Source organism: Paenibacillus agaridevorans, assembly GCF_018604145.1.
GTDB lineage: Bacteria > Bacillota > Bacilli > Paenibacillales > Paenibacillaceae > Pristimantibacillus > Pristimantibacillus agaridevorans.
On record NZ_CP075889.1, the window covers coordinates 8888087 to 8945757 of the forward strand.

The window sequence follows — 57671 nt, forward strand, 5'->3', positions numbered from 1 at the left end:
GTCTGATGAAGCGGGAGAGAAGACTAGTGCGACTACATCTAGCGAAGGGCAAGTTCGACAGCTGCAAACTCCTGCTGGAAGCAATGGTACCTTACGTCAAGCGGAAGACTCCGTCAGGCTGGATACGGGACAATTGTTCAAGGCGGCTGCTACGTCGCTGAACTTCGGACTTGCGATCGCGTTTATCGGCGGCTTGTATTCGTTCGCCGACGATTTTCTGGAGCTGCTGCTGCCCGATGGTTTTTTTGAGCATCTGATAGAGGATACCCAAAGCTTGATGTCGAGCGTTCTGTTTATTGTTGGTATAGCCGTATTCGTCATCTTGTTTGCATGGGTGTTGTCCATCGGGTTATTCATACTGAAGTTTAGCGGCTTTACCATGGGCAGAGCGGGTCAACAGGTGAGCATCTCCTACGGATTGCTGGAGAAGAAGTCGTACGTGTTCGATCCGAAGAACGTGCAGGCCGTCATTATTAACGAAAGTATTTTGCGTCAATGGATCGGATTCGCGGAGGTGAGGCTGCAGATCGTCTCGTCCGACAAGCAGGAGCAGCTGATGCTGCATCCATTCGTCGCATTCCGGGATATTGACTCGCTGCTGGCGCGTTTCGTACCGGGCATGCGCGTATTCGATCCCAGGGAGCTGTCGGCCGCTCCTGCCAAGGCGCTGCTTTATTATCTCCGAGTGCCTTATATCATCGCCGTAATGATTAGCGCGGCTTGCATCGGATTTTTCGGCGTGGCCGGAATCTGGTCGGTGTTCCTGTTTCCTTTGGTCTACGCCTGGAGGAAAAGCTGTCATCGCGCAGCGGGAGGACTGCTCAAAGAGGGGCAGCTCACGCTGAGACATCGGCTGCTGCACAGAACGACTTATCTCGTGCGCAGACCCCGTATCGTTGCCCTTAAGGCGAAAAGCACGGCAGCTCAGCGTCGTAAAGGATTGTCATCGGTAGCTGTCCATGCGCTTGGCAGCGGCACGGCTTTCGGCGTGACGTGTCTGGATCGCAACCAAGTCGAAGAAGTGTGGCAATGGTATAGTCGGCATCCTGCGGCAAAAAAAGAGAAACGGAATTCTTGATTTTTTTTCGGCTATTGGCATCGGTGTACGGGACCTTCCCGTTCGCCGATTTTTTTTTCTCAACGAATGAACGAAATAGGCACTCTACTCGTCATAGAGTGGAATTGATTATTTGTCGAAGGGAGCAGCGCCAAAAACGTGGAAGACGAACCGAAGCTTGTGCAACTTGCCATTCGTGGCGATACGGGGGCTCTATCCGAGCTGCTGCGGCGAAATTACGTATTCCTTTATCAATACGCGCTCAAGCTGACAATGGACAGAAACAGAGCGGAAGATATCGTACAAGAGACGGCGCTCAAAGCAATCGAGCATATTGCCCTGTTCCAGGGCGGCTCCAAGTTCTCTACATGGCTGATCTCGATCGCCTCCCGCCTTGTCATCGACAAGGCGCGACGAAGCAAGAGAGAGCGCAGATGGCTGACAGAGGAGCGCTACACGAGAGGATTCCGATTCGAAGTGACGAGCAGGCTCGATGAGTGGCCGGATGCCGTTGAGGCGCTTGCGGAGCTGCCGGAGCATCACCGCGTCCCCATTTTGTTGAAGTATTATTACGGCTATTCGCAGGAGGAAATTTCCGAGATGCTGAAGGTGCCGACAGGGACGATCAAATCCAGGCTGCATGCCGGCATCAGGCGTTTAAGAGAGGAGTTGAGAGGACATGGGCAATGAAGATAAGCGGAACCAGCAATGGTTCGATGAGCGGATCGGAACCAAGCTGAGACGGTTGGACGAGGCGTTCGAGCCTCAGGCCCCTGAGTTGCAGACGATGGAAGTTTTCGTAGCGGAAGGGAAAATAGCGCTAAGAGAAAAAATGCGAAGAGATATGCTGATCTTTGTATTGCTGGCCGCAATCGTAGTCGCAGTCATGGCTTGGACGATCAACCGCAACTTGGCATTGTTTGTTGCGCTTCAGGCGCTCACAGCGTTGTCTGTAGCCGGATGGATGGCGCTCCATCTCCTTCGTCTCGCCTGGAAAGGGAGAACGCAATGGAAGAGAAACTAATACAATCCGTATGGTTCTGGCTTCTGATTGCGGCAATGCTGATTCCTCAGTCGACCTGGTTGTTCGTGGACGCGCGCAAGCGCGATAGCGGCCCCTGGTTCTGGGGGCTATGGGGATTGATTCAATTTCCGCTGCCGCTTGTCGCGTATTGGCTTCTCGTGCGCCGAGGATGGTGGAAGCGTATCAAACATGAATTACAATCAAGAGGGAGGAATCAAGATGAATGAAGAGCTGGCAATCTCAAAGCTAATTCCCATAATAGCTCCGTTCCTGGTTATTCAATTGATTTTGATGGTTATTGCAATAACGTTATGCATCAAGGCAGAAGCTACGAGAGGACCTAAGCCGATGTGGATTCTGATCATTATATTCGTAAACATTGTTGGTCCTGTCGCCTTTCTTATCGCAGGAAGGAAGAATGAGCGATGAGCATACTGCTGGAGGTATCCGGACTATCAAGAAGCTTCGGCTCGGTTCAAGCCGTAAAAGGAATCGAGTTTTCTGTCGGAGAAGGTCGCTGCGTCGCGCTTCTGGGACCTAACGGCGCGGGCAAAACGACGACGATTCGCATGCTCGCAGGATTATTGAAGCCGACTAGCGGAGCCATTAAATACGCAGGACAATCCGAGCGCGCCGATGTCAGAGAAGGGATTGGCTATCTGCCGCAGTCCCCTGCATTCTATCCATGGATGACGGGGCTGGAGTTTGCGGTTTATGCAGGCAAGTTGTGCGGACTGGGCGGCCGGGAAGCTGGACGGAGCGCAGGCGAATGGCTGGAGCGAGTCGGACTGAAGGATGCGGCCAAACGAAAGATAGGGGGTTATTCTGGGGGAATGAAGCAGCGCCTGGGGCTCGCACAAGCCCTTATTCATCGTCCTAAGCTACTCATCATGGATGAACCCGTATCGGCGCTGGATCCTGTCGGCAGACGCGAGGTGCTGGAGCTGATCCGCGAATTGAAGCGGGAGACGACGGTATTGTTTTCTACTCATGTGCTTCATGATGCGGAAGAGCTGTGCGAAGATATCATCATTATTAACAAAGGCGATATTGCGCTGCAAGGATCGCTTGAGGGCATACGCAACTCTTATCGGAAGCCGATTATCGAGCTTACGTTGGAACCGGACGAAGGATCGAGCCGATGGGCAAGGGAACTGGTCGAATCCGTTGCCGCCGGACAGGGAGGAAGCAATCCCCTTTTGGCAGATGCCGTGCTGCAGGGAAACGAGCTGCGTTTGAGCGTACGGGAGATGGAGGAGGCAAGGTCGCATTTGCTGCGATCGATCGTAGACAACGAGGTCAAGCTTGTTCGTCTCCAAGCGGGATATTCGACGCTGGAAGATCTTTTTATGAAGGTGGTTAGAATATGAGCAAGGGAGGCAAAAAGGGAGGCACATCCCGCTATGGAGCGCTGCTGGGCAAGGAGATGCTGGAGCTTGCGAGAAGCATGAAGCTGGTATGGGTACCGCTTGTGTTTGTCGCGTTAGGCATCATGCAGCCTGTCTCTATCTATTACATGCCGCTTATTCTGGAGCACGGGGGCAATCTTCCGGAAGGAACGGTGATCGAAATGCCGATGCCGCTCCCTTCCGAAGTAATGTCGGGTACGTTGTCCCAATTCGGCGTGATTGGCATACTTGTTCTAGTGCTGGTCTTTATGGGAGTCGTATCGGGCGAGCGCAGCAGCGGTACGGCTTCACTTATATTGGTGAAGCCTGTATCAATCATGGCCTATTTGGGATCCAAGTTGACGGCAATGCTGCTTCTTGCCCTGTTGTCACTGCTGTGCGGATATTTAGCCGCATGGTACTATACGGATCTGTTGATAGGAAAATTTGCTTTTGGGGAGTTTTTGGGCAGCTTTCTCTTATATGGATTGTGGCTTGCCTTCGCTATGGCTGCAACGCTGCTGTTTAGCACGATACTTCGCAGCTCCGCAGGAGCAGCGGCATGCGTGCTTGTGCTACTAGCTTTGTTATCCATTGCCGCCAACCTTGCACCCCATTTTGCGGGCTGGTTGCCAGGCGCTTTAAACAGCTATGCCGCGCAAGCGGCGAACTCGACGATAGAATACACGGACGTATTCGTCTGGGTCATCGTTTGCACCGTGCTGCTGATTGCAGGTGCGTATGCGCTCTCGTGTACGCAGCTCCGCAATTCGGCGACAATTGACTAAGCTTATCGGACAAGCATTTCCAAATATATGAAGTCAAACGGTTAGGCGAGGGGTTGGAGCGTCGGCGATTGAGAGGTATAATGAAGGTAATTAGAACCTCAAGGAGCTGACAGCGATGAAGTTAGTGGTGGAGCAAGCGGCAGCGCGTTGGTATAAGGAGCAGATGGATTTGTCGAACGGCGATGCGTTAAGAATATTCATCCGGCTGGGAGGCGACGGGAGCGTTCACCCCGGAATGTCCTTGGGCATAACGAAGGATAGTCCGCGAAGCGAAGGGCTTCGGCACGAGATTGAGGGTATTTTGTTCTTTATGGAAGAAGACAATTTGTGGTATCTGGAAGAAAAAGAACTTCGCATTTCATTCGATGACCGGTACGAGGAAATTTTGATGAAGATTGTTTGACGCAGTATAGAGCGGGAAGCTGCAGCCCGAGAAAATCGGGTTGCAGGGCGTAGCGGAGTAACTTTGGATGCTGTAACCCGAGAAAATCGGGTTACAGGGCCGCGCACACCTGTCCACATCGGCCAAGCCCGTTGTTCATACTCGAACTCAAAAAACCGTCAGGGTGTTTTATCCCTGACGGTTTTTCATGCTTCCAAAGCAGATTTGCTTTGCAAAGGTATAGAAGCCTCACCATCGAGTGGCCACGAAAGATGTTTTCTTCTTAGCCCTTGTTGTCTTGCGTTCCCTCGCTCAGTTCCTCAAACGACTTCACTTTGCCGTGCGTCGGCTTTTGATTGTGCTTGCGTTGATGCCAGGCGTTCTCCCGGCGGTTCTTGGATGATGACATAAATGAAGCACCTCCTTCCATGTCATTAGAATGGCATTCAGCTTCCTTCCGCATTCGTGGCAAAATGGACTAATCTCAGCTGACGTGGCCGACAATAATCGAGATGCGGCGTCCGAGCGGAGGCTTATTTTCTGGAGGATTGCCGGTATCGCAGAGGAGTAATATTGGCAATTTGACGGAAGGCCCTGCCGAATTGCACGAGCGAGCCGAAGCCGACTTGCTCCGCGATCGTAATGACCTTGGCGTTTGTCTCCTGCAGAAGTCGCTGCGCCTCCTGGATACGAACGAGATGAACGTAGGTCACAAGCGGGAAGCCGGTCACTTCCTTGAACATTCGGCTCAGATAGGCCGGACTGATCTCGAATCGTCTTGCCAGCTCCTCGAGCGAGACTTCATCCGCATAATGGGCGTTGATGTGACGCACGATAGAGGAGATTTTGCGATGAAGCGGACTGACATGGTCGGGAACCGTCACGGAATTGGTTTTAATAAAACGCGAAGCGAACAACAGCAGCTCGATCAAATAATGACGAATGGCGAAAGTTTGGCCAAGAACCGGCTCCCGGGCTTCGTCCGTCATGGAACCCAGGATACGCTGCACCATTCTGCGGCTTTGCAGATCAAGACGAAGCACGGGCGAGCCGATTGAAAGCGCATCGAGCAAGTAAGGGGCTTCCTCCAATGCGCTGCCCAGGAAGGAATCGCTAAAGTTGATAACGACGCGGGCATGGCCGAAGTCGCCGGAATCCGATGTCGCATGCAGCTCGCGCCGATTGATGAGCACCAGGTCGCCAGGCAAGATCAAGAAGGAGCGATCGCGAATAAAGTACATTCGCTCCCCTTCGTACAAGTAATAAAGCTCGTACATGTCATGCATATGCTGCGTACGCTCGAATGGCCCGGAGCGGCGGATATATTGAAGGTAGATCGGACCCTTCTCTTCATTGCCATAGGTGACTGTATCGGACATGCTGGTCAGGTCTCCTTGTTTGTCTCCAATTAGATAACAATCCTATTAATCGTATCACGAGGCGCAAAATATGAACAGTTTTAATCGGAAATAAGAATAAATGATAAGAAAATTTTCTATAATTGCGATACGATGGAGAAAAGCTAAAGGAGGCAATTCCCATGAAACAATTGGCTGAAGTATTGCAATCGGGCAATATATCCGAGTTCGTATCTTCCGAATATACCGTATATCCAAAATCGATTGCCAAAGCAGGCGGCACTACGATCGCGATCGTTAAGACGGCTGAGGGCAAAAAGTTGTTCGCTGTTGGCGACGATGATCTGTACGATGCTTTGGTTGGCGAACCTGCTCAAGGCGGAGAAGGCAAGTTATGCGCGCTGTCGCATGCCAATCGTCTGACCATCAACAACTTCTTCCCTTATACAGCTCCTCGCGCATTCGGCACGAAGGTGGCAACGATGGGACTCGGCGACCGACTTGGTATTGCCAGTCCTGGTCATATTGAGACGATTCAAGGCAAGGACATTCGTCCGGTACTGGCGCAGCAAAGCATTCGCGAGCTTGCGTTGACGGGCCGCACTTACGAAGACGTGCTCGACGCAGCCGCCTACGCCGTCCTTCAGGAAGGTTATACAGACGGTTATGGTGCGGACGGTGACCATCTCAAGAAAATCGAAGATATCGAATATGCGTTGCGTCTGGGCTTTACGATGCTGACGTTGGACTGCTCGGAGAATATAGACAACAGTATCGCCGGCGCCTCCGATGAGGAGCTCGCGGCGAAATACGAAGCGCTTCCTGCAAGCCTGCGCGAACAATACGAATCCCGCTACTTGGGCGAGGCTGCAGCCGTTCCGGGTGCAACGCTTGCTTTTACAAAGGAATCGCTTGTGAAGGACGTTCTTATCTACCATGAGGCGATTAACTTCATGGAAGAAATTTATAATCGCTACATTGCAACGCTGGATCGCGAGGTCGACTTCGAAATTTCGATCGACGAGACGGAGACGCCAACATCGCCAGAGGCTCATTACCTGGTAGCGAACGAGCTGCGTCATCGCGGCGTATCCATTTTCAGCATGGCTCCGCGGTTCTGCGGAGAATTCCAGAAGGGCATCGACTATATCGGAGACATCGCGCAATTTGAGCGCGAGTTGGCCAGCCATGCGGCAATCGCGGTACACTTTGGTTACAAGCTGAGCATTCATTCCGGCAGTGATAAGTTCAGTGTGTTCCCGCTCATCGGCCAGTATACGAAGGGGCTGTTCCACCTAAAGACGGCTGGCACGAACTGGCTGGAAGCCGTACGCGTAGTCGCTAGCGAGAATCCTTCCCTCTACCGTCGCATGCATCAATATGCGCTGGATCACTTCGAGGAGGCTACTGCTTATTACCATGTAACGACGGATTTGTCGGCGATAGCTCCGCTGGAAAGCGTGACGGACGAGCAGCTGCCGGCATATATGAATGAAAACAACGCTCGTCAGTTGCTGCATATTACGTATGGTTTGTTGCTGCAAGCGAAGAACGAAGATGGCAGCCTGACGTTTGCGGACGAGTTCTTCCAGACACTCTACGATCGTGAGGACGTATTTGTCGAAGGCTTGAAACGCCACATCGGAAAACATTTGGAGCTGCTGGGCAAATAAGTTAATCATATTTTGGCATGCTGGGAGGAACCTGCGGGAACACTGACGAGAATAGAAGTCAGGAGGGGATCCGTATGGCTAACCGAGGATTGGGAACGGCGCTTGCCGCAGTGGGGGCCGCGCAGTTGCTGAAGATTCCGATGCACGCATGGCGGACAGGGGAGTGGAGATTGGGCAAGGTTGTCGGCTCGGGCGGCATGCCCAGCTCTCACTCCAGCGGCGTAACGGCGCTTGCCGCCTACACGGCGGTCAAATACGGCGTGAAAACGCCGGAATTCGCAATCGCGGGCATGCTTGGCATCATCGTCATGTATGATGCGATGAACATTCGCAGGCATGCCGGAGAGATCGCGATCCAGGTGAACGATCTGGATGCGGACGTCGAGCGTTTGGCCGGCCATCATCCAGGCATCTACCACAAGCGGCGCGAGGAGAAGCTGAAGGAGTCGCTGGGCCATCAGCCGGGCGAGGTTTTAGCTGGTGCAATTCTTGGCGCAGCGGTAGGTGTTTTGGGCGCTATGACGGTTCGAGCTCGATAGTAACTTGCGACGGCGGAGTGCTGCTGTCACAGTTCGAATTTAAAGTAACAATGTATAAGACGTCTCGCGGATATCGATGCCGTGGGACGTCTTTTTAGTGTTTTTGTAGGTAAGGTACAGCCTCTGTACCCCCGCCAGCGTCGCATTGTACTCGGTTTTTCATACACATTAGCCCTCGTACCCCCGCCAGCGTCGCATTGTACTCGGTTTTTCATACACATTAGCCTTCGTGCCCCCGCCAGCATCGCATTGTGCTCGGTTTTTCATACACATTAGCTCTCGTACCCCCGCCAGCGTCGCATTGTACTCGGTTTTTCATACACATTAGCCCTCGTGCCCCCGCCAGCATCGCATTGTGCTCGGTTTTTCATACACATATGCCTCTGTCCCCCCACCAGCGTCACATTGTACTCGGTTTTTCAGACACATATGCCTATGTACCCCCGCCAGCGTCGCATTGTACTCGGTTTTTCATACACATTAGCCTTCGTGCCCCCGCCAGCATCGCATTGTGCTCGGTTTTTCATACACATTAGCCTTCGTGCCCCCGCCAGCGTCGCATTGTACTCGGTTTTTCATACACATATGCCCTTGTGCCCCCGCCAGCGTCGCATTGTACTCGGTTTTTCATACACATTAGCCCTCGTGCCCCCGCCAACGACGTATTGTACTCGGTTTTTCATAACCGCTTGACTCCTTTATATAAATTGTATAAAATTTAATTAATAAAAATATAAATAAAGGGCGTGGATGATATGTCCATTTACAATATTCCGGTAAAGAACATTAAAGGAGATCAAGGAACCCTTGCACCATATCAGGGCGACGTTATGCTTATCGTCAATACAGCGACTGGCTGCGGTTTCGCGCCTCAGTTCAAGGGGCTGCAGAAGCTGCATGACGATTATTCGGACCAGGGCTTTGCCGTGTTGGGCTTTCCGTGCGCGCAATTCGCGAATCAAGAAAAGGGCGATGACAAAGAGATTGAGCAAGCCTGCGAATTGAACTTCGGCGTAAACTTCCCCTTGTATTCCCGAATAGACGTAAAGGGGAAGGACGCACATCCGCTGTTCCGGCATCTGACGGACGAAGCAAGGGGCGTGCTTGGCACCAAGTCGATCAAGTGGAACTTCACGAAGTTTCTCATCGACCGTCAAGGCCGCGTTGTCAAGCGGTTCGCTCCGACAGATGAGCCGGCCAAGATCGAGTCTCATATCCGCGAGCTGCTGTAAAACGACCAAGATAGTTTGGAAGATACTCGCAAGAAGCTATACGTCGCTGGTACGACCATCAAGTAACGCTGCGAACAACGCAACAAGCAACGCCGAGAACCAGGCATCAAGCAACGCGTTGAATAACGCTACGAACAACGCATCAACCAATGCCGCGAACAACGCATCAATCAACGCGGCGAACAACACAAAACCTCCGAGGGAGCTATAACCCACGGAGGTTTTATTGTGCGCGCATACCGACCAGGGACGGGGGTGCCCGGCAAGGCAGGTGTGATATACTGGCTCAATAAGCCTATTCATTCTAAATAAGCTATATGTACGTACTACATAAGCTATGCACACTACATAAAGCTTTACATCTTACATAAGCTGGGAACCGAAGCGGCAGCGCGGGAAGGAGCAATCGGCGTGTTTAAAATTATGGTCGTAGAGGACGACGAAAAAATACGGGCGATCGTGGCGGAGAGTTTGCGAAAGTGGCAGTACGAGGTGCTCGAAGTAACGGCATTCGACGGGATCGAAGAGCAGTTCCGCAGTCACGAGCCCCATCTTGTGCTGCTCGACATTAACCTTCCCGTCTTCGACGGCTACTATTGGTGTCAGCGCATAAGGGCCATTTCGAAGGTGCCCATCCTATTCCTGTCGTCGAGAAGTCAAAATATGGACATTATCATGGCCATCAATATGGGGGGCGACGATTATGTGCAGAAGCCGTTCGACTTATCGGTACTCGTGGCAAAAGTAAGCGCTCTGCTAAGGCGCAACTATACCTACCAGGACGAGGCGCTGGAACTGCGTCATCGCGGCTTGTCCTTCCATCTATCCAACTCCTCCGTCGAAGCGGAAGGCCAAACCGCGGAGCTGTCGCGCAATGAATTTATTATTTTACAGGCGCTCATGCGAAATATTGGGAAGATCGTATCGCGGGACGAGCTGATGCATGCGTTATGGAAGGACGAACAATTCGTTGATGACAATACGCTCACCGTCAACGTCAATCGGCTGAGGCGCAGAATCGCGGAGCTCGGCCATGATGATTTCATCTCCACCCGCAAAGGAATGGGGTACATAGTGGAATGAAGCTGAAGCCGGTATGGAAGTTTATCCGCTACCAACGATCGTATATCATCATGTGTTTCGCTTGTTATTCGCTTGCGATGGTCGTCAGCTACGCCGATCCCGGGATCCATTATAAATGGGACACGTACCTGTACGGATTGGGGTTATTGGCGGTGTTAATTACGGCTTTTTTTGCCTATCGGTATGTGCGGGAGACGCGAAGCATAACCCTTCTCCGCGAAGAAGAGGGCGAGCCGATGACGCTTGAAGGCGAGGCTTGCCAAGACGAGCTGCACAGAATGGAGACGGAGCATATCCGCAAGCTGAACGAGGTAAACGATAGAGGACTGGAGTCGTATCGGTTTATGGTGTCGTGGTTCCATGAGATCAAAACGCCGATCGCCGTGCTCAGGCTGATCCAACAGACCGATCCCCGTGAAGCCGACATGGACGAGGAACTGTCCAGAATCGAGCATTACGTGGATCAGGCGCTTTATCACGCCAAGCTGGACAGCTTTCATCAGGATTACGACATCGTCTCCTGCGATTTGGAGCAGCTCGTCAAGAATATGGTGAAGCAGCATGCCAAGACGTTTATCGCGAAAAAAATCAAGCTCGCCCTGCAAATTGAATCCGCTGCCGTACAGAGCGATCCCAAATGGCTGTCGTTCGTCCTTCAGCAATTGATCACGAACAGCTTGAAATATACCGATACGGGAGGCGAAATGAGCATCACGGCTTCCGAGACGGCTTCGGAGATCCGGCTCACGGTTCGCGATAACGGAGCGGGTATCGATCCGAAGGATCTGCCCCGTATCTTCAATCGAGGTTTCACGGGCGAGAACGGAAGAGTGTATGGGAAATCGACGGGGATGGGGCTATATTTGGCACAGGAGCTGTGCGCGAAGCTGGGTCATTATTTGACATGTCAATCGGAGAAGGGGAGTTATACGGAGATGACGATTCATTTTCCGCGCAACCATGATCCGTATCTGGATGCCATGCGCATTCGTGAGAAAAGCCGGGAGCATTAGAGCTTCCGGCTGACGATGCGTTCGTACACGCTGGCGGAGGAAAAGTACAGCATAACGTAGATCACGAAGTACACGGCCATGGAGCCGATCACGATGGACGTGAGCTGAGGGTAATCCTGCAGCGTCGAGAGCATGTAGGAATCTATGATGAGCCAGCTGTTCAACAGGCCGAGCACCAGCGGCGGGGCGAAGACGAACAGCAGTTGCTTGCGAATGACTGCTTTCACTTGACCGCTGCGAATGCCGAGCTTGCGCAGCGTATCGAATTGCGCCATGGCGTCCGTCGCTTCCCGCAGCTGACGGAAGTAGATGACGCTCGCCAGCGCGAACAGCGCGATAACTGCCAGGAACGCCCCGGAGAACAACAGGAGCGAGGAGCTCTCGATCTGCTTGGAGTAGACGTCGGCGAAGGAGGAGTAGTACCCTTCCGGCGCCGCGGAATAGAATAGCAGCTGCACTTGCCGGGACAACTCTTCCGCATTCCCTGCATCTTCGATGGTATAGATTTGAAACGTCTGCTCCTCGGCGGATGGCCGCAACGAAGCATAGGCATCATCGGCGATGACGAGAACGGCTGCCTTGCTGCTCATGGAATCGTCGATAGTCGTTCTCCATCCCAGCAGCGAGTAGTCGAGCTGCTCCTTGATGGTGAGAGTTAGAGGAGCTGAGCCAACCTGGATCTCGAAGACGGGCTGCGAGCCTGCCGGATGAACGAGCGGAATATCGATGCCGGCGGATAACGCGATGGTCTCATTGCCGCTTAGTTCGCTCGGCTCGGGATGTCCCCTTAGCTGCTCGAACTCCTTGAAGGTGCTCCAAGGCACCAACAGCAGGCCTTCAAGAAACTGCTCCTCGCCTTGGAAGGCGATCTCCCTGTCGGAGACGGCATCGGCCTTTAAGGTGTGCAAGACGCGATAGTCGAGCACGGGATGCTCGTTTTCGAAGCCGCGAATCAGGGCGTCCAGCTTGGAGTCGGTTTCCCCATCCAACGTTTCGAAAGCAATGTCGTTGGGAAGATTTTTTTCCGTTGCGCTGAATTGAACGCTATAATTGATGGCGACGAAGCTGGTCAGCAGGATGAGGGCCGAGCTGAACAAGGTGATAAACGTGAGATTAAGCGCATTGCTTCTGGCCTGGAAACGAAGCGAGGAAGTCCAAAGCACCGTGTTCCCCTCATGATAACGAGGCATCTTGCCCAGCCTCGCCAGGATCCAGCCGGTGAACTGGCGGAAGAACAGCCATGTTCCCGCAATGATTCCCACAGAAACGGCGGTCATGGAAATCAGGCCGTACTCCTTCCAGACGATGGATTCACGCCCCAACACGATCAGCACGTAAGCTTGAATCAGCAGAATAATGGCAAGAAGGGCGGGAATCGCCGATGTTCGAATCGGTTTCTCCATGATCGACCGGGCGTGGAACAGCTCGACAAGCTGAACGCGGTGGACCGTGATGAGATTCTGCAACCAGATGATAAGGATGATGGCGGCAACTACGGCTGCCGTCGTGCCGACCGCGCCAGCTTTGAACGACAAGGAAACGCTCTGGTCGTATTGCATCAGTTTCATGAGCAGCATGCCGAACCACTTCGACAGCAAGCCCCCGAGCAGAATGCCGGACACGAGAGAGAGGGCGCTTAATATAACCGTCTCATAGAATAACATCCGGGTCACTTGCCTCTCGCTCATGCCGAGCAGCAAGTACATGCCAATCTCTTTTTTGCGTTGCCTCATGAAGAAGGAATTGGCGTACAGGATAAACAAGATAATGAATAGACTGATCGCGATGGAAGCAATGGTTACCCCTTGGCGAAACATATCGCTGTTCCGGAGTACGTTCAGAATATCTTCATTATACATAAGCGACGAAAAGGTGAAATGAATAACGACGCCTGCGATCATCGCGAACAGATAGATGGCATATAACCGAATATTGCGATTGGCGCCGCGAAGCGTCAGTTGGAGCAGGCTCATACCCGTCCACCCCCGAGCAGGCTTTGCGATTCCAGAATGCGATCGAAGAACGACTTGCGGGACTGGTCGCCCGCATACAACTCGTTCACAATGGAACCGTCGCGGAGGAAGATGACGCGATTGCAATAGCTCGCCGCATAAGGATCATGCGTCACCATCAGGATCGTCGTGCCGAATCGGCCATTCATGCCGGCCATCTCTTCCAGCAGCTCTGTCGCGGATCTGGAATCCAGAGCTCCGGTAGGCTCGTCCGCGAAGACGACGGCGGGATTGGTGATAAGCGCGCGGGCGGATGCGGTCCGCTGCTTTTGTCCGCCGGAGATGCCGGACGGATACCTGTCGAGAATAGCCCCGAGCTGCAGCGCCTCGACAAGCGGATGCAGCCGCTTCTTCATCTCGTCGATCTTAAAGCCCCTCAGCGATAGAGGCAGCAAAATATTTTCCTGGACGGTGAGCGTGTCGAGCAGATTATAATCCTGAAAGATAAAGCCCATCCGCTCCTGACGGAAACGGCGAAGCTCCTTTTTGCCCAGAGATAGCAGCGACTGCTGTCCCAGCCATACTTCTCCGCCGGTTACCCGGTCAATCGTCGACAGTACGTTCATTAGCGTCGACTTGCCGGAGCCCGACGGCCCCATGATGGCTGTAAACTCTCCTTCGTTAACCGTAAGGTCGATATTGCGAAGCACGGGCGTCTTGCCATAACTTTTGGATACATTACGGGCACGAATAATAGGCGTTTGCATAAGGTTTCTCCTCTCTGTTTCTTGTCTCTGTCCTCACTATACCGTCCGCACGTTTCCCGTTCCATCGATTCATCGAGTTGCAGGGTGACACTTCTGTCACATACGGCTTTAATGCGAACAACCTTTTATAGTTGTTTTTTACTGTTGTAGGATAACAAAATTGAAGGTAATATTATACAATCGAATGCCGGAAAGCGGGGAGTTCCTTTGACTTTTTTAAAGCGATTGGATTGGTTTTTTAAGCAAAGATGGCGCAGTTACGCGATCGCGATTACGTTAATGACGATTGTCAGTCTGCTCTCGTCCATACCTCCGAGATGGATTGGCAATACGGTTGACGCCATTAGCACAGGCGAGTTGACTAGAGATGACTTGGGCAGGAAGGTTATGCTTCTGGTTGGCTTGGCTCTGCTCACTTATGGACTTGTCTACGTATGGATCACCACTTTATTCGGCAATTCGGTACTGGTAGAGAAGCTGCTTCGCGGCAGACTGCTGGCGCATTTGACGGTACTGAGGCCGTCCTTTTTCCACAAAAACAGCACGGGCGGATTAATGGCTCTTGCCACCAACGATGTGCTTGCCATCGGGAATACGGCGGGGTACGGCGTTATGACGCTGGTCAATACGCTCGTCGGGGCATCCGTCGTCATCGTCATGATGGTGACCTTCGTCTCTTTCAAGCTGATGCTTGCAGCCTTGCTGCCATTGCCGCTGCTCGCCTTTGTCATTATAAAGCTGGGCGGAAAGGTGCGCATCCGCTTTATGGCGGCGCAAGCTGCGTTTGGCAATATGAACGATCATGCGCTGGAGTCCATCTCCGGCATTCGCGTCATCCGCTCCTATGTGCAAGAAAACGCCGATCTGGCCGCCTTTGGCCGCGTGACGGAAGATGTCATGACAAAAAATCGTCAGGTGTCGCTTCTTAATGCCATGTTCCATCCCCTGATCTCTATTATTGTCGGCATCAGTTATACGATCAGCATCGGCTTTGGCTCCTATCTGGTGCTCGAGAACGAAATTATGATCGGACAATTGCTGACGTTCAATATTTATCTCGGCATGTTGATCTGGCCTATGATTTCCTTCGGCGAATTCATCAACGTGCTGCAGCGTGGAACCGCTTCAGCCGACCGGCTGGACAAAGCGTTTGACGAGCGGCCAGATGTAACGGAGCCCGATAACCCTCTATCCGTGGACATTCCTGCAAGCGTCTCGTTCAATCGTCTCAGCTTCACCTATCCCGGCGCGGCTGCGCCAAGCTTGTCGGGGATCAGCTTCCGCCTCGAGAGAGGAGAAACGTTGGGGATCGTAGGCAAGACCGGCAGCGGAAAGAGCACGCTGCTGAAGCAGCTGCTGCGGCAATATCCCGTGCAGCCGAATGCAGCGTACATCTCGGATGCGCCGATTGAACGGATTCCGTTGGAGCGGATGCGAGAGTGGATCGCTTATGTGCCGCAGGAGCATCTGCTGCTGTCGAAGTCGATCCGCGACAATATCGCGCTCGGCAAGCCGGATGCAACGGATGGAGAAATTGACAAGGCAGTTGCGATGGCCTCCTTCGACACGGATATCGCGGGCATGCCGGAAGGACTGGCGACGATCGTCGGAGAAAACGGCGTCATGTTGTCCGGAGGACAGAAGCAACGCCTTGCGATTGCACGCGCTCTTCTCGTCGATTCCGAGATGCTGCTGTTCGACGATTCGTTGTCCGCCGTGGATGCCCGTACGGAAAGCCGCATTCTGAAGGCGATCCGCCGGGAGCGGGCCGGCAAAACCACATTTATTACAACGCATCGTCTATCCGCTGTCAGTCACGCGGACTGGATTCTGGTGCTGGAAGGCGGCAAAGTGCTGGAAGAAGGCACGCATGAGCAATTGATGCTGCTGGGCGGCTGGTATAAGCAACAATGGGAGCGCCAGCAGATGGAAGCCAGCCTGGAGGAGCAGGGGGATGAGCATGGAGATGCATAACGAAGGCAAAAAGGCTGGAGCGGCAACCATCAAAAAGCTTCTGGCCTATGCGCTGACATATAAGTTCAGAATTATTGGCGCTATTTTGATCCTGTGCTGCGCGGTAGGGGCAGAGCTGGCTGGCCCGTTTATCGTAAAAACCATTATTGACGATCATCTTAGCACAGGAGGAAATGGCGGAATGGCGCCGGTCCTTACGTTGCTGGCAATCTATGTGGGGCTGCTAGTTGCCGCGGGCGGACTGCACTTTCTGCAATCCTACCTGCTGCAGGCGACAGCGCTGCGAATTATTCGCAATATGCGGATGGATCTTATGCGCCAGATTCACCGGATTCCGCTCCGTTACTTCGACAACACGCCGATCGGGGCTATCGTGTCGCGCATTGCGAACGATACGGAAGCGATCCGCGAGCTGTTTATGAGCTTCATGGCGACGTTCGTGGTCAGCTTAGTGCAGCTCGCCGGCATTTATACGGCTCTATTCTTGCTCGACGTTAAGCTGGCTCTGCTCTGTTTGCTGCTGCTGCCTTTATTCGCCGTCATCATGGTTGTGCATCTCAAATTCTCGAAGCGGTACATAGCCATCATGCGCGCGCGTCTCAGCGATATGAATGCGATGATTAATGAATCTATCAATGTGATGCCTATTATTCAGGCCTTTCGCAGGGAGAAGCGCACCATCGAGGAATTCGAAGAGCTGAATCATGACAGATACGTAAATCAGGTTAAGCAATTCCGCGTGTTCTCGTTATCATCCCGAAATATCGTCGGCACAATCGGAGCGCTATTAACGGCGTTCGTTCTCTGGTATTTCGGCGGTCAAGCGTTGTCCGGCGTCATTCTGTTCGGCGTTCTGTACGCGTTCATCGATTACCTGGGCCGAATCTTTCAACCTATAATCGGCATATTCGATCAACTAACGAATGCCCAACGGGCATATGTAGCGGCTGAGAAGGTGTTTGCGATTATGGACATGGAAGGCAGGGATGTCGAGGAGACGCCTTCCCGGATTAGACAGAATACGCGAGGCGATATCGCATTCCGCGACGTATCGTTCTCCTACAAGAAAGGAGAGCAAGTGCTGCGAAATATTTCGTTCGAGGTCAAGCGGGGGCAAACACTGGCGCTGGTCGGCCACACGGGATCAGGCAAGAGCTCCATCATGAATCTGCTGCTTGGCTTCTATGAGCCGGATCAGGGAACCATTGCGATCGACGGCAAGGACATCGGCACGATGTCCAAACAGGAGCTTCGCAAACCGATGGGGATCGTCCTGCAGGATCCTTATCTATTCGCGGGCGATATCTCCTTTAACGTCAGCATGTATCAGGAAGGCATTACGCAAGAACGTGTGGAAGCCGCGTTGCGGGAGGTTGGCGCATCATCCTTTATCGACTCGCTGCCGGGCGGCGTTCATGAGCCTGTCGTTGAACGGGGAAGCACCTTCTCGGCAGGGCAGCGGCAACTGATCTCGTTCGCCCGCGCGCTTGCCTATGATCCCGCTATCCTTATCCTGGACGAAGCGACGGCCAGTGTCGACAGCGAGACGGAACATATCATTCAGCGTGCGCTTAAGGTCGTCAGCGAAGGGCGCACCACGCTGATTATTGCCCATCGGTTGTCGACGATTCGGGAGGCGGATCAGATTCTGGTACTGCACCGGGGCGAGATCGTCGAGCGGGGGGATCATGATTCCTTAATGGCGATGGAGGGCAGATACTACCGGATGTACCGGCTGCAGATGGGAGAATCCTCCGGAGAAGCGCAGCCCGCCGCCGCTTCCAAACCATAAGCATGGCTTATCATATAACTCCGCCGCTCTAACAGAGCGGCGGAGCTTATTAAATTTCGAGGAGTTTTTCGTCATATGTGGACGACCGAAGGTATGGAGCAAAGCGCTCCTCTGATTGCGGAAATAAGGTCCCATATGGGGCTGGCTATTAATTGTTCCGTTTAGATTTTAAAATCCCGCCAAACGATCCATATAAGGGCCCTCATTTCCGTAAACAGGTTGGTTGGCGATGATCGATTGCGGATTCATTGTGAGTAACTGAGCTGAAACGTTCTGCTTTCGCTAACGGACCTCAGCGCCTCTATTTGCAGCATTTTCACGATATTGAAAATCTAACGGACTCAGATGCCGCTATTTGGTGCATTTCCGCCCATTCTATGCGGTTTTGACGGAAGTAAGGTCGTCTGTGTCCGTTACGATCAGCCTTTACTTAACTGCGCTGCCGTCAACAATGAATCGACAGCCTCTATTTGTCCGTTAACAGAGAGGTCTTATGTTTTGCGTTCTAATGATGAACGGCTCTAACGGATGTGATCCGATTTAGGGCATGAAACAAGTCCTCATTGATCTCAAATAGATATTGATGCAAGTTTGATCAAAAAAGTTTATAATGAGAATCAGCAATCTTCAATGAGGGGGAACTTGTTTGCCGCACCGAGAACATAAAAAGCTTTCCAGTCTCGAAATCATAAAACGCTTTGTTTTCCTTACGATCGGTTCTGTCCTGATGGGCGTGGCCCTGGAGCTTTTCCTTGTACCGTTCCAGATAATCGATGGCGGCATTGCCGGTATATCCATTATGTTGTCCGAGCTTACTCCTCTTCCTCTTAGCGTCTACTTATTTCTTGCGAACGTACCGTTCCTCATCCTCGGCTACAAGCAATTAGGCAAAACTTTTGCTCTGTCTACTCTCTACGGCATTACGGTTATGTCAATTACTACGGCTTTTTTGCATCATGTTGGCGCTTTTCCGGAGGATAAGCTGCTGGCTGTCCTATTCGGCGGTATGATTCTGGGGGCGGGCGTAGGCCTTGTCATCCGTTATGGAGGCGCCCTCGACGGCATAGAAGTGGTATCCATCCTGATCTCCAAAAAGCTGCGCGTTGCGGTAGGACAAGTCATCATGGTCTTTAATCTTTTAATCTTTCTGATTGCAGGTTTCGTCTTCGAATGGACCTCCGCCATGTATTCCATCGTGGCCTATTACATAGCGATCAAGGTAATCGATATCGTTGTCGAAGGATTGGAGGAATCCAAGTCGGTGACGATTATTTCGAAGGAACATGTCGACATTTCCCAGGCAATTATCGATCGGCTTGGCAGAAGCACCACGCTGCTGCAAGCCCGAGGGGGGTTCTCCGGCGATGATCTTCAAGTGGTCTATTGCGTAGTATCCCGGCTCGAACTTGCTAAGCTAAAGTTGATCGTGCACGAATACGATGAGAAGGCGTTCATCGCGATCGAGCATGTCTCTGACGTGCTGGGAGGCAATTTTAGCAAAAACAGCATTCATTAAGCGTTTAAAGGCGATGCCATGGACAGAGGTCCTGACATCGCCTTTGTTATTTAACGCTGGATTAAGCGCTACATAGACACAGGCGGCTGCACGGGAAGGGACTTGCCCTGATCACGAACGCCTAACAGAAATAACAGTGCAATGACCATTCCGGCGGCTGCAATATAGAACAGCATGGAGTAACCCATCCAATCGATAATGACGCCCATCAATGGCGGAGAGGAGATGGCGGCGATGGATGAGGCAATATAATAGATGCCGGTACGCGTGCCGATACTGCTCTCTTCGCCTAACTGAACGATGAACGGATAAGAGTTAATGTTGATGCACGCCCAGAAAACTCCTCCTATGAGCAGCATGATCCGCAAGAGCAGCACCGATTCGATCAGCGAGACCAACGAAAAGACGACGATAAGGCCGATTATGCCAAGCAAAATGATCTTTTTTTTGCCGAATCGATTGCCTAACATTCCACTAGGGATGGCCGCGATGACGAAGGAGAGCGAAAAAAAGGCGAGCGAAAATGCCGCAGCGCTGTCCGTCATGCCCAGCCGATTCGTTCCATAGAGCGTAAACAAGGCTTCGACTCCTTGGTAGGAGAAAAACCAAAAGAAAATCGCCCCTAACAGAAATAGCGTAGGCTTATTCCATTCTTTTCGGTAGTCGCCAGGCTGCGCTTCCGCTCTGCGTTCCAAGACGAAGCTGGCTGCATGCGGTTCCCGAATGACGAAAAACAATACCGTCAAACAAAGCAGCGTAAGTACGGATGATGTTAGAAAGGGCAACGATGTATGCCAGTCGTTTAAATAAGCGCCTCCGGCAAAAGCAAGGATGGAGCCTACGCCTCCCATGAAATTAATGATGCCGTTAGCCTGCGTTCGCTTCCCGGGCGGTGTCAAATCCGGCATCAAAGCTACGGTAGGCGATCGGTATAGGCTCATGGAGAGATTCATAAGCACCATAAACAGAATCAACGTCACGATCCCGTTATGCCATGGAATTAATGCTCCGAAGACGGCGGCCAGCGGCATGCCGATGAGCAGGAAGGGCATCCGTTTGCCGAACTTTGTGCGGGTCCGGTCACTCTTGCGTCCGATCCAGGGCTGGAGGAACATCGCAAAGTAATTGTCGATCGTCATCATGAAGCCGATAAGCCCCACGTTCTTAATAAAATGCTCCAAATAAAGCGGCACATAAGCGTTGTACAAAGCCCATGTAATGCTGATGCTAAAGAAGCCGAGACCAAGCAGCCAAATTTTTCGTGGGGCGTAGGCTATGGCAGTCATCGCTACCTCCTGCTCTGAATGAGCTTGTGCAGGCGGTCGGGATAATCCGTAATGATGCCGGCAACACCTGCTTCGATAAGACGGAGCATCTCTGCTTTTTCATTAACGGTGAAGGGGTGGTAGACGATGCCGGCTTCTTCCGCTTCCTTTACCCATTCGGGAAGGACGGCATAATGATACGCGTGCAAGGCATCCGCATTCAGCGTCGCGGCATATTCCCAAGGCCGATATAAGCCCTCCATATATAAAATGCCGGTGCGAATGTCCGGGGCCAGCGACTTGCAGAGCGCCAGCGAATAATGATTGAAGCTGGACAGGACGACGCGATCGGCCAAGCCTGCCTGGCGTACGGCCGAGATAACTTCGGCTTCCATTCCCGGATATTGGACGACGCCGTTCTTCAGTTCCAGATTAAGAATAAGCTCTGATTCCGCGGCCAATGCCAGCAGCTGATCCAAGGTTGGAATACGTTCGCCAGCAAACGATGCGTCGAACCAGCTGCCGGCATCAAGCTGGCAAATGGCTTCGTAATCGGTGTCAACGACGAGACGAGCCGCACCAGCCGTTCGTTGCAGCGACTCGTCGTGAATACAGACGAGCACGCCATCCTTCGTTCGTTGAATGTCTGTCTCAATGCCGGTTGCGCCTAGCTCCAGAGCACGGGCGAATGCGGCCATCGTATTCTCCGGACAATAAGCGCTGGCACCTCGATGGGCGAAGTTGATCATGGAATTCATGGGGACACATCCTTTTTCCTTTTTTATAAGAAGTATACCGCTGTTATGTTCGAACCATGTTAAACGCGCGAGTTGAGTTTATTCGAAAAAACGCTTACAAGATGATCGTAGCATATACGAAGTAAGATGAATAGGGGAGACGAAAGAACGAAAGCCTGGTCTTTTATCGAGGATTAAAATGCGACTTTACATACCCTTGGGGGGTATGATAACATAAGGGATAGAAAGGTATACCCCGGGGTGGTATTAACTAAAAATCATTATGGAGGATGATAACAATGGCAAACGTTGTATTGAAGGTAGAAGGCATGAGCTGCGGTCATTGCGTGAGTTCGGTAGAGAAAGCGGTAAGCGAAGTTGGCGCGAGCGGTCAGGTCAGCCTGGCGGACAAGAAAGTAACGGTGGAGTATGATGAAGCCAAAGTAAGTCTGGATGCCATTAAAGCGGCAATCGAGGAACAAGGATACGATGTGGGGTAATCGGAAAGGGGAAATAAAATAATAGCTGAGAATTGGACAGGGCTGCCCTGTCGGCGACAATCGTCGCCGGCCAGGCAGCCCTTATTGCATATATTTAACCTGCCATGTCCTTAATCAGGACGGCATATTATCCCCGCAGCTTATCGTAAACAGCATGTGCATCACAGTTGTTTGTGCGTCTTATTTTTCCCAAAACAACGAAAGCCCTACCTCTCTTCCGTCCTTGCGGCTCCATTGACCGCGCCAGTGTGAATCAGAAAAACAGTTGAAACATGAGCCTAGATTCGTTAGTCAAGATGATCAAATACAGAGGGTATAGTTGATTCTTACTGGGGATCTATAGGGGTTAAATATTACATTCTTATTATCATATCATCATAAGTAGGATAATGCAAGTGTAAGTTTGTCTCCTGATTCGCCAAAAATACGGCGAGAGAAGCTGCCCGAGAATGACATTGGCTTAGTTGGACATCATAGGATGATAAGGGAGGGATTCAAAAATGCCGCAGTGGATCGAGATTGTCATTCGAACGCTGGCTGCTATGGCAGTTCTGTTCATTCTGACGAAAGTGCTTGGCAAACGCCAAATATCGGAGTTGTCGCTCTTCGAATACATTACGGGCATCTCCATCGGCAACATTGCCGCTTACGTATCATTGGATCTGGACAACTTATGGTACCTCGGAATCGTATCGCTGCTGGTGTGGGTTAGCGTATCGGTAGGCATCGAATATTGGACCGTTAAGAATAGAAAGGTCAGGGATCTTGTAGACGGAAAAGGCAGGGTGCTCATCAAGGACGGCAAATTGTTGAAGGAGGAACTGAAGAAGGAAAGGCTGACCTTGGACGAGCTTCTGGAACAGCTTAGAAGCAAGGATGCCTATCGTGTGGCGGATGTCGAATTCGCCGTTATGGAGTCAAGCGGAGAACTTAATGTATTAATGAAGAAACAGTATCAGCCCATCACCCCGGATATGCTGGGATGGAAGATGGCGGAGGAGAAGCCGCCGCATACGCTTGTCATGGATGGCATCGTATTAGAGAAGGAATTGGAGCTTTCGGGCGTAACGAGGGGTTGGCTGCGTCATAAGATGAGTCAGCAGAAGCTGAAGCTTGAGGATGTATTGCTGGCACAGTTGGACAGCGACGGCACAACGCTTCATATTCAAACGGCCGATGGACGAAGTTTTCCTCAAAAGAAAGCGGACAAACCTGCCGATCGAATACGCCAAATGACCGCTCAGCTTGAGGACGAACTGAAGCGGCTGGAGCAAGCGGCCCGCAACGAAGCGGACAGGCAGGCCTATCGCTCCGCTCTCGACCGCCTTCAAACGGGCATGAACGGGAAGTAGCAGCCACAAAAAAGCATACGAGGAGCTCCCCATTCGATGGAAAGCTCCTCGTGTTTTCTCGTGTTTCTTCTATAATAAATGTTACGATTAGCGTCTGTTGAACTTGCGCAGCTGCCAATCCTGCGGCGAGTAGTGACCGGGTTCCGTAATGGGGGCGGGACGTTCCGCAGCCCCGTCGAATTCGTATTGAACAACTTTGTTGAAGGTGTCGACCAAAGGCGTTAACGATCGGCCGGCCCATGCTTCCGAAGCGAAACGAACAAAATAATTGTTGAACTCCATATTGGCGGAAATATGAACCTCCTGGATCATAGGGGATTCTTCGCGAATGCGCTTCGCAATCGTCTGTTTCAGTTCATTGGACAAGTTCTGGTGGTCCATAACGGTAAAGAAAGAATTGTACGGCGTCACGATAGCGTAAGGGCTGCTGTATGGCGAACCGGAATCGATATTGAATACGCCGCCGTTGGAGCCGGTATTGTTTTGCTCGTCCGTGCCGCCCTTCGCTTTCGTACCCACTGCCGACCAGTCCAACAGAATGGCTACATATGCGTTTTTGTCCGTCAGCATGACAATCGCATTCGCTACGCCATTAAGCGAGCCGATCTTATTCGACAGCATGGAGCTGTATTCAAAGAAGGCATTGTCGTGCTGCCCCGCGTCGGTATTCGTGGATCCATACGCCTTCAGTCCCTGCATCTTGGGATCTCCGGGCTTCCTGCTTCCATAGTCCGAGTCGGAATGCTGCATAGACTTCTTGTAGCCGCAAGCCGAAACGGCAATGACCAAGAGCAAGGACAACAGGATGATACCGGCCCGTCGCATCATCGTCATTGGCTTACCTCCAATCCTAATTGGGATGATGTTAGTGTCCGTTCCCGCGAGGTAAAACATACGCCTTAGGAAAGCATACATAAATGACCATGGGTTTGGTGCACAATGAAAGGTAAACGAAGCTTTAAAGCACGGCTGCAAATACCGCCGCAATAGCCCGAAAGAGCGCTAAAATATCCGTTTTTGACAGCTTTGAGAACAATTTGTGAACTCTCTGTGGAACATTGACAAAAGAGAGCGTCAACTTTATATTTAATAAAGTGTTTAAAGTTGCACGAGATGTAACAACAGCTGTGAAACACGCAGCAGGCCGCTTGCCACGTGAAAAAATGGCCGCTGCGAAAACGTCAAAAGTGGGGTTGATTAATGATGAATCGGTGGCAATTTGTAAGACGGCTGGCACCGCTGATGGCCATGATGGCATTGGTGCTTGCGGCATGCGGACGAGAAGACTTGTCTACGCTGAATCCTCAAGGGCCGGTAGCGGAAGAGCAATTCGGATTGATGAAGACGGCGATTATCATTATGGGCATCGTTGTTGTTGTCGTATTCGCCCTTGCTTTGTATGTCATTATCCGGTTCCGCAGACGTTCGGGAGACAAGACCATTCCTAAGCAGGTAGAGGGTAGCCACAAACTTGAGGTTATCTGGACCGTCATTCCGATCATCTTGCTCGTGATCCTGGCCGTTCCTACTTTGCAATCGGTGTTTAACTTGTCCAAGGATTACAGCAATGACCCTGATGCAGTTAAAGTCATCGTGACTTCTCATCAGTACTGGTGGGAGTTCGAGTATCCGGAGTTAGGCATCAAGACTGCGCAGGAGCTGGTCATTCCAACCGGCAAGACGATCGCAATCGAAGCGAAGACGGCTGACGTAATTCACTCCTTCTGGGTTCCGTCGCTGGCAGGCAAGATCGATACGAATCCAAGCGGCAATGAGAACCATATGTATTTCTCCGCGCCGAAAGAAGGCGTTTACTTGGGTAAATGCGCCGAATTGTGCGGACCGTCCCATGGCCTGATGGATTTTAAAGTGAAATCCGTCGATGGCGCAGCGTTCGACCGCTGGGCAGCAGCAATCAAAGAGCCCGTTGCTCTTCCATCCGACCCGGCAATAGCAGAAGTGTTCCAAAGCAAATGCCTGGTATGCCATGCAATTGGCGACTTGGGCGTACAAGCTTATCCGAACCTGTCTGGCATTGCAAGCCGCAATAGCGTCGGTGGTATTCTTGTCAACGTAGAAGCTGATGATAAGCAATACAAACACGAAGATACTGTATATAACAATCTCTACAATTGGATCAAGGATCCAGCGGCGATTAAGCCAGGCAATTTGATGTCGAACCGATACGAATTGACCGAGGACGAGCTGGAAGGGATTGCACAATACTTGTCGGAGTTAACGTTAGATTACGAATAATATCATCAGCGATGAAGGAGGCGCCTACCTTGGCTCATGCACATGCAGTCAAACGTTACAGCGGTCTTATGGACTGGCTAACAACGGTTGACCATAAGAAAATCGGTATTTTGTATTTGATAGCAGGGGGATTCTTTTTTCTCGTCGGCGGACTTGAAGCGATCCTGATTCGTATTCAACTTTGGGCTCCGCAGAACAATTTCGTTGGAGCGAATACATACAACGAATTGATTACGATGCACGGCACAACCATGATCTTCCTTGCGGCTATGCCGCTTCTGTTCGCCTTTATGAACGCGGTCGTGCCGCTTCAGATCGGCGCGCGGGACGTCGCATTTCCGTTCGTGAATTCATTGGGTTTTTGGACATTTTTTTTCGGCGGCTTGCTGCTTAATGTCAGCTGGATCGTCGGCGATGTGCCAGACGCAGGTTGGACGGCGTATGCGCCGTTGGCAGGAACCACCTATAGTAATGATCATGGTATGGATTATTACGTATTGGGCCTGCAGATTGCCGGTATTGGTACTTTGATCGGCGGTATCAACTTTCTTGTAACGATTATCAACATGCGTGCACCTGGCATGACATTTATGCGGATGCCATTGTTCACTTGGACGGCATTTATCACGTCCGCATTGATCCTGTTCGCATTCCCAGCGCTTACTGTCGGGCTTGCGGCCTTGATGTTCGATCGGTTGTTCAGCGCGAATTTCTTCGATCCTACCGCAGGCGGCAACGCAGTATTGTGGGAGCATATTTTCTGGATTTTCGGGCATCCTGAGGTATACATCCTCATTCTGCCGGCCTTCGGTATTATCTCCGAGGTTATCAGTACGTTTTCGCGCAAGCGTCTGTTCGGCTACAGCTCCATGGTATTCGCGACGATTTTGATCGGATTCCTGGGCTTCATGGTATGGGCGCATCATATGTTTACAACAGGTCTTGGTCCCGTTGCGAACGCGTTGTTCTCTATTGCAACAATGTTGATTGCCGTTCCAACAGGCATCAAAATCTTTAACTGGCTGTTTACGATGTGGGGCGGTTCAATCAAATTTACATCCGCCAACCTGTATGCGGTCGGATTCGTACCAACTTTCGTTATGGGCGGCGTTACAGGCGTCATGCTGGCATCGGCTCCCGCCGACTTCCAGTATCATGATACCTACTTCGTCGTAGCGCATTTCCACTACGTTATCGTAGGCGGTCTGGTATTGGGTATTTTTGCAGGCTTGCATTACTGGTGGCCTAAGATGTTCGGACGGGTGTTAAACGAGACGCTCGGCAAGATCACATTCTGGACATTCTTTATCGGCTTCCACTTGACATTCTTCATTCAGCACTTCTTGGGCTTGCTCGGGATGCCGCGTCGGATCTGGCAGTACCTGGATGGCATCGGCTTTAACGAGATGAACATGATTAGTACGGTCGGCGCTTTGCTGATGGGCGTAGGCACAATCCTGTTCCTGATGAACGTTGTAGTAACAATGGCTAAACCTAAAAATGCGCCAGCAGATCCTTGGGAAGACGGACGTACGCTGGAGTGGACGATTCCATCGCCTCCGCCAGAGTACAATTTCGCGCAAACTCCGCTTGTTCGCGGTTATGACGCGTATTGGAAAGAGAAGATGGAAGGCCACAAAGGCATGACGCCTGCGGAGCCGATCGGTCCGATTCATATGCCGTCTCCATCGATTCTGCCATTCTTTATGGGTGTTGGCTTGTTTGTAGCAGGCTTCGGGTTTATGTACGCTCCGGATTGGGGTCACATTGGAGCGCTTAAGACGGGACACTTCATCGGAATTATCGGCCTTGCCACTACATTGTTGTGTATGGTGCTCCGGTCCATGATCGATGACCACGGCTTCCATATCGAAGAAGACGAAATTCTGAAGGACTTGGGGGGGAAAGCATGAGTGCACATACGCATGTAGAAGGGCAATTGCCCCATGAGCCGGAGAAGGCTACCCTCGAGGGACGCAATAAAGTATTAGGTTTCTGGTTATTCCTCGGCGGCGAGACCGTTCTCTTCGGTACTTTGTTCGCGGCGTACCTGTCGCTTCGGGATCAAGTGCTCGAAGGACCTACCGCCAATCATTTGTTCGATCTCATGCTGGTTGCTATCGCGACTGCGATCCTGCTTACATCCAGCTTGACAAGCGTGTTCGCGATTCAAGCGATGCATCAGAAAAATGTAAAAAGCCTGATTGGCTGGTTGATCGTTACGGTAGTCTTGGGAGCTTCATTCCTGGGGCTTGAGATTTACGAGTTCTACCACTATGTTCACGAAGGTCACGGCTTCACGACAAGCGCGTTCAGCTCTTCGTTCTACACGCTGGTCGGCTTCCACGGCGCGCACGTGTTGTTCGGTATTGTATGGATCACGCTTCTGATCATCCAATTGTCCCGCAAGGGACTAAATGTTGTAACGGCGCCTAAGGTATACGTAGCCGGGATGTACTGGCACTTTATCGACGTTGTGTGGGTATTCATCTTCACGGTTGTTTACCTGATGGGAAAGGTGGTTTAACGGTATGGCAAGCAATCACGGAGCCGCTGAGCAACGCACCAAACATCACAAGGTTGAAGGTCCCAAAAAACATGTCGTTGCGTTTATCTTCTCGATTCTGCTGACTTTCATCGCATTTGCGACTGTGATAAGCGGAGAAATTAATAAAGACTTTATCTATGTTATTTTAATGGGTACGGCTTTCCTTCAAGTTTTTGTACAGATGGCATTTTGGATGCACATGAAGGATCGCGGTCACACATTCGCGATTATCGGCATTCTGTCCGGTGTATTCATCGTCTTTACAGCTGTGATCATGGCAGAATATTGGGTTTGGTGGTAATCGTAACTCCGGACCGATAAGAATTGAAGAGAGGAGGGTCCCAGTCAGCGGGTCCCTCTTCTTTCCGTAAGATTGGCATTTCTTGCCGTCCGGGTATGCTGTACAGGAGAAAGGAGCCTTCCAAGATGTTTGGCTTAAACGAATACTTCACTTTTGAGCAACTATGGTCGCCCATGTTTCTATTCGGAGTTATTGCGGTGGTCATTCTGTATTTCTATTTGATAGGACCTTGGAGAGAGAAACATTTTCCGCAAGAGCCGACTGCGACGACTCTTCAGAAGATGCTGTTTATCGGAGCCGCGTTATTATTTTATTTGGCGCAGGGCGGTCCTCTTAGCCTAATGGGTCACTTGACGTTTACCTATCATATGGTGAATATGGCCATTTCGTATTTGATCGTTCCCCCGATGGTCCTGCTTGCGCTGCCGGCTTTTTTATGGAGGAGAATGTTTGGAGCCCCATTCTGGAAGAAGCTCTCCTTCTTGATGCATCCGATCTCCACTCTCGTTTTGTTTAATATGTTATTCTCGCTGTACCATGTGCCGCTGATCCATGATTATGTGATGACGAACTTCACGGTTCATCGTCTATATTACGCAGCTCTGTTCATTACATCCTTTATGATGTGGTGGCAAGTCGCTTGTCCTGTTCCGGAGTGGTCGAAATTAACCGATCTCAAGCGAATGGCCTACGTATTCGCCAATGGCGTATTGCTTACGCCAGCATGCGCGCTTATTATCTTCTCGCCTGGTGACTTATACGCAACGTACAACGATCCAGAAGTGTGGGTAAAGGCGATGGGGTATTGTATCTCCGGCGATACGAGTTACTTGTTGACTCAATATGGCGGTCCGGAATTTTTTAACCTGGTTGGTTCCGAAAATGACCAGCAATTGGGCGGGATTGTCATGAAGCTTGTTCAAGAGCTGATGTACGGCCTCATTTTGGCGTATATCTTTAAGCAATGGTTCAAGCGCGAGCATACGGAAGACGATGATTTGCCGAATCCTAATCCGAATCCAGGCGCGGTTTAAGGGCCTCTCCGAAGGCCCCATTATCAAATCCTATTGACTATTGACGCATGGAGTGGATGACAGTGGACTTGAATATTTTAATGCCGACCGTCAGCACCTTTTTTATCGTCTTGAGTGCGACGCTCGTGGCATTTGGTTGGCGGCTTGCGGTTAAGCGCAAGCTCGAGCAGCATCAAAAGATGATGGTGTGTGCAGCGATCGCGGCCATTTTGTTTTTTATTATTTATGCCTCGAGAACCTTTATTATTGGCAGTACGCCATATAACGGGCCCGATGGCCTTAAGCCTTATTATCTGGTATTTCTGTTGTTCCATATCACGCTGGCAACAGTGGCCGCCGTATTCGGCATAACGACGATCGTACTCGGCTACAAAAAGAAGTTTGCGAGGCACCGCAAGCTGGGCCGATTAACTTCGATCATCTGGTTTATTACGGCCATTACGGGCACAGCCGTCTATTCGATTCTGTACGTGCTTTACCCGGCGGCCGATGCCAAGCCGTTGTTCGAAGCGATCTTCGGTTAAAGGGCTATGTCAAACAAAAAAGCCAATATTGTCGAGATTCATATCGTGCGCGCCATTGCTATCATTGCCGTTGTATTGATCCACGCGACAGCCACGCCCCGTACGGAGGTGCCATGGGGCAGCCTGTCGGCCCCTTTCTATTATGTCGCGAATAGTTTAAGCATGTTCGCCGTACCGCTGTTTCTCATGCTGAGCGGGCTGGTGCTCTTCTATCGTTATCATGACGACTGGAGTATGGAGCAGGCGCTGGCCTTCTATAAGAAACGGCTAAAGTTTGTCGTGATTCCTTATGTGGTGTGGTCGGTGTTCTATTATTTCTTCAATCGGATCGCTTATCACCAGCCGCTCGAATTCGATCCCGAGCTGTTCCTCAAGATGTTGTTGTGGGGGGACGCGAGCTATCACTTGTATTTCATGTCGATTATCATTCAGTTGTACTTGATATTCCCCTTGCTGATGGGGCTCGTACAATGGCTTAAGCTTAAGGCATGGCATATGGCGGTGCTGGCCATCCTGATCCAAAGCGTGTTCCTGTACATCCATCACGAAGTGTATTTGTTCGAACATAAAGCGACATTGATCTGGAATTACTTCGCTGTATTCGGCATTGGAGCCGCCATTGGAATGCGTTATGGCAAGTTCGCGGAGCGCTGGAGACATGTGGCATGGACAGGGCCCTTGGCCTTGATGGTCGGGTTCATGTATTTGTTATTCGTGTTTTCGTCGCAAGCCGGCGCGATCTACCCGATGCCTGCGTACATGATTATGTACAGCCTATATGCCGTGTTAATCGGGATCAGCCTCATCTGGGGCGGCAAAATTATCGTGGAGCAAAAGGCCCGTATTATCCCCTGGCTGATGGCTCTGGGATCAGCCTCTTTCGGTATCTACTTCATTCATCCGGCGATCCAGACGGTCATGGGCAAGCTGTTTAAACAGGAGCTTGGCAGCGCCTACTACCATGTATATTTCGTCTCGCTTCTTGTCACGATGCTTGGACTATCGTTTGCCATTGTCCATCTCACAAGAAAGATCAAGCTGTCCTGGCTGCTTTGGGGCAAATAAAGATGCTGCTAAACCCTTTATTTCGGTCGTTGGAAACGACTGGAGTAGAGGTTTTTTTGTTGTGTACAAACAATTTTAGTTTTTTTGTCCCGGCGCTTGACATGCACTGTTACTGTGAATATACTGTGTATATAGATATATACAGTATATAAACACAGTCGCTTGAGCGGCATTTTTAGCAGTTAGAATGATGTTGGGTTCGGGAGGCAAGAGAATCATGGGGAAATGGAAGGGCGCTTGGTTCTTGGTAAGAAGCGAGTTGTTGTGGGCAAGATGGAAGTTTATCATACCGGTGCTGTTCGTCGGGGTTATGTTATTGTTCATGGTGCCGTTCTTCAGTGACGGGCTGAACGGGGAAGCAGAAGTATTCTCCTACTTGGGTATCGACTTGTATGCGCTGCTGTTGTTTCCCTGTTTGGGAATGATGGGGACGCAGGCTAACTTTTATTGGAAGACGGATATGTATACGAAAAAGCTCGAAGTATGGAGGACATTGCCGATTTCGCTGGGACAGATCGCACTAGGCAAGTTCTTGCTCTATCTGACGGTTTCGCTGCCATGTATGCTCTTGTATTTTACCGGATTTTATTTCAGCGTTCATTCCATGAATCCAGGCTTTGAGTTTAAAGCGTTTCTGCCATTTGCGATCTTCTGGATTTTCTATACGATGGTTGCGGGATTTCTGTACTTGTACGTGGAGATTGGCTACAAAGGGAACACGTACTTCTGGTATTGCATGCTTCTTGCTTTCGGAGCACTCGGAGCGTTGATCGGCATTACGGTATGGACAAAGGAAAGCGTGTTGGTCTACAGCTACAATACGGTGCTTAACGGCGGGTGGTGGCTGCCGATCGGGGCAATCGCGTTCTCGGCCGTCTGCATTCCGCTAGGACTCCGCCGCATCGAGAAGAGACTAAGAAAGCGCGACTTATCCAAGTGAAGGGAAAAAGGCGGGTGAAATCAAGTGAGGCTGCCCATCCAAATTAACGAACAAAGCGCGGAACCGCTGTATCATCAAATAAAAGTCCAGCTTAGGGCGCTTATTGTAAGCGGCCAGCTTGAAGAAGACACCTTGCTGCCTTCCATCCGGGAACTGGCCCAGACAGTCAAGTGCAGCGTCATTACCGTCAAGCGGGTGTACAGCGATCTGGAGACGGAGGGACTGCTCCGAACGCGGCAAGGCACCGGCACTTATGTGGCCAAGGTCGGCGATCAGGAGCGCGATAAACACCGTTTGTCCGTCGTAATCGAAGCGCTGGATCAAGCCGTCGCAGCCGGCAAGCGGGTGCAATGCACGGAGGAGGAGCTCGAAGGGCTGTTCCGCGAAGCAGTACGCAAACATTACGATCCGGGAGGAGAACAATCATGAGCGATTGGAAGGCGGAAACCGCGATTTCATTCGAGAACGTATCGGTGCGGAAATCGGATTTCGTGTTAGGTCCGACAACGCTGGACATTCCGAGCGGTTATATTACCGCCATCGTCGGACCGAACGGAAGCGGCAAAAGCACTTTGTTCCGCATGGCGCTGGATCTGGCGAAGCCCGACCATGGCAAAGTGACGGTGCTTGGCCAGGAAATCGGCAGCGGCGACGATGATGCGCTCAAGCAGCATATCGGTTATGTCCCCGAGGAGCCTTACGCTCATGAGTCGAGGCTCAAGGGCAGCGACAAGGCAAAGATCAACGGATTCTGGTACAAGGGTTGGGATCAGTTCCGCTATCAAGAACTGCTTCGAATTCTGCAGGTAAACGATCATCAGCTCCTGGGCAAGATGTCCAAGGGCATGCGAAGAAAAACGGAGCTTGCGCTTGCCCTCGCCCATAATCCCGAGCTGCTGCTGCTCGACGAACCTTCTTCCGGACTTGACCCGCTGGCATGGAAGATCATGATCGATCTGCTGCACCGCCATATGGATCAAGGCGACCGCACCATATTAATGACGAGCCATATCGTGGACGAAGTGAAACGGCTGGCGGATTTCATCGTATTTATGGCGCAAGGCAAGGTGCTGGGCTTCTACGAGAAAGACGAATTATTTAGCAGTTGGTTCACTTATTATGTCAGCGGCGAAGGAATCGAAGCCAGGGATCTGGCCGATATGCCTGGTCAAACCGGCATTGAGTTCGCGGGTATGCACACGTTTCGCGTCACCACAGGTAAAGCGCAGGATGCCGAAGCCTGGTGTGCGGACGCCGGACTTACTGTCGTAAGCAAATCCGCGATGGAGCTGGATGAAATTATGGCGGCTCTGCTGCACGGCATCGGGCTGGAAACAAAAGCAAACGAAGCGAGGGGATTGAGAAGATGAAGCCATTAGTGGTGGAGAACGTAACGAAGCAATACGCGGACAAAACGGCGGTAAACAACAACTCATTCGAAGTGGGCGAAGGCGAAATCTACGGCTTGCTCGGCGCAAACGGCGCCGGCAAAACGACGACGATGCGGATGGTGCTGGGACTGATCTTTCCCGACGAAGGAAAGATTTTGTACAACGGCAAACCTTACAGCAATGAACAGCTTAGCAGGCTCGGATACTTGCCCGAGGAGCGAGGCCTCTATCCAAAGGTGAAGGTAAGCGACCAGATCATTTATTTGTCCCAGCTTCGCGGCATGTCGAAAGGCGATGCCGATCGCAATCTCAAGTACTGGCTTGAGAAGTTCGAGGTTCCCGAATACTACAACAAGAAGGTCGAGGAGCTGTCTAAAGGGAACCAGCAAAAAATCCAGTTCATCGCGGCGGTAAATCATAAGCCTCAGATCGTTATTATGGACGAGGCGTTCAGCGGACTTGACCCTGTTAACGTAGAACTGTTGAAATCGACCGTCAAGGAGCTTCGCGATTCCGGTACGAGCATCTTGTTCTCGACGCACCGCATGGAGCATGTCGAGGAGCTGTGCCGCAATATTACGATTCTTCATCGCTCAAACACGGTGTTGAAGGGCAGTCTGAAGGAAATCAAAAAGCGGTTTCCGAGAGAACGGGTAATATTGGGCACGGATAATGCAATCGGCGGCATCGAAAGAATAGCCGGCGTTACCGGCGTCACGAGGACGGAGCAAGGCTACGATATCCAGATCTCGCTGGAGTCGGCAGGGGCGGAAATTTTGAAGCTGGCGATGGAGCAAGCAAACGTGAACCATTTTGAAATCAAGGAACCGACGTTAAACGAAATCTTTATCCGAACGGTGGGTGATCGTCATGAATAGTTTCTGGACGGTAGTAGGGTTTACGATCCGCAATAAGGTCAAAGGCAAGGCATTTGTTATTACAACGCTTATTATCGCGCTAGTTATCAGTATCGGCATTAATCTTCCTTATATCATCGAGCAGTTCGACAAAGGCGATAAAGCAACAAATGTGGGCTACGTCCAGATGGCGGGCGAGGATAACCAGTCCACGGGCGACAGCTTAAAGGCTTTCTACGAAGCGCAAGAGAATCCGAGCATTGTTATGGTGCCGTTCGAGGATCAAGGCGATGCCGCAGCTAACGAAACCATGCTCAAGAAAGCCATCGAGGACGGAGAAATCAAAGGGTATCTGGAATTCGGCACCGAGCTGACGGATAACGGATTCCCGGTTATGACTTACAAATCCGAGAAGCTGATGGAATTCAGCATGACGGAATCGCTTCAAGGCTCGTTGATCCTCATTCGCCAAGCGAACATTCTTAAGGATGCGGGACTGTCGAACGAACAAATGGCACAGTTGTCCGCGCCGATCAAAATTGATACGGTCCAAATCTATACGGGCGAAGGCGGCAATGAAGGCTCCGGTCGAACGCCTCAGGAGCAAGGCGTAAATATGGGCGTCGTCTACGTCATGATCATCTTCTTGTTTATGGCCATTATGACCTCCGGCAATATGATCGCGTCGGAAATTACGGCGGAGAAGAGCTCCCGCGTTATGGAAATTCTGATCACGAGCGTCTCGCCGCTCAAGCAGATGTTCGGTAAAATCTTCGGCATGTTCGTCGTCGTCATCATCCAGGTCGCCTTCTACATCGCGGTTATCCTGGGCAACGCGTCCATGCCGCATAACAAAGGCGCGCTTGGTAATCTCGACATCGATCTGTCGCTAGTGGATCCGCTTCTGATCATCTATGCCGTACTGTTCTTCTTTACAGGTTTCTTCCTGTTCGCGACACTGTACGCAGCAGTAGGTTCCATCGTCAGCCGGACGGAGGATCTCGGCCAAGCGGTCATGCCAATGACCTTTATCTCGCTTGCCGGCTTCTACATTGCGATTTTCAGCATCAGCACGCCGGACAGCATGCTCGTCACCGTCACATCGTACATTCCGTTGTTCTCGCCGTTTACGATGCTGCTCCGTCTGGGATTGACGGAAGTCGCGATGTGGGAGACGCTGCTATCCTTCGGCATCCTGCTCGTCTCGATCTACGTGTCGGTATACGTCTCGGCTAAAATCTACCGCACGGGCGTGCTGATGTACGGCAAACGTCCTTCGTGGAAAGAGATTCGCAAAGCTATGAAGGCTTATAAGATTTAAACATCGCACATTGTAATCGATGGGCAGTAAGGGTATGACTTGGAAAAGGATGATGACAAGTTGGAACAATTTTTGCAGCAGCTGCAAGATTCAAATCCGATATTACAATTTTTTGGAGTTATGATTGTGGGAATGATCCCGTTCATCGAAGGATACTTTGCAGTACCTGTAGGGATTGCGATCGGCTTCCCGGCAGTGATGACGATAGCAGCTGCAATCGTCGGAAACTGGATTTCGGTTATGGTTGTTATCCTGGCTAGTGATCGCGTTAGGCAGTGGCTGCAAAGAAGAAAACCTTCTGAACGTAAACAAGAAAAGCACAATAAACGTCTAGAACGCGGGCAGAAGCTATTCCAAAAGTACGGAGTGCCCGGAGTCTCGCTTCTAGGTCCGTTGTTGATCGGAGACCATATCGCGGCTTTAGTTTGTATCGCCTCGGGTGCATCGAAACGATATGTGATGATTTGGCAAACGATTGCCATAGTAGTATGGGCTGTCGGAATGGGGATTTTGGTGTTGTTGGGAATTAATGTTGTAAAGTAATTCTGCGCCGGCGTTCTGTTGTGACATAAAAGACCCTTGATATATCATGAGTTGCACCCCTTAGAATAGACATTGGAAAACCCCCTGGTTATTCCGATGAATTCTAGGGGGTGCATTTTTTATGGCAGTGAAGGGACAGAAGTTTAAATCATATACAGAGGAAGATATGAAGGAAGCGATCCGTCTACATATTGAGGAGAAGTGGAAAAATCAAATGATGCGCTAGATGGCGTGGTTTTTTCGAATACGCCTGCTTTTTCGGCAATGTTAGGTGTGTTTCCTGCTTTCCGAGTATTGGAGGCAGCCCGAAATGAGCCTGTCGCTGGGCAGCTTCGCAATCGCATCATCAGTGTTGGGAGAGCTGGTAACGGCTTCACCCAGGCAAGCCAGCGCGCACAAACTATAAATTTTTATAAGCAAATGTCGAAATTTATGAACTGTTCTAACCTTCCTTCTCCTATACCATTAGCGTATAGACAGACAGCTTGCAAGTTTGCGTATGGAGGGACTGCATATGGTGAGAACAGAATATCCGCGTCCGCAGTTTCAGCGGACGGAATGGATGAACTTAAATGGACAATGGGAATTTGAATTCGACGACGAGAGAGCGGGTTTGCGCGAACAATGGCAGCATGGCGGCCGCAACTTTTCGAAGAAGATTCAGGTGCCGTATGGCTTCGAAAGCAAGCTTAGCGGCATTGGCGATCCTGCCGCGCATGACGTTGTCTGGTACCAGAGAGACTTCCAATTATCGGATGCTTACCGTAACAAACGCGTGTTGATTCATTTCGGAGCGGTAGATTATACCGCGATCGTGTGGGTGAACGGCATGAAGGTCGGTGAGCATGAAGGCGGCCATACCTCCTTCTCGTTCGATGTGACGGAAGCTCTTCAGGAAGGCGACAACAAGCTGGTTGTTCGCGCCGAGGATTATGCCAGAGATCTCGCTGTTCCCCGGGGCAAGCAATACTGGAAGGATCAATCCGAGACGATCTTCTATACTCGGACGACGGGCATCTGGCAGACGGTTTGGCTGGAACCAGTAAGCGAAATCTATATCGAACGCGTAAAGCTTACGCCGGATATCGATGCGAATACTTGTAGCCTGCGCGTGTTCGTCAGCGGCCTGGAGCTTGTCTCGGGCAAGGTAGAGCTCAAAGTGACAGCGATCTTTAAAAGCGCGGTCGAAGCGGAGTCTACCTTCGCGATCGGCAAAAGCGTGTCGAGCCACATCATCAGCTTGAATGACTTCAACTATCATGACAGCCGTTGGAACCGATGGTGGTCTCCGGAGCATCCGCATCTGTACGATCTGCAGCTGGTGCTGACGGTAGACGGCAAGGAAGTGGACCGTGTCGACAGTTACTTTGGGATGCGGAAAATCTCGATAGAGAAGGGGAAAGTTTGCTTAAACAACCATCCGTACTATATGAAGTTGGTGCTCGATCAAGGCTACTTCCCGGACGGATTACTCACCGCGCCTTCAGACGATAGCATTCGCCAGGATGTGGAGCTCACGAAAGCGATGGGTTTCAACGGCGCTCGCAAGCATCAGAAGATCGAGGATCCTCGTTATCTGTACTGGTGCGATAAGCTTGGACTCCTAGTTTGGGGAGAAACGGCGAATGCGTATGAGATGCACGAGAATTATGTGCTGCGCTTCACCTCAGAATGGCAGGCGGCGGTAGAACGGGACTATAACCATCCGTGCATCATAGCCTGGGTTCCGCTAAACGAAAGCTGGGGCGTGCCGAACATCCTGCATGACAAGCGAGAGCAGCAACATGCGCTTGCGATGTATCATCTGACCAAGTCGCTGGATCCGACGAGATTCGTTATTTCCAATGACGGCTGGGAGCATATGAAGAGCGACCTCCTTACGATCCACGACTATGAATGGCGCGAGGATAAGCTGAATGAACGTTACTCGGATTTGGAATCGGCATTACAGGCAAGACCGGCCGACCGTCAGCTCCATGTAGGCGGCATCAAGTACGAGGGCGAGCCTATTGTCGTCTCGGAGTTCGGAGGGATCTCCTTCAAGAAGAGCGATTGGGAGGGGTGGGGATACTCTGGCGCCAATAGCGACGAGGATTTCCTCAGCCGTCTCGCTGCCGTTATCCGTCCGATGCTGCAATCTCCGGTTGTGCAAGGTTTCTGCTACACGCAACTGACGGATGTCGAGCAGGAGATTAACGGCCTGCTGACTTACGACCGCAAACCGAAGGTTCCGCTGGAGCAGATTAAGAGAATCATGGACGGTCTGTCATGAGATCCCAGTTCCGAAGCGTTAAGCTGCCGCTTATTCTGATGACCGTGCCGTTTTTCGCCTTGGTGCTCCTATTCAGCTACGTACCGCTTTTCGGCTGGCTGATGGCGTTTCAGGATTATTTTCCAGGTTCGCCGATTTTGGGCCAAAATTTCGTGGGACTGCGACATTTCGAGCGGATTCTGACCGACGAGCAGTTTATGCTGGCTCTGCGCAACACGCTGGTGCTTAGCTTCCTGAGTTTAATTACGTCTCCGGCCCCGATGCTGCTTGCGTTATTGCTGAACGAAGTGAGAAAGCTATGGTTCCGCAAGTTCGTACAGACGGTATCGTCGTTCCCAAACTTTATCTCATGGATTATCGTGTATTCGATTTTCTTCTCCTTCTTCTCGATCGACGAGGGTGCGTTCAACCGGTTCCTTCTGGATTTGGGAGTGATCACCACGCCTAAGGACGTGCTGGCCGACTCCGGATTCGCTTGGTACTTCCAAACTCTGGTCGGCATGTGGAAGGGACTGGGCTGGGGAGCTATTATCTACTTGGCTGCCCTGAGCGGAATCGATCAAGAGCAGTACGAGGCTGCGCGGGTTGACGGCGCAAGCCGCTTCCAAGAAGCCTGGCATATCTCGCTTCCTGGCATGATGCCGACGTTCGTCGTTCTGTTCATCCTGGGAATCGGCAACCTGCTTGCCGGCGGCGGCTTCGAGCAGATGTTCACGTTCATGAACCCTATGGTTATGGATAAGCTCGAGAACCTGGATACGTACACGTATAAGATCGGTTTGCAAGGCTTGAGCTTCTCGTACGCTACGGCTGTCGGTGTCATGAAGTCCGTCGTCAGCATTCTGCTGCTTATTACTGCTAACGCAATAAGCAAGCGCGTGAACGGCCGATCGATTCTATAACGACGAAGAAGCAAGGAGTGAAACAAGATGATAAAGGAATCGGCGTCCTACCGGGTATTCAGCGTATTCAACTATATCGTGCTCGGGTTGCTTGCGCTGGTGACCTGCTACCCGTTTTATTTTATCTTAATCTATTCGCTGTCTGATCCGGCGCTGGTCGTGGGGAACCCAAGCTTCCTGCTGCCCCGCGACTTCTCGCTGGTGAACTATATCGAAATTTTCAAGAAAAATGATCTGACTGGACCGGTGACGATATCGCTAGGACGAACGGTGTCCGGCACGTTGCTGACGCTGATTGGCTGCGCGATGCTCGCCTTCGGATTGACGAAGAAAGCGACTCCGATGCGCAAACCGATGTACATTACGGTTGTCATGACGATGTACATCAACGCTGGTCTCATTCCTAACTATATCCTCATGTATGAGTTGAACCTGCTGAATACGTTCTGGATTTACATCATTCCGGGAATGATTAACGCGTTTTTCCTCGTGCTCATCAAGACGTACTTCGAGCAACTCCCTCCGGAGCTGGAGGAAGCCGCCATGATGGAAGGAGCCAGTTACTTCACAGTGTTCTGGCGCATCGCTTTGCCGCTCTCCAAACCGATTATGGCGACGATCATCATTTTCGCAGCGGTCGGCCAGTGGAATAACTGGATGGACAACTTGCTCTATAACACGAGGCAAGAGCTTATGACGCTTCAACTCATGCTGCTGCGTTTCTTGCAGAGCCAATCGTACAGTCTTCGCGACGCAGCATTGCTGCAAGCAGCTCAGGACACGTTAGCCATAACGCCGACGTCTCTGCGGATGTCGATAACTGTACTCGTGGTCATTCCGGTGTTTCTCGTATACCCGTTTTTGCAAAGATATTTTGTCAAAGGCATCATGATTGGTGCCGTTAAAGGTTGATCTGTTGCGGCGAGAGCCGAATAGATACAGAATAGACACTATAGGGAGGTTGCAAAAGATGAAGAAGTTTTCCTTTATTGCCGTGTCATTGGCCATTCTCATGCTCTTCATGGCGGCTTGTTCGAACGGCGGAAGCAGCAACAACGGCAACAAGGGGCAAAGAAATACCCCATCAGCCACTGCTGAATCGGGAGACGAGGTGAAGCAAGAAAAGGTTACGATTAAGGTGTTCCACGCCAATACCGGAACGCTGCCGGCGAACATGCTAGACAATCCGGTTATGGCTGAGATCGAGAAGCGAATCGGCGTGAAGCTGGAATTCGTGAATACGGGCGGCAACCAAGACGAAGCAAACCAACGCTTGTCGACACTGATCGCTACGAACGACCTGCCGGATCTTATCATTACCGGAGATATGAATATCAACAAACTAATGCTGAAAAATGGTATGATAGCACCGCTCGATGAGTTGATCGCCCAGCATGGTCCAGATCTGACGGCAAACGTCAAAGAAGGCCTGGACTACAGTAAGCTTATGTATTCCGAAGGACAAGACGGCCTGTACTTCATTCCCGGCTTGATCGGCGACGAAAGCTTCTATCCGATGGGTTACGATCTCGTCTTTCAGCTTCGTGGAGACCTGCTGGAGCAATCCGGCCTTGGTGAGCTGAAGAGCCTCGAGGACCTGTTGGCATTCGGAAAGAAGGCGCAGGAGCTTGAACCGACGAACGCGGAAGGACAGAAGACATACCTGACCGGCATTCCGTTCGCGGATGCAGGAGGCTGGGATTATGTCGACTGGAACACATCGCACAATGACGGCTTTGCCGGTGTGGGGGGCTTCAACTATCTGGATATCGAGAAGAATGAGCTGGTACCAAGATTCACGGACGCGAACAATTCCTTCTGGAAAGCGATGAGCTTCTGGAACAAAGCATACCACCAAGGTTTGCTCGATCCGGAATCCGCTACGATGAAGGCGCAGCAAGTACAAGACAAAGGCAAGGCGTTGCGTTACCACCTTGGTCTCGCGAACTGGCAGATCGGCTGGCCGAACGACGTCATCCGCGGAAACAAAGACGAAGTGAAAGGCTTTATCCCGACGCTGCTTGACGCGAAGGCGAACAACACGTTTTTCCGCTTCTCGTCGCCGGTCGGAAATAATATGCTATGGTCGATCGCGAAAGGCTCCGATAAGAAAGAAGCAGTCATGAAATTCATGAACTTCGCTTCAAGTTGGGATGGAGTTGAACTGATGTGGAACGGACCGGAAGGCGAGCTGTGGAACATGGATGGCGGTGTGCCTGTGCCGCTGCCAGTTGATCCGAACGTACCTGCGGATCCGGACGCAACGAAGAAAATCGGCAATGCCTACATGGCTCCGAACTTCGTAATTAACGGGAAGCCGGCAAACCCTGACAAGGGCTGGAAGGTTAAATACGGAGATAACGCTCCAGAGCGTTATATCGATAACATGACGGCTCCAGAGAAGAAATACATCGAGACTAACTCGCTTGACTACCCAACGCAAATATTCGAGACGCGCGATAACTACTCCGTTAACACGTCCCTCATCGATCCGGTCAAGCCGGATCCGAACAGCGACGTTGCGCTGCAGGAGCAGAAAATCAAAACGTATCTCGATATGAACATTGCCAGAGTCATCTTCTCGAAGGATGATGCGGCGTACGAGGCGGCAAAACAGAAGTTCATCGACGAGCTTAATGGCATGGGCATCGAGCAAGTTATGAATTTCTACAAGGAAGGCTTTGATGCGAACAAGCAGAAGCTGAGTGAGCTTCAATAATAAGATGGCAAAGAGGGGAGAAGATTCCCCTCTTTGCCTATTTATCCGAAGCGGGAGTGAACCGTGAGCATGAAATGGAAAAAATTATCCTTGCGCGCTAAACTGATCATCGTCTATTTCTTCTCCGTCTTCATCCCGCTGTTGCTCATCGCACAGGTCATTTTGAACGTCTCGGAGAACCAGATCATCCGCCAGACGACGGAGCTGACCCAGGAGGCGGCGGAGCAGATGGGCAATAACGTGCAGGATCTCTTGCAGCAGTACGCGGATCTTGTGACGCGCTTTAGCATGGACGAGACGCTCCACTATTATTTGAACCCGTTGAACGAATACAGCGAAATGCTCGACAGCATTGACGCGTATCAATATTATTTGAAGCCGATCACGTACGACTTCGGCCTGCAGAACGTTGCGACGAGCCTGAACATTTATTTCGTCAATGGAACGCTGCTGCCGGGACTTGGTATCTATGAGCGAATCGACGACAAAGTGCAAGCTATGCCGGAATTTACGCGAGCTGTTGATGCTGGATCAGGCATCGTATGGGGCAAGTCGGGAAAAGATCTGTACGTGAGCAAGTCGATACGTAATTTGAATGGCAATCTGTTCGGGGTTGTCACGATCCGGTTCGAAGAGGAGCGGCTCTATTCTCTCATGAAGGAGAGCGATCCAAGGGAGCGGCGCACATCCATCTTGGACGAAGCGGGAAGAGTCGTCTCCTCCAATGAACGTTCGCTGATTGATCAAGTGTTGTTTGCTGCGCAGGAACAAGAGAGGCAAGTGGAAGAGGAAGATTTTAAAATCATTACGACGGAGATTGACGGCAAGATGCTGCCGGATTGGCGCATCGTAACGGAAGCGCCGATTGATAGCCTGCTGCGGGAAGCGAAGCAGGTACGTACGACCAGCCTTATCGTAACAGGGCTGACGCTGCTGTTTTCCTGCTGCTTGATCATCTTGTTTCTGGGCAAAATCATGGATCGAATTCGCAAGCTGCTGCGCACGATGACTCAGGTGAAACAGGGGAAATTCGTCACGGTGGAGGACGAGGGTAACGCGGATGAAATCGGACAGTTGACTAAAAACTTCAATCAGATGGTTGAGGGGCTCGAGCGCTCCATTGAGGAAAATTATGTCATCCGCCTGTCGCTCCAGGATGCTCAGATCAAGAAACGAGATGCGGAGCTGTACGCTCTGCACAGCCAGATTAACCCGCATTTTCTCTTCAATACTCTGGAATCGATCCGGATGAAGCTGATTACGGCGTCCACGTCAGATCAGAATCGCGAGACAGCTGGCATGGTCAGGAATCTCTCGAAAATATTGCGGAAAACGTTGAACTGGCATAATGACGTCATTGAGCTGCAAGAGGAGATGGACTTCGTCCAAAGCTATATCGAGATTCAGAAGGCCCGGTTCCATGACAAAATTACGGAGGAGCTGGACATTGATGAATCGCTCCTCACCTTGCAGATACCGAAGTTGATCGTTCAGCCGATCGTCGAAAACGCGATAAAGCACGGCATCGAGAATAAGAAGGGCAAAGGCATCATTGCTATCAGGGTGAGGGAAGAGGGGGAGGCGGTACGTATTATCGTGCACGACAATGGGATTGGCATCGAGGCGCCCAAACTGGAGAGGATCCAGCAGTCTCTTGCACAGCCAGGGACGAACCGCAAGGAAGGACGGGCCATCGGCTTGCAGAACGTTCATGACCGGATCGCGCTTCATTACGGGGAAGGGTACGGTTTGACCATGGACAGCACGGTAGGCGAAGGTACGACGATTTCGCTCTACATTCCGAGACATCATGAGCAGACGGAGGGGAAACCGCATGTTTAGAGTGGTCATCGCGGACGACGAATACGATATCCGGCAAGGCTTGAAGCACGTGATCGATTGGTACGGGGAAGACTTCGTCATCGTTGGGGAAGCGGAGGACGGTGACGAGGCTCTGGAGCTGTACAAGAAGGAACGCCCGAACCTGCTTATTACCGATATTAAGATGCCGGGACTGAACGGCTTGCAGCTGTCCCGTGCCGTGAAGGAGCTGGATGAAAACGCCAAAATCATTATTTTGAGCGGGTACGACGACTTCGCTTTCGCCAAGGAAGCGATTCAGTACGGAGTAAGCAGTTATCTGCTCAAGCCTGTCGACGAAGACGAGCTTCGAGCCGTATTGGCGAGCGTCCGGCGCGCGCTCGAGGACGAATGGTCGACAGATTATCAGAATCGTAAACAGGAGAAGTGGGTGCATGATTATTTCTTCCAGAAGCTGATTCGGGGCGAGTCGATTCAGGAGGAAGTGGCGGAGACGATGCACTGGCAGGCGCTGCTCGAGCGTCATTATTACCGCGTGCTGTTGGTCGAGCTGGCGCATTACGGTGATATGCTGCTGGAGCTGAGGGAGAGCGAAATTCATTTGATCCGGTTCGCCGTACGCAATATTCTCGAGGATATCGTAAGGACGTTTGACATCGGGTTCGTATTTGAGGAGAGCGAGCAGCGGTTCGGAATTCTACTCGTCGGCGAAGACAGGGAACTGTCGACCGACTCGATCGGTCCGCTGCTGCAGCAAATCGTCGACTTCACCAGGGAGTATGCCAAGCAGCAGGTGATGGTCGGGGCAGGCATGATGGTCGGGCACGCATCGTCGATCGTCCGCTCCTACGAGAAGGCGAAGACAGCGCTCGGCAAGTCATTTTTCACTCCGCAAGCAGAAATCTTTACCGACGAAGACGCGCAGGGAGCCGTTCCGGCTTGGTCGCTTGATTGGCATGCGGATAAGTTGAAGGAAGAGGTTCTCCATGCCAATCGCAAGGGGTGGGAGATTGAGCTGAGGGCGCTGTTCCAGGAGCTGGAAGAGCGGTCTGCGCCAATCGGAACGGTTCGGAGCGTTATTGTCTCGGCGATAATGCAGCTCTCGCGGCTGGTGATCGAACAAGAAGGCGATTGGAAACAGCTGTACGCAGACCGCTATGGCGAATCCGATTGGATCGCGGAGCTGAAGAGCCAGGAGGAAGCAAGACGAGAGCTTGTTCGGCTATGCGATAGCATATCGGAGTTTTTGCGGAAGACGCGGGAGACGCCGCCAGATTCGGAGATCTCCGGCGTGGCAGCGTACATTCGCAGCCACTATTGGGAAGATATCAATTTGAAAAAGATTGCGGGCATGTTTTATATTACCTCAGGCTATCTCGGCCAGCTGTTTAAGAAGGAGACAGGCAAATACTTCAATGATTTTATTAACGAAATTCGCGTCGAGGCAGCGAAAAAGCTGCTGCGAGACCCGCGATGGTCAATCGCCGACATCGCCGAGAAGGTTGGGTATAAGAATACGAACCACTTGTACTTGCATTTCAAAAACTACGCCGGAATCAGTCCGGGCGATTATAGGAAGCAGCTTTAGATGAGCTGGTGCAAAGAAGAGTCATGACTTTAGGCGGCAATGTGGCGACCGAAAGCGATGGTACTCTTTTTTTGTCCGAATCAAGAAGGAGGATAAACATGATTCTAATGAGTATCAAATCGGGCTCGTACATGCTTGGCGTCGTACCGGTGATCACAGGCGGCTATGCCGTCGAGCTTCATCATGAGGAGGACGGCCGCCGGGAGACCATCTTCAAACAAGATCGGCCCGTATCCGTTTGGCTGAAAACCGCTAATGGCGAGGAACTGCTCGTCTCTGTGCCGTATCGGGACAGCGCTTGGAAACGGGGCAAGCTACTGCTTGCCGGAGAAGCGCGCAGCGGCGGGGGAACGGTCATCCGTGTGGAAGACGTATACGAAGCGGGAGAGGAGGAGGGGGAAGGGGAAGGCATCTTCCAGATGTCGCGGCAAGTAACGGTTGTAGAAGCGGGGAGCGACGCGGAAGGCTTTACGTCGCAATTCGGAATGGAGTCGGCTTTAGGCGGGAGTTTAAGCGACTACGAAATGTTCGCGCCTGGCGTCTGGTACCGGGGCAATGAAAACGTCGTGAAGACGGCAATCGCCAGCGATTATTCGCGTCCTGATATCCATATGCGCGAGATGCGGCTGGCGCTGCCGTTCTTGCTGATGAGGGATCCGCATACGGGGTACTCGCTGTCGGTCGGGCGCGCCAACGCATCGTCTTCATCGGATGCGGACGAGACCAGCCCAGACTGGCTGGTAGATGAATCGATGCAATACGGAAGCTTCGGCATAAGAACAGGCGTTTTGCCGAGTCTGCAATTCCGGTATCCCGGATGGGAAGGAGATACTAACTATATCGACCGCAGCGTGCCATGGATTCGCAGGAGCCACCCGGTCCGGCCTGGGCTGTCGCACGACTACCGGTTGCTGCTTCGAATAGAGCGTAAGTCGCAGGATTATGCGGAAGCGATGAGGGGCGCATGGCGCTTCTTCTATGAGGCGGCTAGACCTGAGATCAAACGTCTGGATCTGTCTGCTGTATATGGCAATGCCGTCTGTCTGCTGGACCACTACTGCCAAAACTACAACGGCGTGTTGGGCTTGCCGTTCAAGGCGCAACTGCCTACAGGCGAAGTGACCGGTCATGCGATGGTCATGGGCTTCGTCGGGCAGCAGCTCCCGGCGGCTTATCAGATGATCCGCCACGGTTATTTACGCGACGAGCCTTCTTTAATCCGGAAGGGCATCGACATCGTCGACTTCTGGGTGCAGCGTTCCTTGACACCGGCGGGTCTGCCGAAAACCTGGTATGAGCCGTTCTTCGAAGGAACGGGCAACTTCACGAACGGCAGCGTTGATCTACGCACAATGTCGGACGGGATGGAGGGAGCGCTGGACGCCTATCTTCTAATGAAACGGCATGGCGCAGAGCGCGCGGATTGGCTGCGATATATCGCCCGATTCGGCGATTGGCTGGCGGCGAGTCAGAACGACGACGGCTCCTATTGCCGGCTGTACGGTTTGGACGGAAAGCCCGTCCATCCTGGAAAACACAACACGACGAATCCGGTCAGGTTCCTGCTCCGTCTGCACGATGCAACCGGTCTGCAGGTTTATCGAGACGCGGCGCTTAGAGCGGGGAACTATGCGTACGAGCAAGTATACGAGCGGTTCCATTACTTCGGCGGTACGTCGGATAACGATAACACGATCGACAAGGAAGCGGGCGCGATGGCGATGAATGCGTTTCTGGCTTTGTATGAGCATACAGACGAAGAGAAATGGCTGGGGGCGTTTCAGGGTGCGGCAGATTTTACGGAAACTTGGATGTTCGCATGGGATTACAACCTGAGGCAGGGCGGCACGCGCTGGGAAGCAAGAGACGCCTTCCTGCCGCAGTGGATCATGGTGGATTTGGAAAAAACGGAGATTGTTCAGGCGGTGCAGGTCCCATTCTATCCGGACAACTCCATGTATGAATACCATATGGAGACATCGATGGACCGCTTGCATTGGGTAGCCTTCGTCCCTAATGCCGAGGCGCGGTATGTGCGTGTGACGATAACGGGAATGAACGAAATGGCAGATATGAGGGTCAGCGTTTGGTCGCTCGACGTGTTGGGCGCAGACGAACGAAACTTCGCATTAAAGAAGCCGGCTTCCGCTTCCTCATGGCGCAATGAGATGTTCCATGCGGACAAGGCCGTAGACGGCCGAGGTCCGGATTACCGTTCGCCCATTGCCGAAGGGCTGATCGGACGGAGTATTGTCGCGACCGGCCATACGTATGCGGATATGTACATGGCCTACAAGTCTTCCCAATTTTACAGACTGTATCTGTTCACGGGCGATTCCCACTACCTGCATGTCGCACTGTTGCTGCAGCATAACGTGAACCGGCTGACGGATTGGGATGGAACCAAAGGCTATTCGCATCCCGGACTTATCGAGGAAGGAGCGGGCGTAGCGGAATTCGTCTACCGCCCGATCGATGTCTGGCTGACCTGGTGCACAGTCGCCCAGCTTGAACCGCTGTCGGAGCTTGAGGACCGATTCGGAACGTATTCTATCGACCGAATCGAGGAGCTTCCTTTGCAGCAGAGAATAACCAGAAATCGATTTCGAAATTTTTAGAACAATATTCGTAGTATTTGCATAGTTCGCGGCGGTGATCTCCTCTATGCTTCTTAGTAGAAGATATTCTTCAATTACGGAGGTGCCAAATTTATGGAAGCGATAACATCATCAACTAGGAAATGGTTTTCCGTCACTTTAATTGCCGTAATGCTCTTCATGACAATTGGGAGTGGGCCAAGGCTCGCGTTAGCCGTCGAGGCGCCGCAGTTTGATCTGCAGCTCGGCAAGACGGCGACAGCGTCGACCACGCAGAATGAAGAAAATAACCCATCTAAAGCCATAGATGGTCTGGCGGCAACGCGGTGGGCTGCTGACGGCAGCACAAAACCGCAATGGATCCAGGTGGATCTGGGGCAAGTCTATCCGATTACTTCGGTCCTGACTTCTTATGAGTTCAACAATTCGTATTACCAGCATCTAATTGAAGTGTCCACGGACGGCGAGAATTGGGAAACGTTCGCGGATCGTACCGAGATGAACGAGCTCCCCGGGCCAAAGGGATACTTGGACGAAGTGGACGTGCCTGTCAGCGGCCAATATATTCGCCTTACCGTTGAAGGAACGCAGCATGAGCCGATGTGGGTGAGCATTAGGGAGCTGCGCGTGAACCCGCAGCTTGGTCCCGTTGCAACAGCTTCTTCGGAGCAGGGCGGTGGAGAAAACGGTGCTATGAAAGCGATCGACGGCGATTTGTCGACCCGCTGGGCTGCGGACGGAGATTCCAAACCTCAATGGCTTATGGTCGATTTGGCCGAGACGACAAGAGTGAGAACGATCCAGACGTCGTTCGAATTTAGTGACAGCTACTTGCAATATGTCATTGAGACGTCGAATGATAAAATAAACTGGTCGGTGTTCGCAGATAAGAGCTCCAACACCGAACCTCCTGGCTCAAGCGGCTATGTAGACAAAGGCGATTCATTGGGGCGATACGTCCGGATTACGGTAACGGCAACACAGGCAGCGGGGGCCTGGGTGAGCATCAGAGAGTTTCAAATCAATTCGACGCTCCCCGAACGTCAAGCGCTGCCGGACGATATGTACAACGTAGCCGAAGGCAAGTCGGCGACGGCATCCAGTTCCTTCGAAGGCAGTGAGCCTTCTCTTGCGTTAGACGGCAGTATCGGGGAGACTCGCTGGTCGGCGGCCAATAACGATGAGCCCCATTGGCTGCAAGTCGACTTGGGCCGCGAATATTTTATTGGAGGCACCAGAGCTTTCCCCGAATTTCGGGACGCTGTGTATCCTTATGTCATCGAGACGTCCACGGATGGCGAAACATGGGAGCTATTCGCCAATCGTTCCAATAATCAATCGGCTGCGCCGAGCGGCTACGAGGATTTCGGAACAGCAACCGCAAGATATGTGAAGATAACGATTGAAGGCAGCATGTGGAAGAGCTTGTGGGAGTTCGAGGTGTTCGGCACTGATAACTTGGCTGCTGGCAGATCCGTTGCCGCCTCCTCGCAGCAGGACGAAGCACACTCGCCTGAAAAAGCGGTGGACGGAGACCGTGTCACAAGCAGATGGTCCGCCGATGGCAACAGCAAGCCTCAGTGGGTGGAGGTTGATCTGGGCAAAAATACGGAAATTGCCCGTGTGGAAACTTATTTCGAAAGTCTAGATTCCTATTATCGATATAAGATAGAAGTATCGCAGGATCGGGAGACTTGGGTCTCATTCGTCGACCGTACCGCGAATACGGTTGATGGAAATCCGGGCTATACCGATCTCGGAGCGGTGGAAGGGCGATATGTCCGATTGACGATCACAGACACCGAGACGTCTCCAATGTGGGCAAGCGTTAAGGAGCTTCGGGTATACGGGCCAGAATCGGCGGTATCCGAGCCCGGCATGAAGCTGGCATCTGGCAATTATGAGCTGAGAGCCGAGAAGCTTGCGGGAGAGCGGTTCGGCATAGGTGTTTACAAGAACGGATTGCCCGTCTACATGCAAGATAAGCCACAGAAGCTTCTAATCAAGGATGAGCAGGATCGTCCGCTGAGCTATGAGGCGCCTTATCGGAGCGTTCAACTGACGAATGGAAAGCTCGTTCTGACAGGCAACGTAGAAACGGCTTCAGGAAGCAATGTTGTTTTCCACGACAGCTATTCTACCGTCCATAATAATGGAGAGTTTAAGTTGCATCGCGTGGTCTCTTTCGACAAGGCAAGTACGCTGGACGTTGGCTTTAATACCGAATTCAGTCTGGAGCCGCAAGCAGCCGAAAATATGGAGCAATACGAAATGCTGGCGCCGGGCAATTGGTATAAGAAAAATGCAAATGTCGTGGCGGGAGCGATCGGCAGCGATTACTCGGATGAATATTTCTATATTCGCGAGATGCGTCTTGCTCTTCCCTTCTTCATGATGCGAAATAACGTTTCGGGAGAGACCGTCTCCATCGGGCGTCCGAACGCTGCACCGGCTTCAGATGTAATGGAAGCAACGGGAGAATGGCTGGTAGACAATTCCTTCGCTTACGGCAGTCTTGGCGTCCACAAGGAAGCGCAGCCGACGTTGGACTTTGTATATCCAGGTCTAGAAGGCGAAATCAGCTACATTAATCGTAACGGTCAAATGGTCCGCCGCAGTCATAAAGTCGCGGACGATGCGGGACACAGCTACGAGCTTACGCTTCGATTCGGCAACGAGACGGATTATGAGCAAGCGGTCGGCAAGGAATGGCGGAACTATCTATCGCTCGCGGATCCGGAGTTGAAGCCGGTCGATCTGGATAATCTATATCAGAACGCCATTGATCTGTTGGACTTCTATTCCAAAGAGTATAACGGTGTAATGGGCTTGCCGTTCAAGGCGGATCTGCCAAGCGGAGAAGTTAGCGGCAACGCGATGGTAATGGGCTTCGTCGGACAGCAGCTTCCGGCCGCCTATCAGATGATTCGTTATGGCATTCTTCATGATGATGCGGAGCTAGTCGATAAAGGCAAGCAGATGGTGCAGTTCTGGGCCGATCATTCAATGACGCCTTCCGGTCTTCCGAAAACATGGTACGAGCCTTACTTCGAAGGCACGGGCGTGTTTACGAACCAAGAGGTCGATCTAAGGACGATGTCTGACGGCATGGAAGGAGCCATCGATGCGTATGCGTTCTTGAAGGAAAATGGGGAGGACGTAACGTCCTGGTTGAACTATTCCATAACCTTCGGCAATTGGCTCGTCGATAATCAAAATGAGGACGGCTCTTACTACAGAATTTACAAACTGGACGGGACGCCATCCCATACGGGAAAGTACAATTCGACAAATCCGATCCGTTTCCTGCTGAAGCTCCATGAAGCAACGGGCGTCGACCGTTACAAGGAAGCAGCCATGCGGGCTGGCGAATTCGCTTACGATTATATTTACCGAAGCTATCAATACGTCGGCGGTACGTCGGACAACAACAATACGATCGACAAAGAAGCTGGCGCGATGGCGATGAACGCGTTCCTGGCATTGTACGACGCGACTAAGGAAGATCGCTGGGTGTATGCTCTGCAAGGGGCAGCGGATTATACGGCGACGTGGACCTTCGGCTGGACGTATCATACGCCGGCAGGCGGAACGAGATGGGCGGCTAACGGCGATGCGAAGCCGCAATATTTGCAGGTTGATCTGGGCGAAGCAACTCCGATTGCCAGCGTAAGAACCTATATGGAATATCCGAATATGGCGTATCAATACAAGATTGAAATCTCGAATGACGGCAGTGACTGGTCGATGTATGCCGACCGAACCGGCAATGGGACAGCGGGAGATCCATACTATCAAGATGCCAACGGCGCTACTGCTCGTTACGTTCGACTCACCGTTACGGGGACAGGCGACCCTGGCGCGTGGGTCAGCATTTGGGAGATGCAGGTGTTGAACGCTGAAGGCCAGAATGTGGCGTTGAATCAGCCAACAACGGCGTCTTCCAGCTCCAGCCTGCCAAGCAATGCGACAGACGGCCATATCCACCAGAAGAGTCCATCTCCATTTCCCGAGAGCGGATTAGTCGGGCAATCCCTCGTGTCTACAGGACACTCGTATGCCGATCAATATATGGCTTATATGGGAGCAGCTTATTATCGTCTCTATTTATTGACGGGCGATACCGTGTATTTGAATTTTGCGAAGTTACTTCAAAACAATGCCAATTATACGGCTGATTGGAAGGGCGAGTGGGGGTATGCCCATCCCGGGCTGGTAGAGGAAGGCGGTAGTGTAACCGAACTCCAGTATTACGGCATCGGAGCTTGGCTGCTGTGGAATACGGTTGCGCAGCTGGAGCCGTTGTCGATTCTTGAAGAACGATTCGGTTCGATGTCAATTGACGAAATTGAACAGATGCCGATCGAGCAGAGGAAGGCACTTAACGGCCAGTCAATCGGCAATCCGGTTTATCCGATTCCGCCAGTACCCGGTTCGAATCAGGACTCCGAAGTAACGATCGAGTTCGTAGATGGCAAGCAAATCTTGAGCGTTGCTAAAGGTGAGTCGAAGGCAATTATTCGTACCGAGCAGTGGGAAGAGGTGCCAGTACAGTTTGCGGCGAATGGCGGCATAATGACCGTAGAACCCGAAGTGCTGAAGGCTCTTCTCGAGAAAGCAGGCTATCCGGTAGGAGCAAGCTTCCAATTCGAGATCGAGCTCGCGGCTGGACGGATTGAAGCGCCGGAGCAAGGCAATGATCTAAGACTGGGGGGCCAGCTTTATGATTTCTCCATCGCCATCATCCTGCCGAATGGGATCGCAACCTATTCCGAGGAAGTGTTTGGTGGAGTTGAAATAAGTCTTCCATATGATGAGAGGCTGGATGAAAAACTTCTCGGCATTTATTACTACAACGAACAGACCCGGCTGTGGGAATATGAGGGTGGAGAAGCGAATACCGACTCAACGTTCGTGACGGCGAAGCTCCGTCATTTAAGCCCTTATGCGGTTCTCGAGTTCAACAGGACGTTTGAGGATGTGCCGGAATCTCATTGGGCGCATGATTCAATCAAGCTTATTGCTTCGAAGCATGTGATGGAAGGATATCCATCGGGCCTTTTTGAGCCAGCGCATGCGGTAACCCGGGCGGAATTCGTGGCGGTGCTGGCGCGGGCGCTGAAGCTGGAAGCGGAGGCAACCCGAGACGTGTTCACGGACGTGAAGGAGGGTGCTTGGTACGAGGGAGCTGTCCTGTCCGCTTACAAAGCGGGAATTATAACAGGCGTCGGCGGAGGACGATTCGTTCCGAACGAGAGCATAAGCCGTCAGGAGATGGCGGTCATGCTGTCGCGCGCGGCAGGATTGATTGAATCGGACCTCGGTTCATTAACCTATGCGGATTCCGATCAAGCTGCGAATTGGGCAAAAGGTTCTATTCTAGCAGTGTCCTCAGCGGGCTTGATGCAAGGCAAGCCAGGTCATTTATTCGCCCCGGGGGCTCCTGCTTCGAGAGCGGAAGTCGCGACTGTCATTATGACTTTTTTAGAAAAGTTCTAGTTTATTATCTAAAGGCTGTCTTCAATATGGAAGACAGCCTTTTGTCCGACAACTTGGTCGGGTGACAAGAACTTTCTCCCAGTCCCGATTTTGATTTTTATACATTTTAACCTAAAGTGTTGAAGCATATCATTCCTTCAAGAGTGTGGTTGCCGATAAGTACGATGATTTACTTCTGGTTAGGGGTGTGTTTGGCTTAAATGGTGCGAGAGGGCGTGGAAGGTAACACTTCTGCCTGATTTCGAATGCTTTTATAGTTGACAAACAAGACCGAGATAAAGGATACTAGGAATATAAATCAATTTGGAGCGCTCCCAATTTTGGGGCGCCACTATAGAACCTTCTTTACGAATGGCATTTGGGCAGCTTGTTAGCAAGAAGGATATGGTGTATGGAGGTTGCAGTGAAGCATACATTAGAATCCATCGCCGCTCTCGCGGGAGTTTCCAGAGGCACCGTATCTCGGGTCATTAATAATCAGCCGAGCGTAAAGCCGGAAGTGCGGCAGAAGGTGCTGGCTATTATCGCCGAGAAGGGATATACGCCGCATCCCCAGGCGCGCAGTCTGGCTGGCGGCAAAACCGGGAATATCGGCGTTATCGTATTTGGCGCCAAGCTGGACTTTTTGACGCATCATATTTTCTATGAAGTGCTTCAAGGCATTCAGCTTATAACGGCTATGAACAGCTATGATTTGCTGCTGTTTTCCAATCGAAGCGATTATGATCACGAGTATTGGAAAAAAATCGCGATCAGCCGCAAAATCGACGGGCTCATTATTATGGGCGAAAACATCCGCGAGGAATATTTGCAATTTTACAGAGACCAGGGCATCCCGTTCGTACTCATTGGAAAACGCATCTACGATGGGCTGCCGCTTGCCTGCGTAACCTCCGATTATCGCCAGGGGACGTACGATGCAACGAAATATTTGATCGGCCAGGGCAAACGCTCGATCGTATATATTCAAGGCTTGATCGGCACTCCGCATGAGGAGGAGCGTTATGCCGGCTACAGGCAGGCTTTGCATGACGCGGGCATTGCGTTCAGGCTGGAATTGGTGGCCGTCGGCAAAGCCGAGCAGGAGGAAGCGCGGAAGCAGATGGATCGGCTGATTGCGGAAGGGCTTGCATTCGATGCAGTGTTTGCCGCCAACGACCTGATGGCGCTGGGCGCCATTGAATCTTTAACGATGCATAACTATCGCGTTCCGCAGGATATCGCCGTTATTGGTTATGACGATATTCAAGCCGCAGCCTTTATGAACCCGCCGTTGACCACGGTCAGACAGCATAAGCAAAAGCTTGGGCAACATGCCGTGGAACTGCTGCTGGATATGCTGCGGGGCGAGTTGGACTGGCACGCGTCCAAGGATGTCGTTATTGAAAGCGATTTGATTATTAGAGGAACAGCCTGACGAGGAACATGACGGGGACACGGCTGACGGTCGATGTCCTTTATTGACAATAAAAAATGGAGCGCTCCCAATGTCAAAATTGGGAGCGCTCCAAAAAAAGATTTGGAGTTGATTTTCTATGCACGACTTGGAAAAATACGATGTGGCGGTTTTGGGAGGCGGCCCGGCCGGCATAACCGCTGCGATCAGCGCTGCCCGTTCCGGCGCCAAAACCATTCTGATAGAGCGTTACGGCTTTCTCGGTGGCATGTCCACGGCAGCGATGGTCTACCCGTGGATGACCTTTCACGCGGCTTCCGGAGAGCAAGTGATTAAAGGACTGGCCCAGGAAATTGTGGACCGGCTGATGGCGCTCGGGGCTTCGCCGGGTCATCTGCGGGATACGATCGGCTTCACCCATACGTTAACTCCTTACCATCCCGAGGTATACAAGGTGTTGGCCTGCGATATGCTCGCGGAAGCTGGCGCGGACATTTTGCTTCATACTTCCGTTATCGAGGTAGAGACCGAAAGAGATTGCATCGGCGCCATTAAGTTATATGGAAAAAACGGCATCAGAGACTTGAAAGCGAAGGTATACGTTGATGCGACAGGAGACGGCGATGTCGCCTATATGGCAGGCGCTCCATGGGAGAAAGGCAACGATAATGGGAAGCTGCAGCCGATGACGATGAAGTTCCGCATGCGCGGCGTAGATTTGCAGGCCATCAAACAATATATGAAAAATAACCCCTCGGAATTTTACGAGAAGTCGTTGATCTCCGAGCTGGACCGGTTGCCGTTAACCGGAATTATGGGGTTTTACAGCAAGTGGAGAGAGGCGCGGTTGCCTATCCTGCGGGACGGATTATTGTTTTTCAGCGGCCCCGGCGAGGATGAGGTGCTGATTAATACGTCCCGCGTGTCGGGACTGGATCCTACCAATAGCGAGGATTTGACCAAGGCGGAGATTGAAGGGCGCAAACAGGTGCTGGAGCTGGAAGCTTTTTTGCAGCAAAACATTCCCGGCTTTGAGCGCGCTTCCGTGTCCGCCGTCGGCACCCAAATAGGCGTCAGGGAGACTCGGAGAATGATCGGGCAGTATGTGCTCAGCGGCCAGGATGTGCTGAGCGCTCGCAAATTTGCGGATGTTATTGCGCGCAGCGGTTATCCGATCGATATTCATAATCCGGAAGGCAAGGGAGTGACCGCCAACTTTATCCGGGAGGGCGGTGCCTATGATATTCCTTACCGGAGCATCGTTCCGCTCCAAACGGCCAATCTGCTGCTGGCGGGCCGCTGTATTTCCACCTCTCACGAGGCCCAGGCGACAACGCGTCTGACGCCTAGCTGCATGGCGATCGGGCAAGCGGCTGGCACGGCGGCGGCGTTGGCGGCTCAGCTGCGTTGCGATACCCGCGATGTGCCTATAGATCTCTTGCAAAAGCTGCTGCTTGCAGGTCATGCGGAACTTGGCATAACCGAAGCCGCGGTATGACGGCGAAGGGCGCAAATGGCCAATGATAGAGAGTTCTTACTAATCCAGGGAGGTGAATGCATGATTCGTTTTTAATTTCTTGCCTGGTTCATGGGAATACCAAACTTCAATTAACGGGGTGCGTTCTAATGAAGAAAGGTTTAATGAAACGATGGTTCTGCGTCATTCTTTCGTTCTCGCTGGTTTTCTCTATGTCATCCATGCAGGCGTATGCCGAGCCCGCAGGAGTTTCGAATCCGGTCATCGTCAATCCCGGCTTCGAAACGGGGGATGGGTCCGGCAACATTACCGGCTGGCGGCTGATCACAACAAATACAATCAGCACTGTGGCCCCCAGTACCGACTTTGCGCATTCCGGTCACACAAGCATGCATTTCAATAATCCGACCGATCAGGAACAATTGCAGGTTGCAAGCGAGAAAATAGATGTCGTGCCCGGTGGCGTTTATAACGCCAAGGCGTGGGCGTATGTGGTCAACCAATCGCATAGCATCGGGTACGAAGTCCATTTCTTCGCTGCCGACAATAAGCCGATTACGCCGTCGACCTTCAAAAATTTTGCGAGGGGCACATTGACGCTTAATGACTGGAACGAGCTTCTTGTTCAATTCACGGTGCCGGACAATGCCGCCAAGGTCGAATTGCGGTTCAATTCCGGCAAAGCGGCTACGCATACGGAAGCTTATTTCGACGATGTGTCGATAGAGGCGGTCAGCTTACCCGGCCAACCGGAGGAGCCGGAACAGCCGGAGGAACCCGGCAAACCTGTGCGGAATCTCGACTTTGAGATGGAGCCGGCGTCCGGCGTCATTCCCGGATGGAGCCTGAAGGCGCCGACGGTAGGGGTGCTGGAGCTTGCGGCCAGTCCGGTTCGCGGCGGCAACTATAGCTTACATTTTGCCGATCAGTCGATCACCGCGCGCACCCAGGCGTATAGCGATCCTCTGGACGTGAACCAGGGGGAAAAATATGTGGCCGGCGCTTATGTTTACGTCATGAGCCAATCCCACAGCATAGGCTTTGAGGTTCATTACGAGAATGATCTGGGAGCGGCGGTGGGCAGCCCGACTTTCCTTAACTTTACCGCAGCACAGCTGTCTGGGAAGCAATGGTCTTTGATGGAGGTGCCGTTTACCGTGCCTGCCGGCGCAACCAAAGCGCGGCTTCTCATCAATTCCGGCGTTCCAAGCTTGACGGAGGCATACTT

The 57671-nt window shown here is 51.8% G+C and carries 50 protein-coding genes (2 of these 50 running past the window's edge); 42 read left to right on the forward strand and 8 right to left on the reverse strand.

What is annotated here, in order from left to right; translation table 11 throughout:
• From KJW29_RS35320 to KJW29_RS35355, 8 genes are all read left to right on the forward strand, one after another.
• Window positions 1-1078 carry the 3' portion of a PH domain-containing protein gene (locus tag KJW29_RS35320; protein WP_214628179.1) on the forward strand. Its footprint begins 563 nt before the window's first position, so the window shows 1078 of its 1641 coding nt (coding positions 564-1641); the start codon falls outside the window, past its left edge; it ends in the stop codon at window positions 1076-1078.
• 138 nt (window positions 1079-1216) lie between these two features.
• Window positions 1217-1747 (forward strand): RNA polymerase sigma factor SigY, encoded by a 531-nt coding sequence (gene sigY / locus KJW29_RS35325; protein ID WP_214628180.1) that lies wholly within the window; start codon window positions 1217-1219, stop codon window positions 1745-1747.
• On the forward strand, window positions 1737-2081 hold the full coding sequence (locus KJW29_RS35330; RefSeq protein ID WP_214628181.1) for a YxlC family protein: 345 nt from the start codon (window positions 1737-1739) through the stop codon (window positions 2079-2081). Before sigY ends, KJW29_RS35330 begins: the two co-directional genes overlap by 11 nt.
• The gene (locus KJW29_RS35335; RefSeq protein WP_214628182.1) at window positions 2066-2308 is read left to right on the forward strand and encodes a sigmaY antisigma factor component; all 243 of its coding nucleotides are present in this window, start codon (window positions 2066-2068) and stop codon (window positions 2306-2308) included. Before KJW29_RS35330 ends, KJW29_RS35335 begins: the two co-directional genes overlap by 16 nt.
• Window positions 2301-2510 (forward strand): PLD nuclease N-terminal domain-containing protein, encoded by a 210-nt coding sequence (locus tag KJW29_RS35340; protein WP_087566159.1) that lies wholly within the window; start codon window positions 2301-2303, stop codon window positions 2508-2510. The genes KJW29_RS35335 and KJW29_RS35340 overlap by 8 nt, the downstream gene beginning before the upstream one ends.
• Window positions 2507-3451, forward strand: a complete 945-nt coding sequence (locus tag KJW29_RS35345; protein ID WP_214628183.1) for an ABC transporter ATP-binding protein — start codon at window positions 2507-2509, stop codon at window positions 3449-3451. Before KJW29_RS35340 ends, KJW29_RS35345 begins: the two co-directional genes overlap by 4 nt.
• Window positions 3448-4257, forward strand: a complete 810-nt coding sequence (locus tag KJW29_RS35350) for an ABC transporter permease (RefSeq protein ID WP_214628184.1) — start codon at window positions 3448-3450, stop codon at window positions 4255-4257. Before KJW29_RS35345 ends, KJW29_RS35350 begins: the two co-directional genes overlap by 4 nt.
• Window positions 4258-4372: 115 nt before the next feature.
• Entirely contained in the window at window positions 4373-4660 is a 288-nt protein-coding gene (locus KJW29_RS35355; RefSeq protein WP_214628185.1) for a HesB/YadR/YfhF family protein, read from the forward strand.
• Window positions 4661-4922: 262 nt separating this feature from the next.
• On the opposite strand, the gene KJW29_RS36390 is transcribed toward KJW29_RS35355, so the two are convergent.
• Together KJW29_RS36390 and KJW29_RS35360 are read right to left on the reverse strand one after the other, a co-directional pair.
• Window positions 4923-5048, reverse strand: coding sequence for a DUF6254 family protein (locus KJW29_RS36390; RefSeq protein WP_222622747.1), 126 nt, complete (start codon window positions 5046-5048; stop codon window positions 4923-4925).
• Window positions 5049-5172: 124 nt separating this feature from the next.
• Window positions 5173-6018 carry an AraC family transcriptional regulator gene (locus KJW29_RS35360; RefSeq protein WP_214628186.1) on the reverse strand — a complete coding sequence of 282 codons (846 nt, stop codon included), beginning with the start codon at window positions 6016-6018 and terminating at the stop codon, window positions 5173-5175.
• A gap of 161 nt (window positions 6019-6179) precedes the next feature.
• Between KJW29_RS35360 and KJW29_RS35365 the strand changes: the two genes are divergently transcribed.
• The 3 genes from KJW29_RS35365 (at window position 6180) to KJW29_RS35375 (ending at window position 9441) form a co-directional block, all read left to right on the forward strand.
• Window positions 6180-7670 (forward strand): tagaturonate epimerase family protein, encoded by a 1491-nt coding sequence (locus KJW29_RS35365; RefSeq protein ID WP_214628187.1) that lies wholly within the window; start codon window positions 6180-6182, stop codon window positions 7668-7670.
• A gap of 74 nt (window positions 7671-7744) precedes the next feature.
• On the forward strand, window positions 7745-8209 hold the full coding sequence (locus KJW29_RS35370) for a divergent PAP2 family protein (protein WP_087566165.1): 465 nt from the start codon (window positions 7745-7747) through the stop codon (window positions 8207-8209).
• 755 nt (window positions 8210-8964) lie between these two features.
• Entirely contained in the window at window positions 8965-9441 is a 477-nt protein-coding gene (locus KJW29_RS35375; protein ID WP_087566166.1) for a glutathione peroxidase, read from the forward strand.
• Between the two features lie 36 nt (window positions 9442-9477).
• Here KJW29_RS35375 and KJW29_RS35380 read toward each other — a convergent pair whose 3' ends face one another.
• Complete coding sequence (locus KJW29_RS35380) at window positions 9478-9627, reverse strand: hypothetical protein (protein WP_214628188.1); 150 nt, start codon at window positions 9625-9627, stop codon at window positions 9478-9480.
• Window positions 9628-9852: 225 nt separating this feature from the next.
• Between KJW29_RS35380 and KJW29_RS35385 the strand changes: the two genes are divergently transcribed.
• Both KJW29_RS35385 and KJW29_RS35390 read left to right on the forward strand, forming a co-directional pair.
• Window positions 9853-10524: a response regulator transcription factor gene (locus tag KJW29_RS35385; protein ID WP_214628189.1), complete on the forward strand. Its 672-nt coding sequence runs from the start codon at window positions 9853-9855 to the stop codon at window positions 10522-10524.
• Window positions 10521-11537 carry a sensor histidine kinase gene (locus KJW29_RS35390; protein WP_214628190.1) on the forward strand — a complete coding sequence of 339 codons (1017 nt, stop codon included), beginning with the start codon at window positions 10521-10523 and terminating at the stop codon, window positions 11535-11537. Before KJW29_RS35385 ends, KJW29_RS35390 begins: the two co-directional genes overlap by 4 nt.
• Here KJW29_RS35390 and KJW29_RS35395 read toward each other — a convergent pair.
• Together KJW29_RS35395 and KJW29_RS35400 are read right to left on the reverse strand one after the other, a co-directional pair.
• Window positions 11534-13510: an ABC transporter permease gene (locus KJW29_RS35395; protein WP_214628191.1), complete on the reverse strand. Its 1977-nt coding sequence runs from the start codon at window positions 13508-13510 to the stop codon at window positions 11534-11536. The genes KJW29_RS35390 and KJW29_RS35395 overlap by 4 nt on opposite strands.
• The gene (locus KJW29_RS35400; protein WP_214628192.1) at window positions 13507-14256 is read right to left on the reverse strand and encodes an ABC transporter ATP-binding protein; all 750 of its coding nucleotides are present in this window, start codon (window positions 14254-14256) and stop codon (window positions 13507-13509) included. The genes KJW29_RS35395 and KJW29_RS35400 overlap by 4 nt, the downstream gene beginning before the upstream one ends.
• A gap of 207 nt (window positions 14257-14463) precedes the next feature.
• On the opposite strand from KJW29_RS35400, the gene KJW29_RS35405 reads away from it, so the two are divergent.
• The 3 genes from KJW29_RS35405 (at window position 14464) to KJW29_RS35415 (ending at window position 19538) form a co-directional block, all read left to right on the forward strand.
• Window positions 14464-16230: an ABC transporter ATP-binding protein gene (locus KJW29_RS35405; RefSeq protein ID WP_214628193.1), complete on the forward strand. Its 1767-nt coding sequence runs from the start codon at window positions 14464-14466 to the stop codon at window positions 16228-16230.
• On the forward strand, window positions 16217-18022 hold the full coding sequence (locus tag KJW29_RS35410; RefSeq protein WP_246608940.1) for an ABC transporter ATP-binding protein: 1806 nt from the start codon (window positions 16217-16219) through the stop codon (window positions 18020-18022). The genes KJW29_RS35405 and KJW29_RS35410 overlap by 14 nt, the downstream gene beginning before the upstream one ends.
• 646 nt (window positions 18023-18668) lie before the next feature.
• Window positions 18669-19538 carry a YitT family protein gene (locus KJW29_RS35415; RefSeq protein ID WP_214628194.1) on the forward strand — a complete coding sequence of 290 codons (870 nt, stop codon included), beginning with the start codon at window positions 18669-18671 and terminating at the stop codon, window positions 19536-19538.
• Between the two features lie 68 nt (window positions 19539-19606).
• Here the strand turns inward: KJW29_RS35415 and KJW29_RS35420 are convergent, their stop codons facing one another.
• Both KJW29_RS35420 and KJW29_RS35425 read right to left on the reverse strand, forming a co-directional pair.
• The gene (locus tag KJW29_RS35420) at window positions 19607-20824 is read right to left on the reverse strand and encodes an MFS transporter (protein ID WP_214628195.1); all 1218 of its coding nucleotides are present in this window, start codon (window positions 20822-20824) and stop codon (window positions 19607-19609) included.
• Window positions 20825-20826: 2 nt separating this feature from the next.
• Window positions 20827-21561 carry a glycerophosphodiester phosphodiesterase gene (locus KJW29_RS35425; protein ID WP_214628196.1) on the reverse strand — a complete coding sequence of 245 codons (735 nt, stop codon included), beginning with the start codon at window positions 21559-21561 and terminating at the stop codon, window positions 20827-20829.
• A gap of 278 nt (window positions 21562-21839) precedes the next feature.
• On the opposite strand from KJW29_RS35425, the gene KJW29_RS35430 reads away from it, so the two are divergent.
• Both KJW29_RS35430 and KJW29_RS35435 read left to right on the forward strand, forming a co-directional pair.
• Window positions 21840-22040 carry a copper ion binding protein gene (locus KJW29_RS35430; protein ID WP_087566174.1) on the forward strand — a complete coding sequence of 67 codons (201 nt, stop codon included), beginning with the start codon at window positions 21840-21842 and terminating at the stop codon, window positions 22038-22040.
• Between the two features lie 500 nt (window positions 22041-22540).
• Window positions 22541-23392 carry a DUF421 domain-containing protein gene (locus KJW29_RS35435; RefSeq protein ID WP_214628197.1) on the forward strand — a complete coding sequence of 284 codons (852 nt, stop codon included), beginning with the start codon at window positions 22541-22543 and terminating at the stop codon, window positions 23390-23392.
• A gap of 87 nt (window positions 23393-23479) precedes the next feature.
• On the opposite strand, the gene KJW29_RS35440 is transcribed toward KJW29_RS35435, so the two are convergent.
• Entirely contained in the window at window positions 23480-24226 is a 747-nt protein-coding gene (locus tag KJW29_RS35440) for a hypothetical protein (protein ID WP_214628198.1), read from the reverse strand.
• Window positions 24227-24592: 366 nt separating this feature from the next.
• On the opposite strand from KJW29_RS35440, the gene coxB reads away from it, so the two are divergent.
• From coxB to KJW29_RS35560, 24 genes are all read left to right on the forward strand, one after another.
• Window positions 24593-25648, forward strand: a complete 1056-nt coding sequence (gene coxB / locus KJW29_RS35445) for a cytochrome c oxidase subunit II (RefSeq protein WP_214628199.1) — start codon at window positions 24593-24595, stop codon at window positions 25646-25648.
• Window positions 25649-25659: 11 nt separating this feature from the next.
• Window positions 25660-27561 (forward strand): cytochrome c oxidase subunit I, encoded by a 1902-nt coding sequence (gene ctaD / locus KJW29_RS35450; protein ID WP_246608507.1) that lies wholly within the window; start codon window positions 25660-25662, stop codon window positions 27559-27561.
• The gene (locus KJW29_RS35455) at window positions 27558-28175 is read left to right on the forward strand and encodes a cytochrome (ubi)quinol oxidase subunit III (RefSeq protein ID WP_087566179.1); all 618 of its coding nucleotides are present in this window, start codon (window positions 27558-27560) and stop codon (window positions 28173-28175) included. Before ctaD ends, KJW29_RS35455 begins: the two co-directional genes overlap by 4 nt.
• A 4-nt stretch (window positions 28176-28179) precedes the next feature.
• Entirely contained in the window at window positions 28180-28497 is a 318-nt protein-coding gene (locus KJW29_RS35460; RefSeq protein ID WP_214628200.1) for a cytochrome C oxidase subunit IV family protein, read from the forward strand.
• A gap of 125 nt (window positions 28498-28622) precedes the next feature.
• The gene (ctaG, locus tag KJW29_RS35465) at window positions 28623-29531 is read left to right on the forward strand and encodes a cytochrome c oxidase assembly factor CtaG (protein ID WP_087566181.1); all 909 of its coding nucleotides are present in this window, start codon (window positions 28623-28625) and stop codon (window positions 29529-29531) included.
• 62 nt (window positions 29532-29593) lie between these two features.
• The gene (locus KJW29_RS35470) at window positions 29594-30055 is read left to right on the forward strand and encodes a DUF420 domain-containing protein (RefSeq protein WP_214628201.1); all 462 of its coding nucleotides are present in this window, start codon (window positions 29594-29596) and stop codon (window positions 30053-30055) included.
• 6 nt (window positions 30056-30061) lie between these two features.
• Window positions 30062-31120 (forward strand): acyltransferase, encoded by a 1059-nt coding sequence (locus KJW29_RS35475; protein ID WP_214628202.1) that lies wholly within the window; start codon window positions 30062-30064, stop codon window positions 31118-31120.
• Window positions 31121-31337: 217 nt separating this feature from the next.
• Entirely contained in the window at window positions 31338-32060 is a 723-nt protein-coding gene (locus KJW29_RS35480) for a hypothetical protein (protein ID WP_214628203.1), read from the forward strand.
• Window positions 32061-32084: 24 nt separating this feature from the next.
• Entirely contained in the window at window positions 32085-32489 is a 405-nt protein-coding gene (locus KJW29_RS35485; RefSeq protein WP_214628204.1) for a GntR family transcriptional regulator, read from the forward strand.
• The gene (locus KJW29_RS35490) at window positions 32486-33430 is read left to right on the forward strand and encodes an ABC transporter ATP-binding protein (RefSeq protein ID WP_214628205.1); all 945 of its coding nucleotides are present in this window, start codon (window positions 32486-32488) and stop codon (window positions 33428-33430) included. The genes KJW29_RS35485 and KJW29_RS35490 overlap by 4 nt, the downstream gene beginning before the upstream one ends.
• Window positions 33427-34329 (forward strand): ABC transporter ATP-binding protein, encoded by a 903-nt coding sequence (locus KJW29_RS35495; RefSeq protein ID WP_214628206.1) that lies wholly within the window; start codon window positions 33427-33429, stop codon window positions 34327-34329. Before KJW29_RS35490 ends, KJW29_RS35495 begins: the two co-directional genes overlap by 4 nt.
• Window positions 34322-35629, forward strand: a complete 1308-nt coding sequence (locus tag KJW29_RS35500) for an ABC transporter permease (protein WP_214628207.1) — start codon at window positions 34322-34324, stop codon at window positions 35627-35629. The genes KJW29_RS35495 and KJW29_RS35500 overlap by 8 nt, the downstream gene beginning before the upstream one ends.
• Window positions 35630-35689: 60 nt before the next feature.
• The gene (locus KJW29_RS35505) at window positions 35690-36172 is read left to right on the forward strand and encodes a small multi-drug export protein (protein ID WP_214628208.1); all 483 of its coding nucleotides are present in this window, start codon (window positions 35690-35692) and stop codon (window positions 36170-36172) included.
• A gap of 514 nt (window positions 36173-36686) precedes the next feature.
• A complete protein-coding gene (locus KJW29_RS35510; protein ID WP_246608508.1) occupies window positions 36687-38444 on the forward strand; it encodes a glycoside hydrolase family 2 protein in 1758 nt (585 codons plus the stop codon).
• Entirely contained in the window at window positions 38441-39346 is a 906-nt protein-coding gene (locus KJW29_RS35515; protein ID WP_214628210.1) for an ABC transporter permease, read from the forward strand. The genes KJW29_RS35510 and KJW29_RS35515 overlap by 4 nt, the downstream gene beginning before the upstream one ends.
• A gap of 27 nt (window positions 39347-39373) precedes the next feature.
• A complete protein-coding gene (locus KJW29_RS35520; protein ID WP_214628211.1) occupies window positions 39374-40258 on the forward strand; it encodes a carbohydrate ABC transporter permease in 885 nt (294 codons plus the stop codon).
• 58 nt (window positions 40259-40316) lie between these two features.
• Window positions 40317-42065 (forward strand): type 2 periplasmic-binding domain-containing protein, encoded by a 1749-nt coding sequence (locus tag KJW29_RS35525; protein ID WP_214628212.1) that lies wholly within the window; start codon window positions 40317-40319, stop codon window positions 42063-42065.
• A 69-nt stretch (window positions 42066-42134) separates the two neighbouring features.
• The gene (locus tag KJW29_RS35530; protein WP_214628213.1) at window positions 42135-43907 is read left to right on the forward strand and encodes a cache domain-containing sensor histidine kinase; all 1773 of its coding nucleotides are present in this window, start codon (window positions 42135-42137) and stop codon (window positions 43905-43907) included.
• Complete coding sequence (locus KJW29_RS35535; protein ID WP_214628214.1) at window positions 43900-45474, forward strand: response regulator; 1575 nt, start codon at window positions 43900-43902, stop codon at window positions 45472-45474. The genes KJW29_RS35530 and KJW29_RS35535 overlap by 8 nt, the downstream gene beginning before the upstream one ends.
• Window positions 45475-45572: 98 nt before the next feature.
• Window positions 45573-48092 (forward strand): discoidin domain-containing protein, encoded by a 2520-nt coding sequence (locus tag KJW29_RS35540; RefSeq protein WP_214628215.1) that lies wholly within the window; start codon window positions 45573-45575, stop codon window positions 48090-48092.
• A 93-nt stretch (window positions 48093-48185) separates the two neighbouring features.
• The gene (locus KJW29_RS35545) at window positions 48186-53570 is read left to right on the forward strand and encodes a discoidin domain-containing protein (RefSeq protein ID WP_214628216.1); all 5385 of its coding nucleotides are present in this window, start codon (window positions 48186-48188) and stop codon (window positions 53568-53570) included.
• 403 nt (window positions 53571-53973) lie between these two features.
• A complete protein-coding gene (locus tag KJW29_RS35550; protein ID WP_214628217.1) occupies window positions 53974-54987 on the forward strand; it encodes a LacI family DNA-binding transcriptional regulator in 1014 nt (337 codons plus the stop codon).
• Window positions 54988-55105: 118 nt separating this feature from the next.
• Window positions 55106-56464 carry an FAD-dependent oxidoreductase gene (locus tag KJW29_RS35555; RefSeq protein WP_214628218.1) on the forward strand — a complete coding sequence of 453 codons (1359 nt, stop codon included), beginning with the start codon at window positions 55106-55108 and terminating at the stop codon, window positions 56462-56464.
• A gap of 128 nt (window positions 56465-56592) precedes the next feature.
• On the forward strand, window positions 56593-57671 hold the 5' portion of the coding sequence (locus KJW29_RS35560; RefSeq protein WP_214628219.1) for an S-layer homology domain-containing protein. The gene runs 3907 nt beyond the window's last position; only the first 1079 of its 4986 coding nucleotides appear in the window; the start codon lies at window positions 56593-56595; the stop codon falls past the right edge of the window.

What these genes read in the sequence shown, in the direction of transcription:
- KJW29_RS35510 (WP_246608508.1), top strand. Translation starts at nt 36,687, where the DNA reads ATGGTGAGAACAGAATATCCGCGTCCGCAGTTTCAGCGGACGGAATGG.
- KJW29_RS35390 (WP_214628190.1), top strand. Translation starts at nt 10,521, where the DNA reads ATGAAGCTGAAGCCGGTATGGAAGTTTATCCGCTACCAACGATCGTAT.
- KJW29_RS35375 (WP_087566166.1), top strand. Translation starts at nt 8,965, where the DNA reads ATGTCCATTTACAATATTCCGGTAAAGAACATTAAAGGAGATCAAGGA.
- ctaD (WP_246608507.1), top strand. Translation starts at nt 25,660, where the DNA reads ATGAAGGAGGCGCCTACCTTGGCTCATGCACATGCAGTCAAACGTTAC.
- KJW29_RS35475 (WP_214628202.1), top strand. Translation starts at nt 30,062, where the DNA reads ATGTCAAACAAAAAAGCCAATATTGTCGAGATTCATATCGTGCGCGCC.
- KJW29_RS35350 (WP_214628184.1), top strand. Translation starts at nt 3,448, where the DNA reads ATGAGCAAGGGAGGCAAAAAGGGAGGCACATCCCGCTATGGAGCGCTG.
- KJW29_RS35495 (WP_214628206.1), top strand. Translation starts at nt 33,427, where the DNA reads ATGAAGCCATTAGTGGTGGAGAACGTAACGAAGCAATACGCGGACAAA.
- KJW29_RS35420 (WP_214628195.1), bottom strand. Translation starts at nt 20,824, where the DNA reads ATGACTGCCATAGCCTACGCCCCACGAAAAATTTGGCTGCTTGGTCTC.
- coxB (WP_214628199.1), top strand. Translation starts at nt 24,593, where the DNA reads ATGATGAATCGGTGGCAATTTGTAAGACGGCTGGCACCGCTGATGGCC.
- KJW29_RS35355 (WP_214628185.1), top strand. Translation starts at nt 4,373, where the DNA reads ATGAAGTTAGTGGTGGAGCAAGCGGCAGCGCGTTGGTATAAGGAGCAG.
- KJW29_RS35340 (WP_087566159.1), top strand. Translation starts at nt 2,301, where the DNA reads ATGAATGAAGAGCTGGCAATCTCAAAGCTAATTCCCATAATAGCTCCG.
- KJW29_RS35400 (WP_214628192.1), bottom strand. Translation starts at nt 14,256, where the DNA reads ATGCAAACGCCTATTATTCGTGCCCGTAATGTATCCAAAAGTTATGGC.
- KJW29_RS35395 (WP_214628191.1), bottom strand. Translation starts at nt 13,510, where the DNA reads ATGAGCCTGCTCCAACTGACGCTTCGCGGCGCCAATCGCAATATTCGG.
- KJW29_RS35520 (WP_214628211.1), top strand. Translation starts at nt 39,374, where the DNA reads ATGATAAAGGAATCGGCGTCCTACCGGGTATTCAGCGTATTCAACTAT.
- KJW29_RS35555 (WP_214628218.1), top strand. Translation starts at nt 55,106, where the DNA reads ATGCACGACTTGGAAAAATACGATGTGGCGGTTTTGGGAGGCGGCCCG.
- KJW29_RS36390 (WP_222622747.1), bottom strand. Translation starts at nt 5,048, where the DNA reads ATGTCATCATCCAAGAACCGCCGGGAGAACGCCTGGCATCAACGCAAG.
- KJW29_RS35530 (WP_214628213.1), top strand. Translation starts at nt 42,135, where the DNA reads ATGAAATGGAAAAAATTATCCTTGCGCGCTAAACTGATCATCGTCTAT.
- KJW29_RS35545 (WP_214628216.1), top strand. Translation starts at nt 48,186, where the DNA reads ATGGAAGCGATAACATCATCAACTAGGAAATGGTTTTCCGTCACTTTA.
- KJW29_RS35330 (WP_214628181.1), top strand. Translation starts at nt 1,737, where the DNA reads ATGGGCAATGAAGATAAGCGGAACCAGCAATGGTTCGATGAGCGGATC.
- KJW29_RS35440 (WP_214628198.1), bottom strand. Translation starts at nt 24,226, where the DNA reads ATGACGATGATGCGACGGGCCGGTATCATCCTGTTGTCCTTGCTCTTG.
- KJW29_RS35335 (WP_214628182.1), top strand. Translation starts at nt 2,066, where the DNA reads ATGGAAGAGAAACTAATACAATCCGTATGGTTCTGGCTTCTGATTGCG.
- KJW29_RS35460 (WP_214628200.1), top strand. Translation starts at nt 28,180, where the DNA reads ATGGCAAGCAATCACGGAGCCGCTGAGCAACGCACCAAACATCACAAG.
- KJW29_RS35430 (WP_087566174.1), top strand. Translation starts at nt 21,840, where the DNA reads ATGGCAAACGTTGTATTGAAGGTAGAAGGCATGAGCTGCGGTCATTGC.
- KJW29_RS35500 (WP_214628207.1), top strand. Translation starts at nt 34,322, where the DNA reads ATGAATAGTTTCTGGACGGTAGTAGGGTTTACGATCCGCAATAAGGTC.
- KJW29_RS35455 (WP_087566179.1), top strand. Translation starts at nt 27,558, where the DNA reads ATGAGTGCACATACGCATGTAGAAGGGCAATTGCCCCATGAGCCGGAG.
- KJW29_RS35435 (WP_214628197.1), top strand. Translation starts at nt 22,541, where the DNA reads ATGCCGCAGTGGATCGAGATTGTCATTCGAACGCTGGCTGCTATGGCA.
- KJW29_RS35370 (WP_087566165.1), top strand. Translation starts at nt 7,745, where the DNA reads ATGGCTAACCGAGGATTGGGAACGGCGCTTGCCGCAGTGGGGGCCGCG.
- KJW29_RS35360 (WP_214628186.1), bottom strand. Translation starts at nt 6,018, where the DNA reads ATGTCCGATACAGTCACCTATGGCAATGAAGAGAAGGGTCCGATCTAC.
- KJW29_RS35345 (WP_214628183.1), top strand. Translation starts at nt 2,507, where the DNA reads ATGAGCATACTGCTGGAGGTATCCGGACTATCAAGAAGCTTCGGCTCG.
- KJW29_RS35365 (WP_214628187.1), top strand. Translation starts at nt 6,180, where the DNA reads ATGAAACAATTGGCTGAAGTATTGCAATCGGGCAATATATCCGAGTTC.
- KJW29_RS35525 (WP_214628212.1), top strand. Translation starts at nt 40,317, where the DNA reads ATGAAGAAGTTTTCCTTTATTGCCGTGTCATTGGCCATTCTCATGCTC.
- KJW29_RS35490 (WP_214628205.1), top strand. Translation starts at nt 32,486, where the DNA reads ATGAGCGATTGGAAGGCGGAAACCGCGATTTCATTCGAGAACGTATCG.
- KJW29_RS35480 (WP_214628203.1), top strand. Translation starts at nt 31,338, where the DNA reads ATGGGGAAATGGAAGGGCGCTTGGTTCTTGGTAAGAAGCGAGTTGTTG.
- KJW29_RS35535 (WP_214628214.1), top strand. Translation starts at nt 43,900, where the DNA reads ATGTTTAGAGTGGTCATCGCGGACGACGAATACGATATCCGGCAAGGC.
- KJW29_RS35425 (WP_214628196.1), bottom strand. Translation starts at nt 21,561, where the DNA reads ATGAATTCCATGATCAACTTCGCCCATCGAGGTGCCAGCGCTTATTGT.
- KJW29_RS35410 (WP_246608940.1), top strand. Translation starts at nt 16,217, where the DNA reads ATGGAGATGCATAACGAAGGCAAAAAGGCTGGAGCGGCAACCATCAAA.
- KJW29_RS35515 (WP_214628210.1), top strand. Translation starts at nt 38,441, where the DNA reads ATGAGATCCCAGTTCCGAAGCGTTAAGCTGCCGCTTATTCTGATGACC.
- ctaG (WP_087566181.1), top strand. Translation starts at nt 28,623, where the DNA reads ATGTTTGGCTTAAACGAATACTTCACTTTTGAGCAACTATGGTCGCCC.
- KJW29_RS35540 (WP_214628215.1), top strand. Translation starts at nt 45,573, where the DNA reads ATGATTCTAATGAGTATCAAATCGGGCTCGTACATGCTTGGCGTCGTA.